The following is a 54,316-nucleotide window of genomic DNA, read 5'->3' as shown; positions in this document are numbered from 1 at the left end:
GCGCGGTCGTTCGGGCCGTCAGGGCGATCCCGGTGAGAGCCGGTTCTACCTCTCGCTCACCGACGACCTCATGCGACTGTTCAATGCCGGCGCGGCCGAGAGCCTCATGTCGCGCGGGGTGCCCGACGACGTCGCCATCGAGTCCAAGGTGGTCTCACGGGCCATCCGCTCGGCGCAGTCGCAGGTCGAGGCGCGCAACGCCGAGATCCGCAAGAACGTGCTGAAGTACGACGACGTGCTGAATCGCCAGCGCGAGGCGATCTACAGCGACCGCCGGCACATCCTCGAGGGCGACGACCTGCACGAACGCACGCAGAAGTTCCTCGAAGACGTCATCGACGAGGTGCTCGACTCGCACACCGCAGAGGGCAACCCCGAGGAGTGGGACTTCGACGCCCTCTGGACGGAGCTGAAGACGCTCTACCCGATCGGCATCACGATCGACGAGGTCGTCGCCGAGGCCGGCGAGAAGGGCCGGGTCAACCGCGACTTCATCCGCCGTGAGATCCTCTCCGACGCGAAGGTCGCCTACGCCCGCCGTGAGGAGCAGCTCGGCTCGCCCGCCATGCGCGAGCTCGAGCGTCGTGTCGTGCTCTCGGTCATCGACCGTCGCTGGCGCGACCACCTCTACGAGATGGACTACCTGAAGGACGGCATCGGCCTGCGTGCCATGGCGCAGCGCGACCCGCTGGTCGAGTACCAGCGCGAGGGCTACGCGATGTTCCAGCAGATGATGGGTTCGATCCGCGAGGAGACCGTCGGCTTCCTCTTCAACCTCGAGGTCGAAGTGGCACCGCAGGCCGGTGCCGGAGCGAAGATCGAGGCGAAGGGCCTCGGCCGACAGGGTGCATCCGACGACAAGCTCAGCTATTCGGCGCCGAGTGACGCGGGCGGCGTCGAGGTGCGCAACCAGCGCGGCCAGGTGCAGCAGGCCGCGACGCAGCGTGCGCGCCGCGCCGTCGCCGAGAGCCAGGCCCCCGCGGCCGAGGAGTCGCGCGGTGCCTTCGGCCAGCGCACCGGTGGCGAGGTCGCGCCGCAGAATCGCGCCGAGCGTCGGGCCCAGGACCGCAAGGGGAACTGACACGAGTCGACGAGACCCCGGTCGGTGCAGCGCACCGACCGGGGTCTCGTGCATCACCGGCCCCGTGCAGTCGGGCGCGTGTCAGCGAGAGGTGCGTCGACCGACGCGGCAGCGCCGGTGAACCGAACGTCTCAGAGCACGCCGATGGCGCTTGCGCGCCATCGCTGGTCGAAGCCCTCGATGCGGATCGCGACCGCTCGGGATCGAGCGCGCTGGTGCACCATGACGACGGCCTCGATCACCCCGTCGACCGGTTCGTGCAGGTGCACCCGACCGATCGAGAATGCCGGGCGCTGCGGCGACTGTCCCTTCACCCGGCGCGCGCGGGCCGCGAGCACGACTCGCTTCGAGAGGTTGCGGTAGACGTCGTCGTCGACCCACCTCGCGAGTTGCTCGAGATCGCGTGCGCCCGCGAGCGCCTCGATGACGCAGTGGGTGAGACTGCGCAAGAGCGGCTCGGGATCGGGCAGCTCGGTGCGCCGTGCGGGTTGGCGGCCGAAGAACTCGTCATCGCTGAGAAGGTGCGCCGAAGTGCTGCGATTCACGGCGGTTCGGGTGCCGATCGCGTCGCGTGCGGTCATCTGTGCTCCATGGGGGAGGAGTGGCTCGCATCGTCTTTCGACTGTGCGACAGGATCACCCCCGTGTGGGGGACATGGGTGATGCCTGTGTGAACCGTAAATGAGCGGTCGAAACAGTGTCAAGAGATTTCCTCGCCTGTGGATAACGTTTCGGAGACGCGACATCGCGATGTAGCGTCGCTGCATGCGTTGGGACCTGCTGTTCGACGACCTCGAGTCGCAGCTCGACCAGGAGCAGCGTGACGAGGAGCGCGCCCTCGCGATCGAGGAGGAGCGCCTGCGGCTCAGCCGCCTGACCCTTCGGGATCGACTCTCGGCGATCGCGCGATCAGTTTCCGACGACGCCGTCGCGATCGAACTGCACGGCGGCCGCACGATCTCGTTCCGCCCGCAGGTCTTCGGCCGCGACTGGGTCAGCGGTCGATCCGCGGAACCTGGGCAGGGCGGCGCCCAGTGCGTCGTGCCCATCGCCGCGATCGCGGCCGTGCTGCCCACTCGCGCGCAGCTCGATCCGAGTCTCGAGTCGGTACCAGAGGCATCCGCTCGCATCGCCGAACGGATCGGGCTGCCATTCGTGCTGCGCGATCTCTGCCGTCGCCGAACCCCGGTTCGCCTCTGCACCATCGACGGCGAGGTGCACGGCACGATCGATCGGGTCGCGCGCGATCACCTCGACCTCGCACTGCACGACGCCGACCGGCCGCGCCGTGACAACGCCGTGCACGGCTACCGCATCGTGCCGCTCGCGCGACTGCTGGTGGTCGACTTCCGCTGACGGCGCGGCGTCAGTCGACCGGCCGGAGCCGCCCGGTGCGGGCACCGGAGAGTTCGGTGATGTTCGAGAACTCGCCCTGGTTCCACGCGGAGAGCTTGCGGGTCTCTTCGTACTGGAGCTCGATCCAGACCTCGAGTTGCACACGTTCGATGCGCCACGGCCCGGCGGTCCCGACCCGGATCGCCGGCAGCTCACCGGAGCGGATCAGCTCGTCGACCGCTGCGACGTCGACGGCGAGGATCTCGGCCGCATCGGCGAGCGTGAGGAACCGGCCGATCTCGTCGCCCGAACCTGGAGAGGTCATGTCTTGATTATCGACCGGCCGGGGCTCGGCGGCGACGATTGTGGATAACTTCGGACCCGTGTCGCGGCTTCGGGCGACGATGGACGACGGCGCGACCCGGCGCCGGTTCGAAGGGAACGCACATGATGGCACGTCGCCCCCGGCGCGGTGAGCGGGGAGCCCTCCGTCTCGACCCTCGCCTGATCATCGGGATGGTGCTGATCGCGGGTTCGACGTTCGGTGTGTGGAGCCTCGTCTCCGGTCTCGACGACGGTGTCGAGGTCTATGCGGCACGAGACACGCTGACCCCCGGCACGACCGTCACCGCCGATGATCTCGCCACCGAATCCGTGCGGCTCGGCGGGAGCGCGACGCACTACCTCGCCGTCGGCGAGCTGCCCGAGGGCGGGCTCGTCGTCGCCCGCACGATCGAGGCCGGCGAACTCGTGCCCGATGCCGCCGTCGACGAGACCGATCGCACCGGCCTCGCGACCGTCGTCGTCCCGAGCAGGGGGCCGCTGCCCAGCGACGTCGCCGCCGGAACGAGGGTCGACGTCTGGACGGCGAAAGAGGCCGAGCGCGGCTACGAGCCGCCCACGGTGCTCGTGTCGGACGCCGAGATCGGGGGCGTCATCGAGGCGGAGGGCATGGTCTCGACCGGCGGCACCTCGGTCGAACTCCTCGTTCCCCGCGAGAAGGTGGCCGCGTTGCTCGGCGCATTGGCGTCGGGCGACGCGATCGATCTCGTGCCGGCCCGGTCGTCGGGGGAATGACGTGGCACGGCTCGCGCTCGCGCTCGACGGCTCCACTGAGGATCGCATCCTCGCGGACATCATCGAGCACGGCCACACGGTCGTCGCGCGGCTGGCGAGCTGGCGCGTCCTGCTCGAGAACCTCGACGTGCTCGGCCCCGATGTCGCCGTCGTCGGCGCTGCCCGCACCACGCTGAGTGCCGAGCTGCTCGCCGGCTGCGATGAACGGGGCATCCGACTGATCGCGCTCGCGGCGAGCGACGCCGAACGAGCTCACGCCTCGCAGCTCGGCCTGCTCGAGGTCGTCGATCACGAGGCGCCGTGGACCGAGATCGAACCCCTCGTGAGCGGTGGAGTCCCGGTGCCGTCGCGGGTCGGCGACCCGCTCGCGCGTCAGGAGCGCGCGGCATCCGTCATCGCCGTCTGGGGGCCGAGCGGAGCCCCCGGGCGCACGACCCTCGCCGTGAACCTCGCCGCCGAGATCGCAGCCGCCGGTCACACCGTCGCGCTCGTCGACGGCGACCCCTACGGCGGCGCGATCGCGCCGATGCTCGGCCTGCTCGACGAAGCGCCGGGATTCGCGTCGGCCTGCAGGCTCGCGGGCGCCGATGCACTCGATCGCGTCGAACTCGAACGCATCGCGCAGCGCTACTCGGCGCCGCGCGCCGCGTTCAACGTGTTCACGGGACTCGTCGGGCCGAGCCGCTGGCCAGAGTTGTCGGGTGATCGGGTCACCGCTGCGATCGGGGCGATGCGAGAGTGGGTCGAGTACGTGGTGATCGACACCGGCTTCAGCCTCGAACGCGATGAGGAGCTGACGAGCGACCAGTTCGCGCCGCGTCGCAATGCCGCGACCTTCGCCGCGCTCTCCGCCGCCGACCGTGTCGTCGCCGTGGGCCTCGCCGATCCCGTCGGTCTCTCCCGGCTCCTTCGGGGACATGTCGATCTCGTCGATCTCGTCGACCCCGAGCGGGTCGACCTCGTCGTGAACCGCGTGCGCACGAGCGCGCTCGGCATCGACGCCCACGCCCAGGTGCGCCAGACCCTGCGCCGGTTCGGCGGACACGGCGACGCGACACTCCTGCCGCACGATTCCAGGGCGACGGATGCCGCCATCCTCACTGCCCGCACGCTGCGCGACGCGGCGCCGCGCTCGCCGCTGCGCACGGCCATCCGCGACTACGCGCTCGAGGCGTTCCTCCCCGCCCCGAAGCCGGCGCGCCGTCGTGTTCTCGCGATTCCGGCCCTGCGACGGGCGGCGACCGGCTGAGGTGCTGCCCGGGCAGTACGCTTGAACCGTGTCGACCCTCAGTGATCTCGTCCTCGCCCAGGGCCGCAGCAGTCAGGCCGATGTCGACTGGCTGCACATGCTCGTCGGCGACCTGCAGTTGCTCGCCGATCTCGCGTTCGCCGACATCGTGCTGTGGGTGCCCTCCGGTGACGACGCGTTCGTCGCCGTCGCGCACTCGCGTCCGTCGAGTGCCGCGACGCTCTTCTACCGCGACTTCGTCGGCCAGGAGATCAAGCAGCAATGGCGCGAGCTCGTCGGCCAGGCCTACTCGACCGCTCGCATCGTGGATTCATCCGCTCCCGACTGGTACGAGGAGATGCCGACCCGGGTGCGCGCCGTGCCCGTCATGCGCCGCCTCACGACGACCGGCACGAGTGTCGCACCAGAGCCCGTCGCCGTCATCACCCGCCACACCAACCTCGGCGCGACGCGCACGCCGAGTCGGCAGGAACTCACCTTCAACGAGTGCGCCGAAGAGCTCTTCCAGATGATCGCGTCGGGGGACTTCCCCGACCTCGGCGCGCCGACCGGGCCGCGGCGCGGCGCCCCGCGCGCCTCCGACGGTCTCATCCGCCTCGACGTCGACGGCATCACGACCTTCGCGAGCCCCAACGCGCTCTCTGCGTTCAACCGCATGGGATTCGACGACGAGCTCGAGGGGGAGTCGCTCGCCGAGGTCACCACGCGACTCCTCGCGGGCAAGCTCGTCGTCGACGAGTCGCTTCCGCTCGTGGTGACCGGCCGTGCACCCTGGCGCACCGACGTCGAATCGAGGGGCGTCACCGTCTCGCTCCGGGCGATTCCGATCCGGCACCGCGGTGAGCGCATCGGCGCGATCGTGCTGAGCCGCGACGTCACCGAGCTCCGCCACCAGGAGCAGGAGCTCATCACCAAGGATGCGACGATCCGCGAGATCCACCACCGGGTGAAGAACAACCTGCAGACCGTCGCATCGCTCCTGCGCATCCAGGCGCGTCGCACGCACTCCGACGAGGCGCGCGAGGCGCTCACGCAGGCAATGCGCCGCGTCGGGGCGATCGCCGTCGTGCACGACACCCTCTCAGAAGGGCTCTCGCAGAACGTCGACTTCGATGCGGTGTTCGACCGCACGCTGCTGCTCGTCGCCGAGGTCGCCGCAGCGCACAACACGACGGCCCACCCCAAGCGCTCGGGCTCGTTCGGAGTGCTGCCGAGCGAGTACGCGACTCCGCTCGCGCTCGCCCTCACCGAGCTCGTCACGAACGCCGTCGAGCACGGCCTCGCCGGTCAGGAGGGCGACGTCGAGATCACTGCCGACCGCTCCCAGACGACGCTCACCGTGACGGTGCGCGACACCGGCTCGGGCCTGCCGGAGGGCAAGGTCGGCGAAGGGCTCGGCACGCAGATCGTGCGGACGCTCATCCAGGGCGAGTTGAGCGGCACGATCGACTGGCACACCGTCGTCGGTCGCGGCACCGAGGTCACGATCGAGGTGCCGCTCCGCTGGATCGCGCCCGCCTGATCCGAACGGATGTCGCGGGCCGCCGGTCCCTGTCGCCGTCCGGAGCCGCGAGCCGATGGCGGAGGCGCCGCCTCAGCCCTCGCCCTCGCCGCTGAGGAGCGCGTCGAGGTCGCCGACCGGTGCGAGATGCGCGAGCTTGCCGGGGTTCAGCTGGTTCGCGATCACGCTCGCGGAACCATCGGCGAAGGCCACCATGAGCACGCTCAGCAACGCGCCGTCGGGGCCGCGGACCCAGAGCGCCGGGCCGCCGTTCACCGATCGTCGTTCGAATCGCACGCCGACCCTGGCTCCGCGCCGAACGAGTCCTGCCAGGAATCGCGCCACGGCGACCGCGCCGTGCATGGGGTGCTGGATGGCGGGCGCCCGGCCGCCGCCGTCACCGTAGAACACCACGTCGTCGGCCAGACGGTCGACGAGACCGTCGACGTCGCCCGCCTCGACTGCGGCGAAGAACGCCTCCGCCAGGGCGGAGTCGCGTTCGTCGACGCCGTCGAATCGCGACCGCCGCTCGGCGATGCGAACCTTCGCCCGGTGCAGGATCTGGCGGCACGCCGCCTCGTCGCGATCGACGACCTCGCCGATCGCGCGGTAGTCGTAGGCGAACACCTCGCGCAGCAGGAACACGGCACGCTCGACGGGGCCGAGCCGCTCGAGCACGGCCAGGAACGCGAACGACAGCGTCTCGTCGCGCTCGATGCGATGGGCGGGATCCGCATCGTCGTCGGGCAGCGGTTCCGGCATCCACGGACCGACGTAGACCTCGCGGTTGCGGCGGGCTGAGCGCAGCACGTCGATGGCGAGTCGGGTCGTGACCGTGACGGCGAAGGCGTCGGGATTGCGGATCTCCTCGCCGGCTGCCTGATGCTCGTGCATGCGCACGTAGGCGTCCTGCACGACGTCCTCCGCCTCGACGACGCTCCCGAGCATGCGGTAGGCGATGGAGAACATGAGGGGGCGAAGAGCCTCCTGCGTCTCGCCGGTGATCGTCATGCTTCGAGGATGGCACACGCGACGCATCGCGGTCCCGCTGTCACGGATGCGGTGCGCTCCTCGTCGGAGGTGGTGAGAGAGAGTGAGACGGAGATGCGCGTATTCATCGCCGGCGCCACTGGCGCCATCGGAACGAGGCTCGTGCCGCTGCTGCTGGCCGACGGTCATGAGGTGTTCGGCACGACGACCCGGCCGGAGCGGGTCGCCGCCATCGATGCGGCCGGAGCGCACGGCCTCGTGATGGACGGGCTCGACGCGGCATCCGTGCGCTCTGCCGTGCTCGAGGCCAGGCCCGAGGTGATCGTGCACGAGCTCACCGCGCTCAGCGGGGGCGTGTCGGATCTCAAGCACTTCGATCGGAGCTTCGCCGCGACGAACGAGCTTCGCACACGGGGCACCGACCACCTGCTCGCGGCGGGGGCGGAGGTCGGCATGGAGCGATTCATCGCACAGAGCTTCGCGGGCTGGCCGTATGAACGCACGGGCGGTGCGGTGAAGACCGAGGAGGATCCGCTCGACCCGCATCCGACGGAGGCCTCGAAGGAGTCGCTCGCCGCGATCCGGCACGTCGAGGAGGCGACGACCGGTGTCGGGGGACTCGCGCTGCGCTACGGGGCGTTGTACGGCCCCGGGCAGGCGCTCGGGCGCGGCGGTGAGATGGTGACGATGCTCGCCGCCGGCAAGCTCCCGCTCGTGGGAGGCGGCACGGGGGTCACCTCGTTCTGCCACATCGACGACGCGGCGTCCTCGACCGCCGCTGCCGTGCTCCGGGGTGCTGCCGGCGTCTACAACATCGTCGACGACGAGCCGGCGCTGGTCTCGGAATGGCTGCCGGCGCTCGCCGAGGCGATCGGTGCGAAGCCGCCGATGCACGTGCCGGCGTGGGTCGCGAAGCCGCTCATCGGCGAGCACGGCGTCTCGATGATGACGAAGGCGCGAGGCGCGTCGAATGCGAAGGCGAAGCGCGAACTCGGATGGGCGCCGACCTGGCCGAGCTGGCGCGATGGATTCCGCACGGGCCTCGGTTGAGCCTGCGCTGCGGGCGGGGGAACGGCGCGTGGGCAGGCTGAGAACGCGTCTCATTCCTATCTAGGGCCGATCGCCGATTCCCGGCCTACGCTGGATGGGACATGGCACACGATCACGACCACGCAGCGACCGCGAACCGCACCCGACTCTGGATCGCCATCGCCATCATCGGCGCCTTCCTCGTCGTGCAGGTGATCGGCGCCGTCTTCAGCGGTTCGCTGGCGCTCCTCGCCGATGCGGGCCACATGACGAGCGACCTCATCGGCCTCGTCGTCGCCCTCGTCGCGGCATTCGTCGCCGCCCGGCCGGCGACCGACCGCCAGACCTACGGCTACCGGCGTGCGGAGGTCTTCGGGGCGCTCGTGAACGGCGTGATCCTCGTGGTCGTCGCGGTCTCGGTCGCGATCGGCGCCGTCGGCCGACTCGTGAGCGGTGCCGAGGGCGAGGCGCACGAGGTGCAGGGCGTGCCGATGCTCGTCGTCGCCGCCATCGGACTCGTGGCGAACGTCGCCGCGATGCTCGTGCTGCGGGGCGGTGCGAAGGACTCGATCAACCTCCGCGGCGCCTACCTCGAGGTGCTCGGCGACCTCATCGGCTCAGCCCTCGTCATCGCCGCCGCGCTCGTGATCGTCGTCACGGGCTGGGATGCCGCCGACCCGATCGCCTCGCTCCTGATCGCCGCGCTCATCGTGCCGCGTGCCCTGTCGCTGCTCCGCGACGTCGCGCGGGTGCTCTTCGAATCGGCGCCCAAAGACACCGACGTCGCCGAGATCCGGGCGCACATCCTGCGCACGAACGGCGTGGTGGCGGTGCACGACGTGCACGTGTGGGCGATCACCTCGGGCTCGCACGTCTTCAGTGCGCACGTCGAGGTCGAGCCCGAGGTCTTCGCCTCGGGTCGCACGGGTGAACTGCTCGACGAGCTCGGCGGATGCCTCAGCGAGCACTTCGACGTCGAGCACTCGACGTTCCAGCTCGAGCCGGCCGGCCGGGCGGAACAGGAGCAGTCGCGGCATCCGTGACCTGACGGATGCCGCGGGAGGCTACTTCTCTTCTGGACCGCGCTCGAAGACCTCGGGGTCGAGCACGAGCTGGGCCGCCTCTTCTTCGTCGGTGATGACGTCGGCGCCGGCCTCCTCGGCCTTCTTCGCCTTGCGTGCCGATGCGAAGTAGTGCCAGAGCGTCGGGATGAGCGTGAGCACGACGGCGCCGATGAGAATGACGTCGATGTACTCCTGCACGAATTCGGCGATCGGTGGGATGTAGCCGATGAGGTAGCCGAAGTACGTGAGCCCGGCGCCCCAGATGAGCGCGCCGACGAGGTTGTAGAGCGTGTACTTCTTGTAGTTCATGTGGCCGACGCCTGCGGCGACCGGGGCGAAGGTGCGGACGATCGGCACGAAGCGGGCGAGGATGATCGCGAGCGCGCCGAAGCGCTCGAAGAAGGCGTTGGTGCGTTCGACGTTCTTGACGCTGAACAGGCCCGACTCCTTGCGCTCGAACACGCGTGGCCCGAACTTGTGGCCGATGAGGTACCCCACTTCACCGCCGATGAACGCCGCGATGCCGATGGCGAGGCACACCCACCAGATGTCGACGCCGAAGACGAGCGAGGTGTGCGTGAGGAGGCCCGAGATCACGAGCAGCGTGTCACCCGGCAGGAGGAAGCCGACGAGCAGGCCGGTCTCGGCGAACACGATCGCGCAGACGACGACGAGCGCCCATGGGCCGGCGCCCGAGATGATCGTCTCGGGGTCGAGCCAGGGAATGAGCGAGGTGTGGATCACTGGGGGATCTCCTGTCGGCGTCGAGACACGGCGATTGCCGGGTCAGCGGCGTGGTTTCGTTGCAGTCTACCGAGGGGGATTGCGAGCGGCATCCGCCTGCAGTATGACGACGGCTCACCCCGTGGGGTGAGCCGTCGTGTGAAACCGTCGGCCGAAACGGCCGCAGTGGTCAGGCCGAGAGCGCCTCGAAGATCGCGCTGTTCATGCGGAACGAGGTGCGGACCTCGGCGATGAGCACGTCGACCTGCTCGGGCGCCAGCGCGAGGTCGTTCATCGCCTCGCGGTAGCCGCGCTTGTAGCGCACGACCCCGTCTTCGGCGATGTCGAAACGGTAGAAGCTCAGCTGCTCGGGGGTCGCGCCGTAGTGGCGGGCCACGAGGCGCGCGATGGCCTGGCCGCCCGAGAGGTCGCCCAGGTAGCGCGTGTAGTGGTGCGCGAGGTAGCGCACGTCGTCGTCGGAGACCGCCCGCAGGTGCGCGGCGTACTCGACGGTCGCGGGCAGCGCCGGGTGCGAGGTGCGCCAGTCGGCGGCGCCGAGCGCGGCGAGGTCGGCCTCGATCGCGGCCATGCGGGCGAGCTCGGGGTCGAAGACCGCCGGGTCGCCGTCGCGGCTGCCGCGCTCTTCGAGCGCCTCGTACACCCAGCCGAACTGGGCGAGGTAGCGCGTGTACTCCTCGAGCGAGAGCTCGCCGCCCATGAGCTGCACGATGTAGCCACGGGACTCGGCAGCCTTGTGGTCGTCGGCGGAGGCCGCGCGCACGAGCGCAGCGACGTCGAGGGGCTCGGCGTCGGTGCGGGCCGGGGCAGTGGGGGCGATCGTCATGGGGGCGACCCTTCGGTGAAGTTAGGTTTGCCTTACCATCATAGGGGGCGCAACCGTGCGCCTGCCACGAATGTCCGGTTCCGCGAGCCGAAGATGACCACGGATGTCGGTGGCCGACCATACGCTCGGTCGCATGCGACACGGCTTCATCTACACCGGCAGTGATCCGAGCCTCGCGGTCGAGCTGGCGCAGCTCGCCGAGGCATCCGGCTGGCACGGGTTCTTCGTCTGGGAGGGCATCTGGGCGACCGACCCGTGGTCGACGCTCGCGGCGGCCGCGATGGTGACCGATCGCATCAAGCTGGGCACGATGCTGACGCCGGTGCCGCGCCGCCGACCGTGGGAGCTCGCGGGCCAGACCATGACGGTCGACCGGCTCTCGGGCGGGCGCGTCATCCTCTCGGCGGGTCTCGGCGTCTCCGAGGCCGAGCCTCGATTCTGGATCTTCGAAGACGATCCAGGCCGCAGGCAGCGCGCCGAGCTGCTCGACGAATCGCTCGAGCTGATGCAGCAGATGTGGCGCGCCGAGCCGTTCGAGTTCGAGGGGCAGCACTACCGGGCGAAGCGCACCGACTCGATGCTGCCGCCCGCGATCGTGCAGCAGCCCCGCATTCCCACCTGGGTCGTCGGGCTCTGGCCGCGGATGAAGTCGATGCGCCGGGTCGCCCGGTACGACGGGTGGATCCCGAACTACGCGCCCCCTGGCAACTCGCCCGAGAGCGCCGACGAGCAGACGCGCCTCTTCACTCCCGAGATCGCGGCCGAGGCGATCGCGTGGATCCAGGCCGAGCGCGCGCGCCTGGGGCTCGCCGATCGACCGTTCGACGTGATCCAAGAGGGCACGACGAGCGGCACCGATGCCGCGGCCGACACCGCGATCGTGCAGCCGTGGGCCGAGGCCGGTGCCACGTGGTGGCTCGAGTCCGACTGGTCGGTGCCCGCCGAGCGCATCGAGGCGTATGCACGGGCGCGCATCGCGGCAGGGCCGCCGTCGGCCTGACGCTCAGGGTCGGCCTGACGGTTCAGCGCCGCCGGCGTCTGCCTGCGTCTCAGGCTGAGGTGTCGTCCTTCTTGATCTCGTTGCCGTCGGCGTCGTACTCGACCCATTCCTCGCTGATCTCGGGATCGAGCGATTCGGGGCGGTTCGGGTCGCGGTCGAGGCTCAACGGCTCTTCGAGCGGGTCCACGAAATCGGTCATGAGTGTTCCTCCAGATGCGTCGGTGTTTCGACGCTAGCGCGACCGCCGACCGTTCGACAGGATTTCGCGTAAACGAGTCGAGTTCGAGTGCGGAAGGTGGGACTTGAACCCACACGCCCGAAGGCACAGGAACCTAAATCCTGCGTGTCTGCCGATTTCACCACTCCCGCGAGTGCCCGATCAGTCTAGGCGTTGGGGGTGCGCCGGCTCCGGAGCAGCCAGAGGGCGATCGCGAGCGACAGCGCGCCGCCGATCGCGATCGGCAGGTCGAGGAAGAACTGCATCACGGCGAACGCCGGGAGGAACGTGAACGCAGCGGCGAACCAGGTCGACGCGCCACCAGGGCGTGTGAAGCCCTCGGGCACGGCCGTCGATGCGGTCTCGAACCGCGCGAGCGGCATCGACACGAGGAGCACGAAGGCGAGCACGGCGACGAACACGACGATCCGCGAGAGCCACCAGGCTGCACTGCCCGGGGCGGGAGACAGTGGCGGAACGAGCAGTGCGATGCCCGCGACGGCGATGATCACCGGAAGGTGCCAGAGGTAGATCGTCATGGCGCGGGAGCCGAGGAAGAAGACGCCCGCCTGCATGCGCCTGCCGCGCATGAGCGCGGCGAGGGGTCGGTGCACGAGGGTGAGCAGGCTCACCTGCGCGATGCCGAGCAGCGCGAGCGGCACGGTCGGCGGGTTGAGGTTCACGAGCATGTCGGGGGAGTACCACCCGGCGCCCACGAGCCCGGCAAGGGCCGCGTACGCGATGGCGACGAGCCCGAGCAGCTGTGCGGGGTGGCGTGCCCTGAACCATCCGTCGGAATACCAGAACCCGAGCTGCTGCACGAAGAACCAGACGAAGACGAGGTTGGCGAGCCCGATCTCGTCGACGCCGGTGGCGATGCGCGCGGCGTCGACCAGCACGGCGCCGGCGAACAGCACGAGCATGGTACGGGAGGGTGCCGCCGCGTGCAGGCGAACCATCATCGGGGCGAACGACTGCGCGAGCAGGAATGCTCCGAGGAACCAGAGCGGGCTGCCGACGCCCGTGGCAACGGTGTCGAGCAACGCGGGGTCGACACCGGCGAGCGTTGCGGCACCCAGGGCGACCGAGAAGAACAGGAAGAGGGGCAGCGCGGGTCGGGCGAGCCGCAGCACGCGGCCCCGCACGAAGTCGACCTGATCTCCGCCGCGGCGTTCGAGGCTGCGCCACGCAGTGAGCGCGGTGAACCCGCCGAGCGCGAAGAACAGCGGCATGATCTGGCCCGCCCATGTCGCGGCCGCGAACCAGGGCTGGGCCTCGAGCGGGCGTGACGCGATGATCGCCCCGTCGGGGCCGATGCCGACGCCGATCATCAGCAGGTGGATGACCACCACGAGCAGCACGCATGCGACGCGTGCGAGATCGACGACGAGATCGCGCTTCGCGATGGCCGCACGCGCGACCTCCGAGTCGAGTGAGATGCTCATGCTGCCTCCGGGTCGGGTCAGCCGATTCTAGTGATCGGCACGGGCGGTTCCGGTGCGGGTGGCGTCACCCGTATCTACGGCGCTCGCCGGCTTGTGGATAACTTCGGGGCGAGGCATCCGCTGCATCGCATGATGGGTGCCATGACCGACCCCGTGCGCACCATCGCCGACCGGGTGCGCACGCGGGTGCTGCGCGACGGCGTCGATCTCGCGCGCGACGAGTCGGCGGCCGCCAGGTACGCCCACGAAGAGGTGCGGCGCTACAGCGAACGCGCGCTCTCAGGCGCGCACGCCCAGCTCGGCGACGAACTCGGCACGACGCGCGACGTCGTCGCCTCGATCACGGGTTACGGGCAGCTCCAGCCGTTCTTCGACGACCACGAGGTCGAGGAGATCTGGATCAATGCGCCGACGAAGGTGTTCGTGGCCCGACACGGGGTGGCCGAGCTCACGACGGTCGTGCTGTCGGACCGCGAGGTGCGGGAGCTCGTCGAGCGGATGCTGCAGCACTCGGGCCGACGCGTCGATCTCTCGTCGCCGTTCGTCGATGCGACGCTGCCCGACGGCTCGCGTCTCCATGTCGCCATTCCCGACGTGGCGCGCTCGCACTGGAGCGTCAATGTCCGTAAGTTCCAGCGCCGCATCCGGTCGCTCGGCGCGCTCGTCGAGCTCGGCTCGCTGACTTCGCACGCCTCCGAGTTCCTCCGCATGGGCGTGCTCGCCGGAGCCAACATCCTCGTGTCGGGTGCCACGCACACCGGCAAGACCACGATGCTGAACGCGCTCGTCTCCGCCGCCCGTACCGTCGATCGCGTGGTCACGGTGGAGGAGACCTTCGAACTCGACCTCGACGTGCGCGATCTCGTGGCGTTGCAATGCCGTCAGCCGAGTCTCGAGGGCACAGGGGAGATCACCCTTCGTCGCCTCATCAAGGAGGCGCTCCGAATGCGGCCCGACCGCCTCATCGTCGGCGAGGTGCGTGAGGCCGAGAGCCTCGACCTGCTCATCGCGCTCAACTCCGGGCTTCCCGGAATGTGCACGATCCACGCGAACTCGGCGCGCGACGCGCTCGCGAAGCTCTGCACCCTGCCGCTCCTCGCGGGTCGCAACATCGACTCGGCGTTCGTCGTGCCCACGGTCGCGAGCTGCATCGATCTCGTGGTGCATCTCACGATCGATCGCGACGGACACCGGCGGGTCGCCGAGATCACGGCACCGTCTGGCGGATGCACCGGCGCGGCTGTCGACGCGGACGCGATCTTCGTCACTCGTGGTGGTGCGTTGATCGCGACAGGTGCTGCGCCCGCACGACTCGAGAAGTACCGGGCCGTCGGACTCGACCCCGACATCGTGCTCTCGGCGGCGGCCCGATGAACGAGAGTCTCGTGCTCGGTGCGCTCCTCGGGCTCGGCGTGCTCCTGACCTTCTCGCCGCTGCTCTGGCCGGCGAGGGCCGAGTCCGGTCGCACCCGCGGCGCGGCCACCGATCGGATCGGCGACGAGCTCGCGCTCGCCGGACTGTCCGGAGTGCCGATCGCGGTGATCGTGATCGTCGCAACGCTGCTCGCGCTCGTGACGGGTGCCATCGCGCAGGCGATCTTCCTGGTTCCCGTCCTGACGATCGTGGCGACCGCACTGGGCGCCATGCTCGTGCCGCTCCTCGTGCATGCTCGCGCCACTCGTCGTCGAGCTGCCAATCGAGCCGTCTGGCCCGACGTCGTCGACCACCTCGTGTCGTCGGTTCGGGCCGGCATGTCGCTTCCCGACAGCCTCGGTGCGCTGGCGGTGCTCGGTCCGTCTTCGACACGGGCCGCCTTCGCCGCGTTCGACGACGAGTTTCGGCGCACCGGCAACTTCGGAGCTTGTCTCGACCGGCTGAAGGGGACGCTCGCCGATCCGGTCGCCGATCGCATCCTCGAGACACTGCGCATGGCCCGGGAGGTCGGCGGCAGTGACGTGACCGCGGTTCTGCGTGGTCTGTCGGGGTACTTGCGAGAGGACGCGGCGCTTCGCGCCGAGGTCGTCGCGCGGCAGTCATGGATTCGCAATGCCGCCCGACTCGGAGTCGCGGCGCCGTGGCTCCTCCTCATCGTGCTCGCGAGTCGTCCCGAGGCGATCGTCGCCTACGATTCCGCGGCCGGTGCTGCCCTCATCATCGCCGGCGTGGTGGTGACGATCGTGGCCTATCAGGCGATGGTCGCTCTCGGACGCCTTCCGGAGGAGCGTCGATGGTTCCACTGAACAGCGCGCCCGCACTCGGACTCCTGTGCGGAGCTGTGCTCGGTCTCGGTCTCTGGCTGGTGCTGTCGACGGTGCCGCGAATCGGTCGTGCCAGGCTCATCGATCGCGTGGCGCCGTACGTCGCGGACATCTCGGCCGAGGCGCGATCGCTGCTCGCCCGCCGCCCGGCAGACCCGACGCCGGTGCTCGGCCTGTTCGGGAGGCCGATCCTGAGGGCACTTCGCACCGCCGCCTCCGGGTGGCTCGGCGGCGCCGAGACGATCGCACGACGACTGCGCCAGGCAGGCTCGGCCGCGTCGGTCGAGCGATTCCGAGGTGAGCAACTCGCCTGGGGTGCCGGCGCCTTCGCGGTCGCCTCGGCGCTCGCGATCCTCGCCCCGACGTTCGGCGCACTGCCTGCGGTCGTGCGCATCGCAATGCCCTTCCTCGCCGCGGCTCTCGGAGCCATCGTGCGCGACTGGGCGCTGCAGCGTGCTGCTCGCCGCCGCCTCGCGCGCATCTCCGCCGAGCTCCCGACCGTGCTCGAGTTCCTCACGCTGAGCCTCACGGCCGGCGAGGGGATGCTCGACGCGATCCGTCGAGTTGCCCGCCTCGGCAACGGCGCTGGAGTGCTGCCGACCGAGTTCGCGGCCACCGTCGCCTCCGTCGGCACGGGAGTACCGCTCGGGCAGGCGCTCGCTCGGCTCCGCGACGACCTCGATCATCCGGCGCTCTCGCGAGCGCTCGATCAGGTGCTCGGTGCCCTCGAGCGAGGCGCGCCGCTCTCAGCGGTGCTCAGGTCCCAGGCGGGCGACGCCCGAGATGAGGCCAAGCGCACGATCATCGAGCAGGCGGGCCGCAAGGAGGTCGCGATGCTCGTCCCGCTCATCTTCCTGATTCTGCCCGTGACGATCGCGTTCGCGTTGTTTCCGGGGTATCTCGTGCTGCAGGCGGGCTTCTGATGACCCGCGACGGGACCGAATGCATCTCTCCGTACACCGACGAAAGGGAATCACATGCGCAATCCGATGAAGCGGCGGTTCGAGGACGAACGGGGAGACGTGCCCGGATGGGTGCTGATCACGCTCATGACCGCTGGGCTCGTCATCGTCATCTGGGGCCTCGCCGGTCCGGCGCTCTCCGGAGTCTTCGATCAGGCGATCAGTCGCGTCCTCGGCGTCTGAGCCGACAGTGCGACGCCCTCGGCCGCTCGGTGGGGCAATTCCGGGCGATCGCGAGTGAGGAACGCGGCTCGGCCGTCGCCGAGTTCACACTCGTCGGCATCCTCATCACCGTGCTCGCACTCGCTGTCGTCCAGCTCGCCCTTGCCCTCCACGTGCGCAACACCGTGCTCGACGCGGCCGCCGAGGGCGCTCGATACGCTGCGCTCGCCGGATCGAGCGAGGGGGCAGGAATCGAGCGCACTCGCGAGCTCATCGGTTTGGCCGTCTCGGCCGACTACGCCGACGACATCGAAGCGGGAGTCAGCACGGTCGACGGAGTCGCCTTGGTGTCGGTGACGGTGCGGGCGCCGCTGCCCGTCGTCGGACTCCTCGGCGTCGACCGGGCTCTGGAGGTGACCGGGCATGCTGCGCTCGAGACTCTCGATTGATGAGGGCTCCGCCTCGCTCGAGTTCCTGACCGTCGGCATGATCCTGCTCGTGCCGCTCGTCTACCTCGTGCTCGCGATGTCGGCGATCCAGGGCGGTGCACTCGCCGTCGAGGGTGCGGCGAGACAGGCCGCAAGGGTCGCGGTGCGTGCGTCCGACGCCGAGGCTGCGGATGCGGCGGTGCGGCGGGCCGTACAGGTCGCGCTCGACGACTACGGGGTCGACGCCGACGCGGCATCCGTCTCGGTGTCGTGCATGCCCTCGGGTGATTGCCTCGCCGCCGGGGAGCGCGTGCAGGTGACGGTCACGGCGAGCGTGCGCTTGCCGCTCGTGCCCGACGTGCTCGCGCTCCATCAGGCGGCGAGCGTGCCGCTCGAAGCGAGTGCGACGCAGACGGTCTCGCGCTTCGCCGCCAGGCGCGACGGCACCGGGAGCGGGCCGTGATGCGCTGCGGCCGGGCCCGGGCAGACCTCGACCGCGCCCGCGACGAGCGGGGATCGACGCTGCTGTTGACGATCTTCTACTGCGTGCTCGGGCTCTCGCTCATCCTGGTCGTCGTGTCGGCGACCTCGCTCTACCTCGAACGGAAGCGACTGTTCACGCTCGCCGACGGTGCGGCGCTCGCCGCGGCGGAGGCGTGGAGTCTCGATGCCGTGCAGGTCGACGGCGACCGACTCTCGCTCGAGCTCGACTCGGCAGAGGTGCGGCAGGCCGCAGGCGGCTACCTCGCCGATGCGGTCCACGACCTGGACGATGTCGAACTCGTGCGCGCGGCATCCGACGATGGCCAGAGCGCGACCGTCACGATGAGCGCCGTCTGGTACGCGCCGATCCACACCGATCTGCTGCCGTTCTCGGTGTCGATCGAGGTGACGGCGACCGCCCGCTCTGTGTTCCACTAGTCGTGAGACGAGAGGGCGATGATGCGACGAATCGACGGCGACAAGGTCGGTCGGTGGAGCCTGCGACTCGATGCCGCGTACTGCGCCGTGTTGGGAACGGCCATCGCGCTCGCTGCCGGGTGGATCGCCCAAGGCGTCGCGCTGCCCCCGCTCGTGATCGCTGCGGCAGGAGTCGCGGTGATCGTGTGGGCCGGCGGCGTGTGGTGGATGCTCTCCCGGTTGCCCCTGCGTCGAGCGCTCGCCCTGGTCATGATCGCGAACGTGCTCGCCGCGCTCGCGGTCGGCTTCGTCTCGGCAACTGCGGCGACGGTGCTGATCGTCGTGGCGGTCATGACCGTGGCCGTCGACATCGCGCTCTTCGCCGCCAGTCAGGCGATTGCGCTGCGATCACTCCCGGCACGAGGCTGACGCCCGAACGAGCAGGCGCCCGCCGACGGGCGATGAGATCGAGACCCGTTCGCGGCATCCGCTGCCTTCGTCGAACTCTTGACGCTGCACTCTGTTGGGTCGAGAGTTGCTCATGGGGGAGACCTGGTGACGCGAGCAGCCCCTCCTGTGCACGACCGACCGCTGGTCGGCGTGCGTTCCGACGGGTGGGAGGAACACATGACCGACACCGCAGCGACGCGGCAGGGCCTCACCGACGAGCAGCTGCAGGAGCTGCTGCCGTTGCTCGTCGAGTCCGACAGCATCGAACTCAAACTCACCGTGCCGGACTCGGCCCTGCGGTCGACGGTGACGGCGCTCGGCATCGACCCGCTCGACGCGCAGATCCGGCTCATCACGTTCTTCGACACCCCCGACCTCGCGCTCGACCGAGCCGGCGTCGTCGTTCGTGCGCGCCGGATCCAGGGGAAGGGCAACGACTCGGTGGTCAAGCTCCGCCCGCTCGTGCCGTCGTCGCTGCCGAGGGGGCTTCGCAGCTCGGCGTCGTTCACCGTCGAGGTCGACGCGCTCCCCGGCGGTTTCGTCTGCTCGGGATCGATGAAAGGCGAGCTGAGCCCGACCGATGTGCAATCGGCGCTTCAGGGAGAACGGCCGCTGCGGAAGCTCTTCTCCAAGGAGCAGCGGGCGTTCTTCAGCGCGCACGCGCCCGACGGGATCACGCTCGACGACCTCTCGATCCTCGGCCCGATCTTCGTGCTCAAGGCTCGGTTCACCCCCGAAGGCCTGGGGCGTCGCATGGTCGCAGAGGTCTGGCTCTACCCTGACGGAGGTCGGATCGTCGAACTCTCCACCCGCTGTCGAACGACCGAGGCGTTCCAAGTGGCGGCCGAGACACGCGCCTTCCTCGCCGGCCGGGGCGTCGACCTCACCGCCGAGCAGCAGACGAAGACGCGGAAGGCGCTCGAGTACTTCGCCGCGGATCTCCAGGTCGGCGCATGACGATCACCCCGCGCTGGGAGTGGCGCACCTTCGGCGAGACCTTCGGACCCGCCGAGGATTTCTTCGCCGCGCTGACACCGGCGAGGGTCGAGGAGAGCGATGAGACCTACCTGCTGTCGGTGCGCAGCGACGCCTCGGTCAAGGTGCGCGGCGGGCTGATGGACGTCAAGCACCTCGAGGCGGTGAACGACGACGGACTCGAGCAGTGGCTCCCCATCCTGAAGGCGGAGTTCCCACTGCCCGGCGCCGACGTCGTCGCGGTGCTCGATGAGCTCGGGCTGGATCGACCGCAGCTCGACCGCGACGCGTACACGCTCGACGAGCTGGTCGCAGAGGTCGTTCTCCCTCGCCCCGAACTCCGGGCGCTCGGCGTGCACAAGCGGCGGGCCAGGTACACGGTCGGCGGCGCCATGGCCGAGCTCTCGGAACTGACGGCGGAAGGCCGTTCGACGCGCACGATCGCGGTCGAGATGGAGGATCCCGCCGTCGTCATCGCCGCGGTCGCCGACCTCGGTCTCGCCGACCGACCGAACACCTGCATGGCTCGTGTGCTCAAGGCGATCGCGGGTGCGGGATGAGCGGCCGCAGGTTCGCCGTCATCGACGTCGGGACGAACTCGGTCAAGCTGCACATCGGCGAGCGCGCCCCAGACGGAACATGGCGGATGATCGCCGACCGCGCAGAGGTCACGCGACTCGGCGAGGGCCTCGACGAGACGGGCCGACTGAGGCCCGAGCCGATCGCACGGACTATCGACGCGATCGGGGGCATGGTCGCGGAGGCCGCGGGCCTCGGCGTCGAGGCGATCGTCGCCGTCGGGACAGCGGGCATGCGGATCGCCCCGAACGCCGGCGAGCTCATCGCAGCAGTCCGTACGCGGTTCGGTGTCGAGATCGCGGTGCTCCCGGGGGAGGACGAGGCCAGACTCGCCTACGTCGCGGCGACGTCGGCGCTCGGCGTCGCCGGCGGTGTCGTCGTGTTCGACACCGGAGGAGGCAGTTCGCAGTTCACGTTCGGGGCGCCGGGACGGATCGCGGAGCAGTTCAGCGTGAACGTCGGCGCCGCCCGCTTCACGGAGCGGTTCGGTCTCGACGGGACCGTGCCGCAGGAGACCGTCATCGCGGCACGTGACGCGATCGGCACGGAGCTCTCGCGCCTCGACGGGCGCGAGGCACCCGAGCTGGTCGTCGGGATGGGCGGGGGCATCACCAACATGGCGGCGGTCAGCCTCGGGCTCGAGCGGTACGACCCCGAGGCGATCCAGGGCACCCGGCTCGACGTCGCCGAGATCGAGCGCCAGATCGAGCTCTACCGCACCCGGTCCGCCGATGAGCGCCGCGAGCTGACGGGGTTGCAACCGAAGCGTGCCGAGGTGATCCTCGCCGGCGCCTGCATCGTGCGGACGGTCCTCGACAAGCTCGGCGTCGACTCGCTCGTGGTCAGCGATCGCGGCCTTCGGCACGGGGTGCTCGTCGAACGCTTCGGGACGTGACGGCGGCGCGGGATCGACGGGCCGACTCCAGAGGTTTCGTCGCGGCGGCGGTGTGCGATTGACTGGAGTCATGACCGTCGAGATCTCAGACCACTTCGCCCGCATCCTCGCTTCGCCGGTGTTCGCGCACCTCGGCACCGTGCGGCCGAACGGCGAGGTGCAGGTCAACCCGATGTGGTTCGAGTTCGACCCCGAGACGCAGACGATCCGCTTCACGCACACCTCGAAGCGCGCGAAGTTCCGAAATCTCCAGGCCGACCCGCGCATGACGCTCGAGATGACCGACCCCGAGAACCCGCTCAAGTACGTCGAGGTGCGCGGGCGGCTCATCGAGGCGCTGCCCGACCCCGAGGGCGAGATGTACGTGCGCCTCGGCAAGCGCTACGGCAACCCGAACGAGCAGGCGCCCGCCGACAAGGCCGACCGGGTCGTACTCGTGATGGCGATCGAGAAGATCAACGGGCGATGAGCAACTGGGCAGGGCGAGGTGCCGGCGGGTCGGGTCAGGCCGACGGGCGTCGCTACGCCTGGATCGCGATCATCGCGGTCGTGCTCGCCGCGTTGTCGTTGCTGACCCCCGCGCTCGCCGCGCTGCCGTTGTCTGCGCTCGCCGTGGTGCTGGGGCTCCGTGGTCGGCGCGAGGTGAAGAAGGACCCGACGCTCGTGGCGGGGTGGCTGTGGATCGGCGCAGTGACGGTCGGCGGGTTCGTGCTCGTCTTCCAGCTCATCCTCGTCGTGCTCTCGTTCGGCACGCCGACGGCCTGAGCCGCCTCCTCAGCGCCGCCGGTGCGGCACGTAGCGCGGGATCCAGCGCCAGAGCATCGCAGCGCCGACCAGGCCGAGCACCCCGACCGCGACGTTCGCCGCCATGATCGATGCGATCGAGGTGACTGCCGCGATCATGAGCGGTGCCCCCGCGCCGCCGGTGTCGCCGATCATGCGGAACGCGCCGAGGAACGGTGCCGGGTTCTGCTTCGGGGCGAGGTCGGCGCCGAGCGTCATGATGATGCCGCTCGTGACGCCGTTCGCGAGCCCCAGCCAGACGGCGATGACCGTGAACCAGACGGCGTTCGACGGCAGGTCGTGCGTGAACGCGAGGGCGATGTGCCCGACGGCCATGCCGAGGAGGCCGGGGATCGCGCTCCAGAGCCGCCCGAACCGGTCCATGATCTGGCCGCTCGCGTAGAAGAGGGCGAAGTCGATCGTGCCCGAGATGCCGATCACGAGGGCGGCCTGCTCGGCCGGCATGCCGATCGAGACCGACCACAGCGGCAGCACGACCGTGCGGCTCACGCGCACCGCGGCGAGCAGCCCGACCCCGGTGCCGATGCGGGCGAGCACCCCGCGGTTCTCGCGGATCGCGCGGAACACGCTCGGCGACGACTCGGCCGCCGCTTCGGCTTCGCCCGCGGTGAGCGGTGCGCCCGAGGCATCCGTCGCGGTCGAAGCAGCGGATGCCTCGCGCGCGAGCCTCGCAGCACCGAACACCCGCTCGGGGTCGGGCAGCAGCACGAGCACGCCGACCACCGCGAAGCACGCCCCGACGAGCACCCAGAAGACGGTCTCGCTCGACCCGGTCGCCGCGATGATCGCGGCGGCGACGAAGGGGCCGACCGCCCAGCCCGCGCGGAACACGCCGCCGAGCGTCGAGAGCGCCCGAGCCCGCGTGCGCACCGGCACGTAGCTCGTGAGGAACGCGTGCCGAGCGAGCCCGAACACCGCCGTGGCGAGTCCCAGGAGGAAGACGCCGATGGCGAGCGCCGGCAGCGTGGGGGAGACGATGGCGATGAGCACGCCGATGACGGCGAGCATCGCCGCCCCGATCATCGCGTTGCGTTCGCCGATGCGGGCCACGAGCCATCCGGCGGGCAGGTCGCCGGCGAGCTCGCCGACCATGAGCATCGCGGCGATGAGGCCGGCCAGTGCGAGCGAGGCGCCGCGTTCGCTCGCCACGAGCGGCACGATCGGGATCATGGCGCCCTCGCCGAGCGAGAAGACGAGGGTCGGCAGGTAGACCGGGAGGATGATCGAACGCCACGAGAATCGGGGCGTGGAATCGGTCATCGATTCGACGCTACACCCGCGCGGGCAGTGCACCATGCGGGCAGGCGACTCGCGTAGGCTGGGGAAGCCATGTTGGATCTTGACCTCTCGCAGGAGATCGCCGCGCTGCGCTCCACCTTCAGCGACATTCGCGCAGTCGTCGACGTCGACGCCATCACAGCCGACATCGAGCGGCTCTCAGAAGAGGCGGGCGTCCCCGATCTCTGGGACGACACCGCGAACGCGCAGAAGGTGACGAGCGCGCTCAGCCATCGTCAGTCCGAGCTCGCGCGCGTCACGAGCATCGACTCGCGACTCGACGACCTCGAGGTGCTCATCGAGCTCGCCAACGAGATGGGCGACGAAGACAGCGCAGCAGAGGCCCGCACCGAGCTCGAGTCGCTGCAGAAGGCGATCGGCGACCTCGAGGTGCAGACGCTGCTCGACGGCGAGTGGGACGACCGCCCGGCGGTCATCACCATCCGCGCCGGCGCCGGCGGCGTCGACGCCGCCGACTTCGCCGAGATGCTCATGCGCATGTACCTGCGCTGGGCCGAGAAGCACGGCTACAAGGCCACCGTCATGGACACGAGCTACGCCGAGGAGGCGGGCATCAAGTCGGCGACGTTCGAGATCGACGCGCCCTACGCCTTCGGCACCCTGAGCGTCGAGGCCGGCACGCACCGCCTCGTGCGCATGAGCCCCTTCGGTGCTGCGGGCAAGCGCCAGACGAGCTTCGCGGCCGTCGAGGTCATCCCGCTCATGGAGGAGGCGCAGGAGGTCGACATCCCCGAGAACGACATCCGCGTCGACGTCTTCCGCTCGAGCGGCCCCGGCGGCCAGTCGGTCAACACGACCGACTCCGCCGTGCGCATCACCCACCTCCCGACCGGCACGGTCGTCTCGATGCAGAACGAGAAGTCGCAGATCCAGAACCGTGCGGCCGCCATGCGCGTGCTGCAGTCGCGACTCCTCCTGATCCAGAAGGAGCAGGAGGCAGCGCAGAAGAAGGAGCTCGCGGGCAACATCACCGCGAGCTGGGGCGACCAGATGCGCTCCTACGTGCTCGCGCCGTACCAGATGGTGAAGGACCTGCGCACCGAGTACGAGGTCGGCAACCCGAGCCACGTCTTCGACGGCGACATCGACGGATTCATCTCCGCCGGCATCAAGTGGCGCAAGCGCCCCACCGAGTAGACACCCGAGCGAAGCGGATGCCTCCGGCCTCGGCCGGACGAGCCGCCCGATCCAGGGCGCTCAGACGCGCTCGGCGCTCAGACGCGCTCGGCGATCAGACGCGCTCCGCCTCGACCGCTGCGGCGAGCGCTGCGGGCAGACCGCCGACGAGCGCCGCGAGGCCGAGGTCGAACGACCGGTCGGCAGGCTGCACGCCCTGCGCCGCGGCCTTCACGCTCCGCAGGGCTTCGGCGCGACTGAAGGTCGGTGCGATGGGCGCTGCCGCGCCGGGCGACATGATGTCGGCCGGTGCGAGCGTGTCGAGCGCCGATCCGATGATGAACGACTCGAGGGCGACGATGGCGTCGACGGCGCCGCCCACGGGCCAGCCCTCCGCCACGAACCGCCGCGTGATCGACTCGTAGTTCGCGACCGAGCGTTCCTGGCCGTCGATCGCCGTCGTCGCGAGCAGCGCGATGGCCGCGGGGTGCGTGGCGAACGCCGAACGGTAGGAGTGCGCCCACCGCAGCACGGCGTCGGCGAGCGTCATCTCGGGGGTGTCGAACCCCGAGACGTCCAGCAGCTCGGCGACGCGGCCTCGCATGGCCCGCACGACATCGGCCTTGCCGCCGAAGTAGTGATAGAGCGCAGGGGGATGCACCGAGAGCGAGCGCGCGAGCGCCGCCATCGTGAACCCGTCGGGTCCTGCCGTGCGGGCGAGGGCGAACGCCGCGTCGACGATCTGCTCGGTGCTCAGCACCGACGTGCGCGGGCGACCCGCACTTCGCTTGGCCGGAGGTGGGCTCACGGGGCTCCTTCGAGGTGGTCGGCGCAGGGGATTTGTCGATGAGCGTAGACGGGAGTAGCGTGTGCCCGAATTTAACCACATTAAATTTTGCCGCCGATGAAGGCAGGCGGGAAGCGAGCACACATGCACGGGGTCGTCGCGGACACCATCCTCATCGGCGCGCGCGTGATCACGATGAATCCGCGTCAGCCCGAGGCGTCCGCCGTCGCGATCCGTGCAGGCCGCATCCTCGCGGTCGGCGACGCCGCCGATCTCGCCGACTACCGCAGCCCGCGCACCGTCGTGCGGGACCTCGCCGGGGCATCCGTCACCCCCGGGCTCATCGACGCCCACATGCACCCGATTCAAGGCATCGAGCTCGCGGTGGGCGTCGACTTCGGGGGAGTGCGCGACCCCGAGACGTTCCTGCGCATGCTCGGCGACGAGACCGCTCGCGTCGCCGATGGCGCGTCGGGCGGCTGGGTACGCGGCTGGAACGTCGACTACGACCTCTTCACGAGCCTGCCGATGACCGCGGCGGCGATCGACGGCGCCACCGCCGGAGCCCCGGCGTTCCTGATCTTCTTCGACGGGCACACCGCGCTCGCCAACACCGAGGCGCTGCACCGCTCGGGCATCACCGGTGCACGCAGCTTCGGCGACACCTCCGAGATCGTCGTCGACGATTCGGGGCGGCCGACCGGCGCGCTCCGCGAGGACTCGGCGTTCGACATCGTGTTGCGCACCGCGCCCGAGTACACGCGCGCAGAGACCATCGATCGGGTTCGCGACATCCTCGGCGGCCTCGCGGCATCGGGCATCACCGGCGGATGCATCATGGACGGCAACCCCGCGAACCTCGACCTGCTCGAGGAGCTCGACGGCGGGGCATCCGCCGACCCCGAGGCCCCGAGCGGGCTGCCCGTGCGCATCGTCTCGGCGATGGCGCACAACCCCGGCTACGACGAGGAGCGCACGCTCCACTACCTCGCGCAGCGCGACCGCAGCGGAAAGCGGTGGCGCGGCGGCCTCGTGAAGCTCTTCGCCGACGGCGTCATCGACACCGGCACCGGATGGCTCTACGAACCCGACACCCACGGCGACGGCGGCACCTCGTTCTGGGCCGACGCGGATGAGTTCGAACGCGTCGTGCACCGCTACGCCGACGCCGGCTTCCAGATCGCGACGCATGCGATCGGCGACCGAGCGATCGGCGAGACCATCGACGCCTACCTCGCCGCGGGCGTGCACTCGAACGGCACCGCGGCCCACCGCATCGAGCACCTCGAGCTGCTCGCCGACCGCGACCTGCGCCGCATGGCGCACGCGGGCATCACCGCGTCGGTGCAGCCGCTGCACATGCAGTGGCGCAAGGCCGACGGCTCCGACTTCTGGGCCGAACGACTCGGCCCCGAGCGCGCCGCCCTCGGCTGGCGGGTGCGCGACATGATCGACGCCGGCGCCCCGGTGGCGCTCGGCTCCGACTGGCCCGTCGCGCAGACCGATGCGCGCATCGGGCTCGCCTGGGCGCGGCTCCGCCGCGAGCCCGGCAACCGCGACGCCCCGGTGTTCGAGCCCGACCAGGTGCTCACGCCGTACGAAGCCCTACAGGGCTACACCGTCTGGGCCGCAGAGGCCCAGGGCGACCGCGATCTCGGCGTCATCGCGCCGGGTTACCGCGCCGACCTCGTCGTCTGGGCCGACAGCCCGCTCGACGTCGACGCGGACGAACTGCTGCACCTCCCCGTGCTGACGACGATCGTCGACGGGCAACCCGTGTTCGCGGCATCCGCCGCCTGACCCCCCTTCGAATCAGAGGCAACCATGCAAGACGTCGGCGCGCTCGCGCTCCTCCCCGTCGTCATCATCCTCGTCGTGGCCGTGCTCACCCGGCGCACGCTCTTCGCGATGCTCTGCGGCACCCTCGCCGGTGCCGTGCTGCTCGGCGGCTGGGAGTTCTTCGACTCCTGGATCGGCTACTTCGGCACCGCCATGGCCGACGAGACCCTCCAGTGGCTCATGCTCGTCGTCGTGCTCTTCGGCATCCTGATCACGCTCTTCGAGCGCTCGGGCGCCGTCCGGGAGTTCGCGGCGTGGGCCGAGCGCTTCGTGAACTCGCGGCGCAAGTCCACCGTGCTGAGCTTCCTGCTGAGCATCGTGCTGTTCGTCGACGACTACCTGAACGTGCTCACCGTCGGCACGTCGATGAAGGCCGTCACCGACCGCTACAACGTGCCGCGCACGGAACTCGGCACGATCATGAAGATGACGGCGGCGCCGATCGCCGTCATCGTGCCGTTCTCGACGTGGGCGCTGTTCTTCGCGGGCCTGCTCGAGGCGCAGGGCGTGACGGCCAACGGCTCGGGCTTCGGCGCCTACCTCCAGGCCATCCCGTTCATCTTCTTCGGCTGGATCGCGATCGCGATCGCCGCACTCGTCGCGTTCGGCTGGTTCCCCAAGCTCGGCGCCCTGAAGAAGGACATCGCGCGAGCGGATGCCACGGGCGACGTGTTCCCCGCCGGAACGACCGCCGAGGAGCGCGAGGCCGAGGGCGGGCTGCCCCTGAACGCCGAGGTCGGCGAGTTCGCCGTCTCGGGCGACGATGCCGGCCGCGCCGTCGCATCGGCACCCGGGACGGCGACCGCGGCAACCGCCACGGCGGTCGCGACGCGGGCCCCCGAGTACGCGAAACCGCGTCCCTGGAACTTCCTCGTGCCTATCGCGGTCATGATCGTCGTGACGATCCTCACCGAGGTCGACGTGCTGAAGGGCACGGTCGCCGCCCTCATCGTCGCCATCGTCATGTACACGGTGCAGCGACGACTGAAGGTCAAGGGCGTGCTCGAGGCCGCGTTCGACGGCGTCGGCAGCATGCTCTTCGTCATCGTGCTCACCGCGCTCGCCTTCATGGTCCAGCACATGAACATCGACCTGCACCTCGCCGACTGGGTCATCGACGCGACTCAGCCCGTCATGAGCGGCGCGCTGCTGCCCGCCATGGTGTTCCTCGTCTGCGGGGTCTACGCCTACGCGACCGGCTCGTTCTGGGATCTCGCGGCCGTCATCACGCCGATCGTGATCCCGCTCGCCTTCGCGATGGACGTGAACCCGATCATCGCGGGCGCCGCCGTGTTCTCGGGCGCAGCGCTCGGCTCGACCACGTGCCTCTACGGTGACGGCATCATCCTCGCGTCGCGGTCGACCGGCATCAAGCCGCTGAACCTCATGGCGGCGATCCTGCCGTACGCGGGCGTCGCGGCGGTGGCGTCGCTCGTGCTCTACCTGATCGTGGGATTCGCCGGCGTGTAGAGCCGGTCGTCCATATCCAGTGGGCGGCGACCCGGAATCCCGGTGTCGCTGCCCACTTTTGCGTGCCCCTTCCTTAGGCTCGATTGCGATGATCCGCTTCGACTCCGTCACCAAGACCTACCCCGGCCAGGCGAGGCCCGCCCTCAACGACATCGGGGTCGAGATCCTCCGCGGGGAGTTCGTCTTCCTCGTCGGCGCGTCCGGCTCCGGCAAGTCGAGCTTCCTCCGGCTCATCCTCAAAGAGGAGAAGCCGTCGAAGGGCGCCATCCACGTGCTCGGTCAAGACCTGGGTTCGATCTCGACGCGGAAGGTTCCGTACTTCCGGCGCGACCTCGGCGTCGTCTTCCAAGACTTCCGGCTCCTGCCGAACAAATCCGTCTACGAGAACGTCGCCTTCACGCTGCGCGTCATCGGCAAGTCGCGGGGCTATGTGCAGTCGGCGGTGCCCGAGACGCTGAAGCTCGTCGGGCTGGATGGCAAGGGCAAGCGGATGCCCCACGAACTCTCGGGCGGCGAACAGCAGCGCGTCGCGATCGCGAGGGCGATCGTCAACAAGCCGCAGATCCTGCTCGCCGACGAGCCGACCGGCAACCTCGACCCCGTGACGAGCGCGGGCATCATGACGCTGCTCGAGCGCATCAACGCGAGCGGCACGACGATCGTCATGGCGACCCACGAGGCCGGCATCGTCGACCAGATGCGCCGCCGAGTCATCGAACTCTCGGCCGGCGACATCGTGCGCGACGAGCGCAGCGCCGGCTACGACGGGCAGACCGTGCGCGACGTCGAGTACGTGCCCGAACAGGAGGCCGGTGAAGCCGGAGATGTCGGCGAACCGGGCCGGGCGGGCCAGCCCGAGGCCGCCATGGCCGCCGTCGCCGCACCGAAGGTCACGCCCGAGATCATGCGCGACGCCGAGCCGCTCTACGTCGAGCCCGAGGCGACCGACGCCGTGACCGATGCCGCCGCCGAGATCACCGCTGCCGCGACCGGCACGATCCAGGTCGACCCCGAGAAGCTGAAGCCGAAGCAGGCCGGCGCAGGCGCGGCATCCGAACACCTGACCCTCGCCGAACGGCTGGGACTCAGAGCACCGGGAGGCCCCCGGGAAGGCGATGACGACCAGGAAGTGGGGCCGACGAAATGAGGCTCGGTCTCGTGCTCTCCGAGGCGGCGAACGGCCTTCGCCGCAACGCCTCGATGGTGGTCTCCGTCGTGCTCGTCACGTTCATCTCCCTGACCTTCGTCGGCACCGCCGCACTGCTGCAGCTGCAGATCGGCCAGATGAAGAACTACTGGTACGACCGGGCCCAGGTCGCCGTCTATCTCTGCACGAGCGTGTCGACGACCGCCGGCTGCACCGACGGCGAGGCGACCGAGGAGCAGAAGGCCGCGATCGAGGAACAGCTCTCGTCGGACACGCTCGCGAAGTACATCGACGAGTTCTACTTCGAGGACCACGATCAGGCGTTCGCGAACTTCCAGGAGCAGTTCGCCGGCACTCCCGCGGCGGATTACGTGACGCCGGAGGTGCTGAACGAGACCTTCTGGGTGAACCTCGTCGATCCATCGCAGGCGGCCGTGCTCGTGGAGAGCTTCGCCGGAATGGCGGGGGTCGAGGGCGTCGTCGACCAGCGGCGCTACCTCGACCAGATCTTCGACGTCCTGAATGCGGCGAGCTACACCGCGATCACGGTCGCGGCGATCATGCTCGTCGCCGCGGCACTGCTCATCGCGACGACGATCAGGCTCTCGGCGTTCTCTCGCCGTCGCGAGCTCGGCATCATGCGACTCGTCGGGGCGTCGAACCGGTTCATCCAGACGCCGTTCATCCTCGAGGGGGTGTTCGCGGGACTCATCGGGTCCCTCCTCGCCGGCGGGGCGGTGGTGGCGATCGTGCACTTCTTCGTGCAGGGCTATCTCGCCGACAACCTCTCGTTCACGTTCGTCGATCTCACCGACGCGTTGATCGTCGTGCCATTGCTGATACTCGTGGGCGTGGTGCTCGCCGCGGTCTCGGCCGGCATCGCGATCACGAGGTACCTGAAGGTCTGATCGGCCGGGTTTCGACACGCCCGGCCCGCAACGGCTAGACTGAACGGCTGCTCCGGATGCCCCGGGGCATCCGCATTCGACGCAAGGAGCCGCACGTGCCCAGGGAGACCGGTCAGAAGGTCGTGGCGACCAACCGCAAAGCACGCCACGACTACACGATCGAGGACACCTACGAGGCGGGCCTCGTGCTCACCGGCACCGAGGTGAAATCGCTCCGCGAGGGTCGGGCGTCGCTCGTCGACGGTTACGCCTTCATCGAGGGCGGCGAGATGTGGCTCGACGCCGTGCACATCCCCGAGTACACCGAGGGCACGTGGAACAACCACGCGCCGCGGCGCAAGCGGAAGCTCCTCCTGCACAAGCAGGAGATCGTGAAGATCAGCCACCGGACGAGCCAGGGCGGCTACACGCTCGTGCCGCTGCAGATCTACTTCTCGGGCGGCCGCGCGAAGGTCGAGATCGCCGTCGCGAAGGGCAAGCGCGAATACGACAAGCGGCATGCGCTGCGCGAGCGCCAGGACAAGCGCGAGGCCGATCGCGCCATGGCGAGCCGGAAGAATCTCGGCGACTGAGCTTCGCGCCGGGCGCGCGTTCACGGTCGTGTTCGCCCCCGGGCTCGCGCCCTGCAGGCGCGTGTAGGCTCGGCTCGATGGAGACTTCGACGCGCATTCCGGTACCCGGCACCTACAACTTCCGCGACGTCGGCGGGCTGCCGGCGCTGAGCGGCACGGTCCGCGACGGTGTGCTGTTCCGCTCCGACGGGCTCGCGCGTCTGGGCGACGCCGGCCAGGCGAAGCTCCGCGAACTCGGCGTCGGCATCGTCATCGACCTGCGCGACGAGAACGAGGCGCAGATGATGCCCGACGACCTCGGCGACCTCGACATCGAGGTGCTGCGCCTGCCCGTCTTCGAAGGCTCGGGTGCGTCGCAGGGCATGGCGGGCATCTCCCTCGAGGCGCTGTACGAGCGCATCGTCACGCAGCACGCGTCCGTCGTGGTCGATGCGCTGCGCGAGATCTCGACCGCAGGCGACCGCGCAGTCGTCGTGCACTGCACCGCCGGCAAGGACCGTACGGGCGTCGTCGTGGCGCTGGCCCTCCTCGCCGTCGGCGTCGATCGCGAGTCGGTCGTGGCCGACTACGCCTCGACCGAGGCGAACCTCGCCGGCGAGTGGCTCGACGGCATGGTCGAGCTCATCAAGCGCCACGGGGTGCCCGACTCGCCCGCGCTTCGCACGCTCATGGGCGGCAGCCCTCGCGAGGCCATCGACGACCTCATCGACCTCATCGAGCGCGAGCACGGCTCGATCCGCGAGTACCTGCTCGCATCGGGTCTCGAACTCGGTGCGCTCGGCGCGCTCGAGACCCTGCTCATCGAGCCCGCCTGAGGCTTCAGCGCTCAGGCGGTCTCGAAGGCTCGCGGTCTCGAGGCCCGCTCACGCGGCGTCGGCCGTGAACCTCGCCTCGACCGATGCCGTGATCACGAGCAGGGCGGGCGTGAACTGCGACGGCCCGCCGCCGCCACCGGCCATGTCCGCTGCGGCGCGCATCGCGAACATCCGCTCGCCCCCGCCGCTCGGCGGCACCGGCTGGGCGGTGAGCAGGCCGGTGTCGGCGAGTTCCACGGGAGTCGGTGCGCCGAGGCCGAGGGCGGCGGCGTAGACGGTGGCCTTCGCCACTGCATCGGCGACTGCGCCCTGCTGCGCGGATTCCTGCGTGCGCCTCCGCGTGGCATCCGTCAGTCTCCAGTCGATGCCGCCGATGCCGACGGAGTCGCCGAGCGAGATCGTGCTGACCCAGTCGCCGAGGCGGTCGAGGTCGGTGAACACGACCTCGACGTCGGCGCTCGCCTGGTGCACGACGGGCAGCTGCTTGCCCTCGTTGTTCCACGGGCGGTGCGACGAGACGCGCAACTGGCCGGCCGACCAGGTGTCGAGGGCGCCGGATGTCTCGAGCTCGCGCACCTCGGCGATGAGCTGCTCGTGGGCGGTCGACGTGCGTTCGAGCGTCGCGTCTCGCTCGGCTCCGGAAGCGCTCACCGTGAGCGAGACCGCCCCGAGCTCGGGAGCGATGCGTTCCTCGGCGGTGCCGCGCACGGCGATGACGGTAGCCACATGGACCTCCAGATGAATCCGCTCGGGAATGGCGGAGCGGGCGCGCCTGTTCTAGACTGTAAGGCCGGGTACCCGCCGTATCAACGATGGGAGTCCGGGGTGTGAGCTCTTGCTCATTGACAACTCCACAGTGCGACAACGGCCCGCCAGGCTGCATGCCCAGTTCCGACTGGGCGATCGGTCACGGCGATTCATGGGGATGATCGGTTTCGACATCGTCTGCGAACCCACGAGAAGCGGGCCGAGGATCCAGGGTTATCTCGTAAACGATCTCTGGAAAACAATAAGTGCCAATGCAAAGCGCACTGACTTCGCCCTCGCTGCATAAGCGAGCCCGATAGTCCGTCAGCCCGCGGGTCTGTTCCCGCCCCGGTAGCTGGCGTCATCTAGGGAACTTGCTGCGTGTGGTCGCCTGAGCGACACGCGGGACTTCATTCAGGCTGGGCCCGTCGACCTAGGCGCCTGTGGCAAAGGTCGGGGCCGAGTAGAACGCTTGCACAGGCTGCGCCCGGAGAAGGCGTGGAATCACAGCGATGGACGGGGGTTCAATTCCCCCCATCTCCACCAACGGTCGTTGTCGCACAGTGCAGCACGGATGCCCGGTCGCTCGCGTTCTCGCGAGTGGCCGGGCATTTCCGTTGCATCGACCAGGCGCGCCTGGATCCGCGAGCCCTCCTTGATTCGATACCCCACCTCCGACAGACTGACGAGGGACGACTCGGATCATCGCGGGCTCACGGGGGTGGCTATGCGCATCGAACGCATTCGAACGATCGCGATCGGGGCGGCCTGCGCCGTTCTGCTCGGGACCATCGGGGCACTCGGCATCGCGGCGCCCGCGACGGCGGTGCCGGTGCCCGACGATCCGCCGATCTCCCGCGGCGACTCGCTCGGCGGCCAGGTGACGGTCGAGGCATTCCCGCTCGTCGGCAGTGCGGTCGGCGCTCAGGACCCGACGCTCGATCCGCTCGGGGGATACCCTGCCTTCCCTGCGGGACTCACACCGGAGAGCCAGACGACGGCGCAGATCCAACTGCGCGACACCTTCGGCACGGCCACCGGGGTCGCGTACTGCATCGACCTCGAGACCGAGACCCGGATCGGCACGAACTACGATGCGGGCGACTGGTCGGTCACGACGATCCCGAACCTGCCGCAGGTCTCCTACATCCTCGCCACCTACTTCCCGAACTCGGCCGAGCCGGCCAGCCTGCCGACGGCTGTGGAGAAGACCGCGGCGGTGCAGGCGGCCATCTGGTTCTTCACGGACCGGTTCATCCTCGCTGATGCGAGCCCGCTGCGCGCCGCGACGTCGGCGATCGTGGCCGATGCGATCGCCAATGCCGCGGACACGCCTCCGGTGCTCCCGGAACTGACGGTGACGCCGGCCACCGGGTCGCTGCCGTCGACCGGCGACCTCGTCGGCCCGTTCGTCGTCGGCGGCAATGTCGACGCCGGATTCCTCGAGCAGAACGGCGTGCAGGTCTACCGCGACGCCACGGGCACGCAACCGGTCGCGAATCTCGAGACCGTCGCGGTCGGTTCGTCGCTGTGGGTGCAGTTCGTCGCCGATGAGACGCCGTTGGGCTTCCGTCTCACCGCCGCGGTCGAGTACACCAGAGGCAGCGTCTACGTCTACAACGGCACGAACCCGGGGGTGACCACGGCGCAGACGCTGATCCTCGCCTCGAACACCGTGCTGCCGGTGCGCGCGGGCGTGCCGTTCACCTGGTTCGAGGCGGGCCAGCTCGAGGTCACGAAGAGCATCTCGGGAACGGGAGCCGGACTGCAGGGCGACGTCACCATCGAGGTCGTCTGCACCGGCGAGGCCGGTGACTTCAGCCGCTCGCTGATCGTTCCCGCGGGGACGGCTGCGGGGGAGCACCCGTTGCTCGTCTCCGGCATCCCCGTCGGCTCGGAGTGCACGGTGACCGAGTCCGGCAACGGAGCGACGGCCCAGGTCTCGCTGGTGAGATCGTCGATCGCTCCCGCCTCCGTCACGATCACGAGCGAAGCGGTGGGCGAGGTGCTCGTCTCGAACGAGTACGCGAAGGTTCCGACTCCGTCGCCGACGACCGGGCTCGCGGCGAGCGGTACCGACTCCGGCTTCCAGGGCGGACTCGCGCTGGCGCTGCTCGGCGGCGGGGTGCTGCTCGGCCTCATCGCGGCGAAGCGCCGCCGCGTGAGCTGATCGATCAGGACCGGGCGGCCTCGCGCAGCAGCGTCGTCATGTGCTGCACGGCGGGGTGCGTGCGCATCGAACGCTTCACCCTGAGCATGATGCGGCGTCGAACGTCGGCGTCGTCGAGCGGCACGAGGGCGACCCCGTCGGGCAGGCAGAGGGCGCCGAGCCTCGGGAGCACCGTGATGCCGACGCCGGCGGCGACGTAGTCGAACGCCGTCGCATAGTCGGGCGCCTGCAGGCGGAATCGAGGAGCGAAGCCCCGCGCGGTGCCGGCGGAGAGGACGATCTCGCGGCACGGCCCACGAGCGTAGTCGTTGTCGATCCACGGTTCGTCGGCCAGCTCGACGAGGCTCACCTCGTGTCGCAGCGCGAGCGGATGCCCCAGCGGAACGACGGCCACGTAGCCCTCGGTGCGGAGCGGCTCGATGTCGTAGCCGTCGGCCACGCCGTCGGCGACGGCCGGGTCGCGATCGCCGCGCACCGATTCGGCGACGTACAGCTCGAGATCGGGTTCGCCGGTGAGCTGGCCGTGCTGCTCGACGAGGCTGAGCTCGAGTCTCAGGTCGGGGAACTCGGCCAGCATCGCGGCGGCGACCCCCGGCATCCACGCGCGGTTCGAGGACGAGAAGCAACTGATCCGCAGGGTTCCGCTGCGACCCGAGCGGAGGTCGTCGGCGAGGGAATCGAAGTCGGCCAGCTGGTCGAGCACCCGGGAGGCGCGCTCGGCCACGACGAGGCCGGCGGCGGTCGGCACGATGCCGCGCCCGCGCTTCTCGATGAGCATCAGCCCGGTCTCGCGCTGCAGCGTGCTGACGTGCTGGCTGACCGCCGACGGCGTGTAGCCCAGTCGCGTGGCGGCACGATTGATCGAGCCCGTCTGCACGACGGCGCGGAACACACGGAGGCGATGCGGGTCGACCATGGGTCGATCGTACAGCGTTGCTGAATTGATCGGTAGAATCGTTCGCTTGTGCTGTGGTGTTGGCTCCAACAGGCTGGAGCCATGCAACCTTCCCGGAGCGCCGCCCTCCGCCAGACGCCGGCCGCGACGCACCGGGAACCGATCCGCTGGAACGTGCTCGTGGCGATGGTCGTCGTACTCGTGCTGTGGGCCTCGGCGTTCATCGCGATCCGCGCGGTGGGGGAGTCGATCTCGCCGGGGCCGCTCGCGCTCGGGCGGCAGTCGGTCGGAGCCGTGGTGCTCGTCGCCATCGCCGTATGGCGGAGGCCGCCCATGCCGCGCCCGCGTGCGCTCGCACTGATCGCGGCGTACGGCGTGCTCTGGTTCGCGGGCTACACGCTCGTGCTGAACATCGCCGAACGCCACCTCGATGCAGGGACCGTCGCGATGCTCGTGAACATCGCCCCGTTGCTCGTCGCCCTCGCGGCCGGCGTGCTGCTGAAGGAGGGGTTTCCGCGGCCGCTCATGGTCGGCATCGGGATCGCATTCGTCGGCGTCGTGATCATCGCGACGGGCGGAGTCGGTGCCGACAGCGAGCCGATCGGCATCGTGCTCGGCGTGCTCGCCGCGGTCCTCTACGCGGCAGGGGTGCTCGTGCAGAAGGTGGCGCTGCGGTCGGCCGACGCCCTGAGCGCGACCTGGATCGGCTGCGTCGTCGGGGCGCTGGTGCTCCTGCCGTTCGTGCCGCAGACCGTGGGCGAGCTCTCGGACGCCCCGGCCCCCGCCGTGCTCGCGGTCGTCTACCTCGGGGTGGGCCCGACGGCGATCGCGTTCCTGCTGTGGGCCTACGTGCTCAAGCGCAGCTCGGCCGGCGCCACGGCGTCGGCGACGCTCGCGGTGCCCGCGATCGTGGTGCTGCTCTCGTGGCTGCTGCTCGGCGAGCTGCCGACCGTGTTCGGCATGGTGGGCGGGGCGCTCTGCCTGGCAGGGGTGGCGTGGAGCCGCCGGCGGCCCAGGGCGCCGCTCGAGTCGGCGGCGTCGCCCACGACCGTGTGAGCGCCCTCCGGCACGAGGATGCCGCGTGGCGTCGCCCGACGGCGCGCCACGCGGCATCCGTTCGTCAGCGTGCGGCGCCGGCCAGCGTGCCGGTGACCTGACCCGCGGGGTCGTAGATCACGCACGAGACGACACGGTCGTCCATCTGCTCCCAGCTCTCCTGCGACGGGCGGTACGCGTAGAAGCCGAGGGTCGACGAGTCGTAGGCCATGCCGACGAAGGGTTCGAACTGGGCGAGGCAGGCCTCGTCGGACTGCGTCTGGATGACGTCGTCGCCGGGGTACTCGTCGCCCTCGAGCGTGACGTCGAAGTACACCTCTTCGTCGTGCGGCTGGTCGCACGGCACGACGGGCACCTCGGAGACGAGTTCTTCGGACACCTCGTTCATGCAGTCGCCGACCAGGAGGGCGAAGACGTCGGCGTCGCCCTCTTCGACGATCTCCTGGGTCGTCTCGTCGCGCTCGGGCTGCGGCGCCGGGCCGCCGGCGAGGTCGCGGAGCACGCTGCACCCGCTCAGCGGGATCACGACTGCGACGGCGGCGATGGAGACGATGGCGCGCGTCAGGATGCGGCGCGTGGGGATGTTCACGGGGTAGGGCCTCTCGATTCGGGTTCGGGTGCTGATTCGGGTCGGACGACCGGGAGGCGCGCTGATCGACCGGCGCCCCCGCCCATCCGGTTGATTTCGACGTCAGCCTATCGGGAGCCGCCGACGCGGTGCACGCGTCAGCGCACGTGCGGCAGCACTTCTGCTCCGATGAGCGCGAGATGGTCCAGGTCGCGCAGGTCGACGAGCTGCAGGTAGACGCGATCGGCGCCCAGGTCTCGCAGTCGCTGCACCTTCTCGACGGCCGCGGCGGGGCTTCCGGCGATGTTCACGTCGGCGAATGTCGCCGGGTCCGCGTCGATCGCCGCGAGGCGGCGTCGGTACTCGGCGTCGGAGGTGGCGACGACCGTCGGCAGCGCGACGCTCATGCGCATCGATCGGGGGTCGCGGTCGATGTCGCGGCATGCCTGCCGCACCCTGGCGAACATGTCGGCGACGACGGCCTCGTCGCGGAATCCGATGTTGAACTCGCTCGCGAACCGCGCCGCGATCGCCGGCGTGCGCTTCGGGCCCGAGCCGCCGATGATGATCGGCACGCGCTCCTGTGCGGGCTTCGGCAGTGCAGGGGAGTGCTCGAGACGGTAGTGCTCCCCGGTGAAGTCGTAGTGCTCGCCCACGGGCGTCGACCAGAGGCCCGTGACGACCTCGAGCTGCTCCTCGAGCATCCCGAACCGCTTGGCGGGGAACGGGATGCCGTAGGCCTCGTGCTCCTCGGCGAACCATCCGGTGCCGAGGCCGAGCTCGACCCGGCCGCCCGACATGTCGTCGACCTGCGCGACCTGGATCGCGAGCACCGACGGGTGCCGGAACGTCGCCGAGGAGACGAGCGTGCCGAGCCGGATGCCCCGGGTCTCACGAGCGAGCCCCGCGAGTGTGGTCCAGGCATCCGTCGGACCCGGCATCGGGTCGCCGTCACCCATCGCGAGGTAGTGGTCGGAGCGGAACCATCCGTCGAAGCCGAGTCGCTCGGCGGTGCTCGCCTGCGCGAGCTGGTCGGCGTAGCTCGCACCCTGCTGCGGCTCGGTGAAGATGCAGACCTCCACTCGTGCCGCCTACGCCTCGTCGGCGAGCGCCGCGAGCACCTCGTCGTGGAGCGCGCCGTTCGTCGCGAGTGCGCTGCCGCTCCACGGCCCCCGCTCGCCCGTGATCGCGGTGAAGCGCCCGCCCGCCTCCTCAACGATGGGGATGAGCGCTGCGAGGTCGTACGGCTTGACGTCGAATTCGCCCGTGATGTCGATGAGCCCCTCGGCGAGGAGCATGTACGACCACAGGTCGCCGTAGGCGCGGTCGCGCCAGACGCGCTCGGAGAGGGCGAGCAGGCGGTCGAGGTAACCGGCGTCGCGCCACTGGGCGAGGCTCTGGAAGCTCAGCGAGGCATCGGCGAGCGAGGCGACGCCCGAGACCTGCAGGCGGCGCGCTCCGGGCACGGATGCGTCGCCGCCGGCGACCTCGGTGGCCTTGGCGTTGCTCGGGCCTGCGTCGCTCGCGCCGGCCTCGGCCGCCGAGGTCGTGGTCCAGGCGCCGAGCCCCGTCGCGCCCCACCAGCGGCGGCCCATGGCGGGGGCGGATGCCACGCCGAGGACCGGCACGCCGTCGATCGCCAGCGAGATGAGCGTGCCCCACACGGGCACGCCGCGCAGGAAGTTCGCGGTGCCGTCGATCGGGTCGATGATCCACTGCCGCGCGCCGTCGCCCTCGGCGCCGAACTCCTCGCCGAGGATGCCGTCGTCGGGGCGGGCCGCCGCGAGGCGCTCGCGGATCGCCCGCTCGACGGCGAGGTCGGCCTCGGTGACGGGGCTGCGGTCGGGCTTCGTCTGCACGTCGAGGTCGATCGCGCGGAATCGACCGATCGAGACGGCGTCGGCCAGATCGGCGAGTTCGAGCGCGAGCGCGAGGTCGGAGGTGAGCTGAGCGGCGGGAGCGGCGGAAGCGGCGGTCACGTCGATCAGGCTATCGCGAGGCGAGGTAGGCCCGGGTCGTGACCGGCGTCGGGCACCCCTCGACGCGCCGAACACGCCTCGATTGGCGCAACAGTGCATTCTCCTGATACTGTGATTCCTCGGTTCGGGTTATAGAAAATCCGGGCCGAAACAACGCAGTATGCACCTCTAGCTCAATCGGCAGAGCAACTGACTCTTAATCAGTGGGTTCTCGGTTCAAGTCCGAGGGGGTGCACGATCAAGCCTCGAACCTCTCGCCGGGTTCGGGGCTTTTTCATTTCCGCGGCGGGGGTCGCACGGATGCCTCCGCGCCCTGAGGCGCGGAGGCATCATCGATGCGCTGTGATCGAGCCGTCGGATCCGATGTGCGCGGCGGTGTCGGGAAAGTCGCGACGACCTCGTTCGTCGATCAGTTCGATCGCCCGATCGTCAGGATCTCGGACCGGCCTGCCGTCGCGGTGCTCGAAGCGGACGGAGCGCATTCGCCCGTCGACCATCGTGCCGTCGGCGCGCAACCTGACGGCAAGGTAGGCGCCGTAGCGCGTCGACTGCTCCGCGCCGAAGACGCCGCCACCACCGAAGTTGCCGAGGCTGTACGCGATCAGTCTTCCGCGATAGAACTCCATCCCCCTGAGCACGTGGGGCCCGTGGCCCAGGACGAGGTCGGCGCCCGCGTCGACGGCCGCATGCGAGAACGCGATGACGTCGCCGCGGTTCTCGCCGTACATGACCTCGGTTCCCGGTGCCACGGCATCCGCGCCGGCACCCTCGGCACCCATGTGCGCGTGGACGACCACGATGTCCGCGTGTTCTGCGGCCGCCCGCACCACCTGTCGAACATGGCGCAGGTCGGTGACCCGGTTGAAGCCGTCGTAGGGCGCGAATCCGACCATCGCGACCGTGATGTCACCGACCTGCGTGCAGGCGATCTCATTGCGGTCCCCGACCGTTCGGACCCCGGCGGCGGTGAGGTGCGCTCTGGTGTTCGCGTATCCGGCGGGTCCGAAGTCACCGGTGTGGTTGTTCGCAACGTTGAGGAGATCGAATCCGGCGAAATGCCGAGCCGCATCCGGCGGGCTCCGAAACGCCAGGCAGTCCGCTTGCTGCCCGCACTTGTCGAATCCAGTGTCGGAGGAGATGACCTGTTCGAGATTTCCGGTGACGATGTCCTGGGTGAACCAGGGACGTACATCGTCGAAGTTGCCACGCCCGCGGTCGGCGGGCACGGAGTGTCTCACGTCGTACAGCAGCATGTCGCCTGTGGCCCCGATGCTCACCTCTCCCGCGTGCGTCGCGGACTGGTGTGGAACCTCGACGCGGCAGCCGGGTATCGCCGTGACGCGGATGGCCGACCCGCCGATCGCCGTGAGCACCAGGACCGCGCCCGCCGCACCCAAACGGAGACGACGCCGTGTCCGGGACGGGGCACCGCGGCGAGCCGACCCCACCGCTGCGCGGCGTGCCGGAAGGTCGAACAACCAGAGCAGTCGGTCGCGCACGATGAGGTGTCCGAGCATCGTGCTGACGGCGACGACGACCCCGGTGAGGACCACCGGGAGCAGCACGGCTGCGGCCAGCTGCACTGCGATCCTGGCACCCGAGAGCCAGCTCACCAGGGCGACGTCGGCCAGGGCGAGCACCGGCATGTGAATCAGGTAGATCGGAAGCGTGCGAACGCCCAGCCACGTCAGCCCGCGCCCGAGGCCCGGGGTCTTCGGCAGGAGCGGAGCGACGACGATCCCCATGCTGACTCCGATGAGCGACACTGCGAGCCACACGCCGGGCACTGTTTCCGACCCGGTCGCCCTCATCGCACTGAAGGCGACGAGGTACGCCGCGATCGACATCGAGGCTGCGAATGGTCGAGGGCGCGCGGTGAGACGACCGATCTGCGGAGCGAAGTACAGACCGAGCAGGAAGAAGAGGAGGTTGTACAAGAGCGAGCCGCGGTTGCTCGCCACGTCGATCAGCCCTGCCGACACCGTGACCGACACCGCTGCGGCGCCTCCGATGAGGAGCCACCGCGGGAGACGTCGCAGTCCCTTCGCCACCAGGAAGTACACGGCGAGCGCGTAGAGGTACCAGGTGTTCGGGGGGCTGATCGTCACCGCCTCGATGAAGTCGGCGACGCTGCGCGGGACGAACGTCGGGAAGTCCGGGAATGCCCACATGGTCACCATGTGGATCAGCGTCCACAGGAGATAGAGGTAGAGGAAGCGAACCACGCGGGTGCGGAAGACGATCGCCCACGGCCGAGCGAGCGCGTTGGCTGCGAAGTAGCCGGAGATCACGAGGAACAGCGGCATCAGGAATGGCCAGATGAAATCGCTGGCGAGACCCCATGCGCCGGGGATCGGTACGCCGATTCGCCAATCGATCTGCAGGTAGGTCTTCAACACGACGTGCCAGAAGACGACGAGAAGGATCAGCAGACCTTTGAGCGCGTCCGCCCAAGCCGACCGAACGGGAGGCTCGCCCGGGTACCCGTTCATTCGGGAACCGAGTTTCGGAAAGGGGACCGCTCGGCGGATTCGAGGAGCGCTGCGATCAGTCCGACGTAGTCGAGGCCGGTCGCGGCGTACATCAGCGGTACCTGCGACTGCTCCGTCATCCCGGGAGCCGTGTTCACCTCGTTCAGCACCACCCCGGCAGCGGTGGCGAAGAAGTCGAAACGCGCCACCCCGCTGCACCCGAGCGTCTCGTACAGCAGGCGGGCGGCGTGACGAATGGATGCTTCATCGCGATCGCTGATCGGGGCAGGCACCGTGAACGCCGCGCTGCCGTCGTACTTCTGCGTTCGGTCGAACACTCCGCCGGGGGCGACACCGATGCCGAGGGTGGAACCGAGGCGCAACTCGCCGTCCCGGTCGCGGAACACGGCGATATCCACTTCGCGCCCCAGCACGTACTCTTCGACGAGCACGGGTTCACCGAACGCTCGAGCACGGCTCACCGTCTCGGCGACGCCGTCCCGATCAGGAACGACGAAGACGCCGTTGCTCGAGCCGCCGGTCGCGGGCTTGACGACGAAGGGAGGCTTCAGATCCGTCGGAGCCGCGAGGGTTGCGACTCCGGGTCGGGAAACGATCGCCTTCGCGGTGGCGATGCCCAACGAATCGGCGATCAGCTTCGTGACCCACTTGTCCATCCCGAGCGCGCCGGCACGCACCGGTGCACCCACATAGGGCACGCCGGACAGTTCGAGGAAGCCCGCGATCGCGCCATCCTCGCCGTTGACGCCATGCAGGGCCGGAAACGCGATGTCGCAGTCCGCGAGCACCTCGACGGCACCATGTGCTGGCAGGACGCCGCCGTTCTCGTCACGCCACGCGCCGTCACTTCCGATGGTGAGTGGAACCACGTCGAGGCCCAACTCGACGATGGCCCGACCGACAGCAGCGGCGGACGCGAGAGACACGTCGTGCTCATCGCTGACACCACCTCCGATGACGGCGATCCGGGCGCTGTTCTTCTGCGTCATGACATGTCTCCTTGCGGCTGACTCGAGGTATCGATCGTGCGGTGGATACGCGGACTGCGATTCCCCAGGCGGGTGACGATCTCGTGCTCGATCGTGTGAGACCACTCGGCCCACTCCGCGACGGTGGGCTCTCCTCCCGACCCGGGGCCGAAGACGGTGACGCGTTCGTTCGGTCGCAGCACGTCATCGCCCGTGTCCACGACGACCATGTCCATCGAGAACCTGCCGACGAGGGGCCGTCGCCGCCCTCGTGCGAAGACCTCCGCCCGCCCGGATGCCTCGCGGGGAAGCCCGTCGCCGTAGCCGACTGGGAGCAGGGCCAGGTTCGTACGGCGCTGTGCGACGAAATCGAGGCCATAGCCGACTCCGGTGCCCGCGGCCACCTCGCGCGAGGACACGACGCTCGAGGTCAGTGTCACGGCGGGCCGCAGCGTGTCGGTGCTGGAGGACGGATCGATGCCGAACAGTCCCGCTCCGATTCGGTGGACGTCGAAACCCGACCCCGCACCCGTCAACGTCGCGGCAGTTGCCGCGAGGTGCAGGATGTGGGGCGCGAGCGCACGTCGCCTGGCCGTCCGAACCGCATTCTCGAAGACCAGACGCTCCCGCGTGTTCTGCGGATTCCCCGGTTCGTCCGCGCACGACATGTGACCCATCACCCCGACCACCCGTACCGCGCCGAGCGCCTCATGCTCGCGCGCGAGCGCGCACAACGTGGACCAGTCGCGTGCCGAGCAGCCGTCGCGGGCCATGCCGACATCGATGTGCAGGTGGACACGCGCCGGTCGCCCGACACGCAGCGCTGCCCAACCGACGGAGTACAGGAGCTCCATACTCGGCACCGCGACATCGACGTTCTCACGCACGGCCGTCTCGAAGTCGGCGTCGGGCGTGTTCAGCCAACTGAGCATCGGTGCCGCGACACCGGTGGCGCGCAACGCGAGGGCCTCATCGATGGAAGTCACACCGATGGAGGTCGCCCCGGACTCGAGGACCGAGCGAGCGATCGCCCCATGCCCGAACGCGTCTGCCTTCAGCACGGCCATGACCCGACCCTCGGTCATCGCGGCGAATCTCGCCGTGTTCTCTCGGATCGCCTCGTCGTGCACGACGAGCTCTGAAGCGGAGGATTGCATGGACAGCAGTCAACCGATCGCCGTGTTGCCAGCGAGTATCCGGTTTTCGATACACGCACGATATGCGGACGGCCGAATAGGCTGCCGACATGACGAACTACCTGCTGGCCGGTGGTGGGACCGCGGGACACGTCAATCCGCTCCTGGCCGTCGCAGATCGCCTGCGCGAACGCGAGCCGGACGCTTCGATCCTCGTGCTCGGCACTGCTGAGGGGCTCGAAGCGCGACTCGTTCCCGAGCGTGGCCACGTGCTCGAGACGATCCCGAAGGCGCCGTTTCCGCGCCGACTGAACCGCCGAACGCTGCAGTTCCCTGCGCGCTTCCTCCGCGCGGTCGCGCGCACACGCACGCTTGTTCGCGATCGCGACATCGATGTCGTGATCGGCTTCGGCGGTTTCGCCGCAACCCCCGCGTACGTTGCCGCGCGCAGAGAAGGCGTGCCCTACGTCGTCCACGAGGCGAACGCCCGGCCCGGGCTCGCCAACGTGTGGGGTGCGCGCCGTGCCGCGGCCGTCGGAACGGTGTTCGCCGATACGCCCCTGCGCGGGGGAGAGCTCGTCGGGATGCCCCTTCGTGCCGAGATCTCCACGATTGATCGCGCTGGGTCACGCGCGGCTGCCGCGGAGTATTTCGGGCTCGACGCCGACGAGCCCGTGCTGCTGGTCTTCGGCGGATCGACGGGTGCCCGCAGGATCAACGAGGCCTTCGCGCAGGCGTGGCCCGAGATCATCGCCGAGGGCTGGCAGATCTTGCACGTGACCGGTGGCGCGAACGTCGATGATGTGGACGCCGCTGGTTCCCGAGCTCGCGTCGTCGTGCCCTACGCCGACCGGATGGATCTGGCGTACGCTCTCGCCGACCTGGCCGTGTGCCGATCGGGGTCCGCAACCGTGAGCGAACTCAGCGCGCTCGGGATTCCCGCGGTCTACGTTCCGTATGCCGTTGGGAACGGAGAACAGGCGCTCAACGCACGCGGGGTGGTGCAGGCCGGCGGGGCGTTGCTCATCGACGATGCGGACTTCACCGCGAGTGCCATCGTCGAACGCATCATTCCCGTTCTGCGCGATGCCGAGGCTCGTGAGCGGATGGGTCGCGCGGCCGCATCCTTCGGAACTCTGGATGGCACCGAGAAACTGCTTGCGCTCGCTGATCGCGTTCGCGCCGAGGTCGGCGCGGCCCCGATCGAAACCTCGACTTCGCCTCACTGACGTTCGGCTCCGACGTTCCGCCTCGGCGATCACGCCGGTTCGGAGAACGCCGCCGTCGAGGCGGCGGTCAGTCGTCAAAGCCGCGCGCGGTCAGCGCATCGCCGAGGTGCTCGGCGGTCTGCAGCGCCCGCACGATGACCGGCACCGCGAGTGCCACGACCGAACCCTCGGCGCCTCGCGCCTTCCTCGCTTCGAGCACCTCGCGCACGATGTCGGCGAGGAGCGGCACGCAGCGGATGGTGAGCGCGAGCGTGAGGCCGACGCGATCGGCGTCGATCCAGCGGCGGAACGGGCGGAGCAGTGCCTGCATGGCATCGAGCGTCGCCGTAACGGGCGTCGTGAGCGTGTAGAGCGCCGCGAGGGCGACGGCGAGCACGAGACGCACCGCCATCGTCGCCGCGGCCTCCCACCCGCCGAAGATCACCTGTACGGGGACGGCGAAGGCGAGGAGCCACAGGACCGGGACGATCTGCCGCCAGACGAGGCCCACGGGGAGCCATGCGACGACGAAGAGGCAGGCCACGAGGCAGGAGGCCACAGCGAGGGGGACGAGCGAGGTCTGGAGGGCGATCACCGTGACGAGCACCGCGAGCAGGCCGAGCTTCACGAGCGCCGGCGCGCGGTGCACGAGCGAGCGTCCGGGATGGAAGACCCCGATCATCGATGGCTGCCGATGAGTGCGCGATACGCCTCGAGTGCAGGGCCGGGCCGATCGTCGGCGACGACCCGCCCGGACTCCATCACGATGACGCGGTCGAAGCCGTCGAGCAGCTCGAGCTGGTGGCTGACGACGACGAGCTGCTGCGGCAGCTCGGCGAAGTGCTCGGCGACGAGCCGCGCGTTGCGGGCGTCGAGCAGCGTGGTGGGCTCGTCGGCGACGATGACCGCCGGTTCGGCGACGAGCACCGAGGCGAGCGCGAGCAGCTGCTTCTGGCCCCCGGAGAGCCGATGCGCCGGCCGGTCGGCCAGATCGTGGAGTCCGAACCGATGCAACGCCGCGTCGACGCGCGCCGCGGCATCCGCTCGCTCGAGCTTGTGACGACGCAGTGTGAACGCGACGTCCTCGCGGACCGTGGGCATGACGATCTGGTTGTCGGCGTTCGTGAACACGAAGCCGACCCGGCGGCGCACCTCGCGCGCGTGGCGGGCGAGGTCGAGCCCGCCGACGGAGACGCGACCAGCGGTCGGCGTGACGAGGCCGTTGATCATTCGAGCCAGCGTCGACTTGCCGGAGCCGTTCGCGCCGACGATGCCGATGCGGTGTTCGTCGAGCACGAGCGAGACGTCGTCGACGACGCGCTCCCCATCGAAGTCGTGGCTGACGTGTTCGAAGGCGATCTCGGTCATGCTGTCCGTTCCACGATCATGGCGATGCCCTGGCCGCCGCCGATCGAGCAGGCAGCGAGCCCCGGGCGGGCGTCGTCGGAGGCGATCATGCGGGTGGCGAGGCGCACGAGCAGCACGGCGCCCGACGCGCCCCATGGGTGTCCGAGCGCGATGGCACCGCCGTCGCCCGAGACGATCGACTCGTCGAGCGCGAGCTCGTCGCTGACCGCGAGGAGTTGCGCTGCGAAGGCCTCGGTGATCTCGGCGTACCCGAGGTCGGCGGCGACGAGACCGGCACGTGCGAGTGCGAGGCGAGCCGCAGGCGCCGCGCCGATGCCCGGCAGCTCGGGACCGCTGCCGGTGACGGCGGTCGCCACGATGCGCAGCGATGGGAGGCCGAGGTCGCGCGCGACTCGACCGGTCGTGACCGCCATCATCGCCGCGCCGTCGGAGAAGCCGCAGGAGTTGCCCGCGGTGACCGAGCCGAAGCCCATCCCGGTGCCGGTCATGCCGTCGGCCGAAGTGAAGGCGGGCGCGAACCGCGCGAGCCGATTCGCATCCATCGACGCCCGCGGGCGATCATCGATCGCGACGCCGTCGATCGCGACGACCTCGCCGTCGAAGACGCCGCTCGCCTGCGCCGCGGCGGCACGTGCGTGCGAGCGGGCGGCCCAGGCGTCCTGCCGCTCGCGGGAGATGCCGCGCATCGCGGCGAGCCGATCGGCCGCGGGGCCCATGTCGGGATCGGGGAAGCCGATCGGGGCGAAAGGCGCGCGCGAGTAGCGTTCGCCCGAGTCCGGCCACGACCGGTGCGGTGCCGTCGATGCCGACTCCGCACCGCCGGCGAGGAACAGTTCGCCGTGGCCGGCCGCGACACGGGCGGCGGCCTGCATGACGGCGTCGAGACCCGAACCGCATTGCCGGTCGACCGTGACCCCCGGTACCGAGCTGTCGAGTCCCGCCCGCAGTGCGGCGACGCGTGCGACATCGCCGCCCGGCCCCATGCAGTTGCCGACCACGACGTCGTCGATCGGCAGGCCGCTCGGCGCCACTGCGGCGGCGACCTCGGCGAGGACGGGCGCCGCGAGCGCGTCGACGGTGTGCGACGCGAAGCTCCGGCCCGCCGTGCCGATCGCCGAGCGCCGAGCGGCGACGATGACGGGCGCGGAGCGGGTGTCGAGGACGGGGGTCATGCGTTGCTCCGATCGGAGGTCGACGGGTGCGACGGCAGCGCCGGGCCGAGCGTTCCCGCCGCCAGCGCTGCGCGGAGGAGTCCCCGCGCCGACTTGCCCGACACGGTCGTCGGAATGGCGCTCACGAACCAGCGTCGGGGCAGTTCGGCCGCCGGAAGGCGTTCCCGGGCGGCGGCGATGACCGCCGCGGCATCCGTCGAGCCGTCGAGTTCGACGACGGCGACGATGCGCTCGCCGAGCAGTTCGTGCGGCTCGGCGAGCGCGACCGCTGCGACGACTCCGGGCAGGGCGATGATGCGCGCCTCGAGGTCTTCGGCCAGCACGGTCGTTCCGGCGGTCGTGATCGCGGCGTCACCGCGTCCGATGATGCGGAACCCCTCGGTGCCGATCGGTTCGGCGAGGTCGCCCACCGTCGCGAAACCACCGTCATCGCGGCGGAGCATGCCCCCGCCGACGACTCCGAGCGCGAGATACGGGGAACGGGCCCAGAGCTCCCGACCCGCCGCGGTCGGCCGGAGCTCGACCTCGACGCCGGGGAACGGCGCGAGGGAGCCGCCGTGGCCGGCCGCCACGAACGAGAGCTCGGCCGCGCCGTAGTACTCCGTCACGCGGATGCCTCGAGCCGACGCCCGCGCGCACAGGGGCTCGCCCATCGCGGCTCCGGCGACGACCGCCGCCGCGGGCATCTCGACGGACTCGAGCAGTCGTGCCAGTCGAGTCGGCGTCGCGTGCACCGCACTCGCTCCGGCGAGTTCGTCGCCGACCGCGGCGCCCATCCAGAGCGCGTGGAGTGCCGCGTAGAGGTGCATCGAGACGTGAAGCGGTCCGGTGACGGCGATCCGATCGTTCGCCCCGAGCCCGGCGATCTCGGCGAGCGGGGCGGCCGATGCGAGCCACGAGGCGTTCGTGCGCGCCACCGCACGTGGAGTGCCCGTCGGATCGGTCGAACCCGACGTCAGCACCGCGAGCTCCGTGCCCTGCGGCAGGCTCGGCGCGATCCGCTCGGCATCCGCCGCATCGCCGCCGACGAGCACCGGGCGGCCGCGCTCGAGGCATGCGAGCACGAGCGTGATGAGGCGCACGGACTCCGTGCCCGCCGGGCAGGCGACGAGGCCGTCACCGCTCGGCAGCGGGGCCGCGGCGACCGCGTCGGCGAGTTCGCCGTAGCGCACGGCGTCGCCGCCGAACGCGAGGGCGAGTGCGCCCCGCGGTCCCCGCAGCCAGTCGCTCACGCCGAGCGGTCCGAAGCGGTCGAGTCGGAAGCGGGGTCGGCTGCCGGGGCCGCGGCGACCGTGCCCGGCCGGGACGCCCACGGCCACGAACGCGGCTCGATGAGCCCCGGCCATGCCCGGTGCACGCTCTTCGCCACGAGCACGGTCACGACGACCTTGAGGATGTCGCCGGGAAGGAAGAAGGTTGAGGCGAGGAGTGCGCCGCCGAACGGCGTACCGGTGATGGCGGCGAAGACGGGCACCCCGACGAGGTAGATGGCGACGATGCCGCCGAGTGCGGTCCATGCGAGCGCCGGCGCGATCGGGTATCGCGGCAGCAGCCGCGCCGTCGCCCAGCCGATGACGGCGGCGCCGAGCAGCCAACCGATGAGGTAGCCGACCGAGGGGCCGACGAAGACGCCGAGACCGCCCCGGCCGCCCGAGAGCAGCGGCAGGCCCGCGGCGACGAGCACGATGAAGAGGAGCACGGACAGGGTGCCCTTGCGTGCGCCGAGGATGGCGCCGGCGAGCATCACGCCGAGGGTCTGGAACGTGATCGGCACCGCGGTGCCGCCGATCGAGAGCGCCCCTGGCAGGCCCAGCGCGGCGATGAGCGCGGCGAAGACGGCGATCTGGGCGAGGTCACGGGCGCTGCTGCGCCGTTGGCGGGCCGAGGGCGGTGTCGCGTTCGACTCGGTCGTGCTCGGGCTGGTGCTCGGGCTGGTGCTGTGGGCGGAGCTCAACGGGTTCCCCTCTCGTGGCGTGCGGGCGATTGCCCGGAGATCACGCTACGAGGAGCGGGGGAGCGCATTCTCGGCTGGCGATACAAGAATGCGCCGTCGATTTTGGAGCGCGGTGTCACGCGCGTCGGCGGGTCGGCGCGGGGCGCCGCCCGGTTCAGGCTGCGCGTGCCTCGAGCGCCGTGGCGGCACCGATCGTCGGCAGCGCTGCGGCCTCGACCAGCTCGGACGCCTCGGTGAACAGCTCGTCGTCGGGCGCGGCGTCCATCGGTGCTACGGCCACGGCCTCGGTCGTCTCGACGGGGTCGGCCCAGACGATGAGCGGTGCGGGCTCCCAGCCGAGCGCGAGGGTCTCCTCGCCGGCCGGCACGACCACCGCGACGGAATCGCGTTCGTCGAGGATGGCGCGAGTGAGCTCTGCCGCGATCTGGTGCGTGAGCATCGCGTGGAAGATGCGGTCGGTGTCGCCGTCGGACTTCCGCACGAGCGACCAACCGCCGCCCGGTCCGATGAATTCGGACAGCCGCGAGTTCAGCAGCTCGAAGATGTGCTCGCCTCGAAGGTCTGCCGCAGAAGGGTGCGGAGTCGGGGCGGCAACATGGGCGGAGGCCTGGGCGGCAAGCCGTGCACGGCGCCAGCGGCGGAACATCGGTGGCCCCTCTCGTGGGTTCGTCTCGGGTCGTTCGTCCCAGTTTCGGGCACGGTGGTGCGGATTGCGAGTGACACGCCGCGCAACGCCGTCGCGGCGTCGTTATTCGCCGATCTCGCCCTGCTTGGTCTCTTCGGCGACGGTGCCGATCGCGATCGCGAGGCTCGCGGCCCACGACACCCACATGAGCAGCAGTCGCCAGTCGCGGGGGCCCGTGGCGGTGGTCTTCACGACGCCGATGCCGCTGATGATGGCGCTGATCACGGCGCCGCTGAAGAGGTACTTGCGCATGCCGCAACGCTACCGCGCCGTTTCCGGCGGCTGGGAGACATCCGTGAATCTGACCGATCGTGCAGGAGCTGACCGATCGGTCAATTACCGTGGAAACATGCCCACCGATGCATCCATGCCGTCCCGCGTGCGCGCCAGCGACGAGCTGCGCCAGGTCGCGCTCGAGCAGTTCGCGACCGTCGGCTTCGCCGCGAGTTCGCTCCAGCAGATCGCCGACCACGCCGGGTACTCGAAGTCGAGCGTGCTCTACCACTACGCCTCGAAGGAGGCGCTGCTCGAGGCCGCGATCGGCCCGGCGATCGACCTGCTCGAGGCCCTGCTCGGCGACTTCGTCGCCGGCGGCCGTTCGGCTGCCGCGCGGGCGGTCTTCATCGAGAGCTTCGTCGACTTCCTGCTCGGCAACCGCCTCGCGGTGCACACCTTCGTGAACCAGGGCCAGTCCCTCCGCGGGCTGCCGGTCATCGAGCGCGCGAACACCGCCATCCGCGGTCTCGCCGACTCGATCTGCGCCGACGATGCCAGCCTCGCCGAGCAGATGCGCTTCGGCGTTGCGCTCGCCGGCGCGACGTACACGCTCGTCGCCGGCGCCACGTTCCTCGAGGACGACGAGCAGCAGTTCGCCGACGCCGACGTGCGCGACGCCCTCATCTCCGTGCTCTCCGAACTCCTGCTGACGGCCGACGGCCGCCCGACCCGATAGGCCCGACCATGGCTCTCCTCCTCCACCGCATCGGCCGCTTCGCATTCCGCCGTGCCTGGTACGTCATCGTCGCCTGGGTGCTCGCCCTCGGCGCGCTGCTCGGCACGGGCCTCGCGCTGGGCGGTCAGCTGCAGGACTCCTTCGCCATCCCGGGCACCGAGTCGCAGACGGCGATCGACCAGCTCGCCGCCGTGTTCCCCGAGACCGCCGGCGCCTCGGCCAAGGCCGTCGTCGAGGCTCCCGACGGCGACACCGTCGAGGCCGCGTCGGCGCGCGATGCGATCGAGGCCATGGAGGCCGAGCTCGAGCAGGTCGACGGCGTCGCGAGCGTGCTCGGTCCCTTCGACGAGTACGCGGGCGACCAGATCTCGGGCGACGGTCGCACCGCCTACATCCAGATCCAGTTCGACGGCCAGGTGACCGACGTCACGCCCGAGTCGCTCGAGGCCGTCGAGGCGACGGGGGAGCTCGGCAGCGACGCCGGCCTCACCGTGGCGTTCGGCGGCGACGTCTTCCAGGAGACGAGCTTCGGCCTCACCATCACCGAGGTGTTCGGCGTGCTGTTCGCCGCCGTCGTGCTGATCATCACCTTCGGCTCGCTCCTCGCGGCGGGCATGCCGCTGCTGACCGCGCTCGTCGGCGTCGGCGCGGCCTTCGGCGGCATCTCGATCGTCGCGGCGTTCACGACGGTCTCCTCGACCGCCCCCATGCTCGCCGTCATGATCGGCCTCGCCGTCGGCATCGACTACGCGCTCTTCATCCTCTCCCGGCATCGCAACCAACTCGCTCGCGGACAGGATCCCGAGGACTCGGCCGCCGAGGCCGTCGCGACCGCCGGCGGTGCCGTGGTCTTCGCCGGCCTTACCGTGATCATCGCGCTGCTGGGCCTCCTCGTCGTCGGCATCCCGTTCCTCAGCGTCATGGGCATCGGCGCCGCGTTCGCGGTGCTCATCGCCGTCGCGGGTGCCGTCACCCTGCTGCCCGCGCTCCTCGGCGTGTTCGGCCGCAAGCTCGTGCCGAAGCCCGGCAGTCGCGCCCATCGGCGGGCGAACGCCGCCGACGACGGCGGCAAGCGCACGATGGGCCGCCGCTGGGTCGACCTCGTGCTGAAGGCGCCCGTCGTGTTCGTGGTGCTCGTCGTCGGCGTGCTCGGCGCTGCAGCGGTGCCGGCGCTCAGCCTCGACCTCAACCTGCCGAACGGTTCGGGCACCGAGGGCTCGAGCCAGCGCGAGGCGTACGAGATGATCGACGAGGGCTTCGGGCCGGGCTACAACGGCCCGCTCATCGTGACCGTCGACATCACGCAGACGACCGACATCTTCGGCGACCTCGACGCGATCGGGGCACGCATCGGCGAGCTCGACGACGTCGCCTTCGTCGGTCAGGGGCTGCCGAACCCGACCGCCGACACGGCGATCATCCAGGTCATCCCCGAGAGTGCTCCGGATGCCCCGGCGACGAAGGTGCTCGTCGAGAACATCCGCGAGCTCGAACCCGCGATCACCGCCGACTACGGCACGCCCATCGCGGTCACCGGCTACACGGCCGTCGCGATCGACATCTCGAACCGGCTCGCCGATGCGCTGATCCCGTTCGCGCTCATCGTCGTGGGGCTCTCGATCGTGCTCCTGCTCATGGTGTTCCGCTCGGTGTTCGTGCCGATCAAGGCCGCCCTCGGCTTCCTGCTGTCGGCGTTCGGCGCGATCGGCGTCACCGTCGCGATCTTCCAGTGGGGCTGGTTCGCCGATCTGCTCCACGTCGAGCCCGGGCCGATCCTGAGCTTCCTGCCGATCCTGCTCATGGCGGTGCTGTTCGGCCTCGCCATGGACTACCAGGTGTTCCTCGTCTCGGGCATGCGCGAGGAATTCGTGAAGACCGGTGACGCGCGGCGGTCCGTCGTGCACGGCTTCCAGCACGCAGCACGCGTCGTCACCGCCGCGGCGCTCATCATGTTCTTCGTCTTCTTCGCCTTCGTGCCCGAGGGTGCCGGAGTGATCAAGGGCATCGCGTTCGCGCTCGCCGTGGGTGTCGCATTCGACGCCTTCCTCGTGCGCATGACGCTGGTCCCGGCCGCGATGGCCCTCGCCGGCAACGCGGCCTGGTGGCTGCCCAAGTGGCTGGCGCGGGTGCTGCCGAACGTGGACATCGAGGGCGAGGGATTGCGCACCCACCTCGAGCAGGAGGAGTGGGCCGCATCGCGACCCGCCGCCGTGAACGCCGAGGGCGCCGTCTTCGGCCTGCCCGAACGCCCGATCGGCCCCCTGACCGTCGAGGTGCCGGCGGGCGGCGTGCTCGTCGTGCAGGGCGACGCCGTCGACCGCCGCGTGGTCTCCGCGACGCTCGCGGGCCGGCTCGCGCCGGTCGGAGGCCGTCTCGCCGTGCTCGGCTCGCCGCTGCCCTCGGGCGTCGGCGCCGTCATGCGCGGCGTCGCGATCGCCGAGGTCGCCGCCCATGCCGCGCCCGGCGGCACGGTCGGCGAACTCATCGCCGGCCGCCTCGACGCGACCCGTCCGTGGTACCGCATCGCTCCGTCGAACAGCCTCGTCCGCACGTGGACCGAGCGGGCGGCCGCCGCCGTCGGCCACGGCCCTGACGGGCCGAGGTTCACGACCGAGACGCCGCTCTCCGCCCTCGGCGTCGAAGCCCGCACGCTCGTCGCCGTCGCCGCGGCGCTGGCAGAACGGCCGAAGGCGATCGTCATCGACCTCGACGACGATCCGGGCTCGGCCACGGGCGGCCTCTGGCACGCGCTCGCCGAACTCGTCCCCGCCCAGGTCACGGTGATCGTCGGCCTCGGCCCGTCGGCCGTGTCACCCGCGGTCTCGCCGCAGCTCGCGGCCCGCGGCATCCGAACCCTCGAACCCGTCTCGCGAATCCAGGAGGCCCTCCGATGAGCACCCGACTCTCCCGACTCTTCGGCTCGACGCCGGGGCAGCGACGCGTGCGATTCGGCGTGCTGGTCGCCGCGGTCGTCGCAGTTCCGCTCGCCGTCGCCGGACTCGTCTCGGGCGCCGTCGGCAGCGGCGGCGACAACCTCGAGCAGATC

The 54,316-nt window shown here is 70.1% G+C and carries 58 protein-coding genes, 2 tRNA genes and 1 other RNA gene (2 of these 61 cut by a window edge); 36 read left to right on the top strand and 25 right to left on the bottom strand.

Going from position 1 to position 54,316, the window contains the following annotated elements:
• On the top strand, window positions 1-1,081 hold the end of the coding sequence (gene secA, locus ACFCVM_RS04010) for a preprotein translocase subunit SecA (protein ID WP_375834145.1). It extends 1,703 nt beyond the left edge of the window; 1,081 of the gene's 2,784 nt are visible here — the last part of the coding sequence; the start codon falls outside the window, past its left edge; its stop codon occupies window positions 1,079-1,081.
• Between the two features lie 131 nt (window positions 1,082-1,212).
• Here the strand turns inward: secA and ACFCVM_RS04005 are convergent, their stop codons facing one another.
• Window positions 1,213-1,662, bottom strand: a complete 450-nt coding sequence (locus ACFCVM_RS04005; protein WP_375834143.1) for an Rv3235 family protein — start codon at window positions 1,660-1,662, stop codon at window positions 1,213-1,215.
• 183 nt (window positions 1,663-1,845) lie between these two features.
• Between ACFCVM_RS04005 and ACFCVM_RS04000 the strand changes: the two genes are divergently transcribed.
• Window positions 1,846-2,436 carry a hypothetical protein gene (locus ACFCVM_RS04000; RefSeq protein ID WP_375834141.1) on the top strand — a complete coding sequence of 197 codons (591 nt, stop codon included), beginning with the start codon at window positions 1,846-1,848 and terminating at the stop codon, window positions 2,434-2,436.
• 10 nt (window positions 2,437-2,446) lie between these two features.
• On the opposite strand, the gene ACFCVM_RS03995 is transcribed toward ACFCVM_RS04000, so the two are convergent.
• Window positions 2,447-2,740, bottom strand: a complete 294-nt coding sequence (locus ACFCVM_RS03995; protein WP_375834138.1) for a helix-turn-helix domain-containing protein — start codon at window positions 2,738-2,740, stop codon at window positions 2,447-2,449.
• Window positions 2,741-2,862: 122 nt separating this feature from the next.
• On the opposite strand from ACFCVM_RS03995, the gene ACFCVM_RS03990 reads away from it, so the two are divergent.
• From ACFCVM_RS03990 to ACFCVM_RS03980, 3 genes are read left to right on the top strand one after another with little or no spacing between them, the layout of a single operon-like run.
• Window positions 2,863-3,492, top strand: coding sequence for an SAF domain-containing protein (locus tag ACFCVM_RS03990; protein WP_375834135.1), 630 nt, complete (start codon window positions 2,863-2,865; stop codon window positions 3,490-3,492).
• A 1-nt stretch (window position 3,493) separates the two neighbouring features.
• On the top strand, window positions 3,494-4,741 hold the full coding sequence (locus tag ACFCVM_RS03985; protein ID WP_375834133.1) for a CpaE family protein: 1,248 nt from the start codon (window positions 3,494-3,496) through the stop codon (window positions 4,739-4,741).
• A 28-nt stretch (window positions 4,742-4,769) separates the two neighbouring features.
• Window positions 4,770-6,263 carry a sensor histidine kinase gene (locus tag ACFCVM_RS03980; protein WP_375834130.1) on the top strand — a complete coding sequence of 498 codons (1,494 nt, stop codon included), beginning with the start codon at window positions 4,770-4,772 and terminating at the stop codon, window positions 6,261-6,263.
• A 72-nt stretch (window positions 6,264-6,335) separates the two neighbouring features.
• On the opposite strand, the gene sigJ is transcribed toward ACFCVM_RS03980, so the two are convergent.
• A complete protein-coding gene (gene sigJ / locus ACFCVM_RS03975) occupies window positions 6,336-7,253 on the bottom strand; it encodes an RNA polymerase sigma factor SigJ (RefSeq protein ID WP_375834128.1) in 918 nt (305 codons plus the stop codon).
• 93 nt (window positions 7,254-7,346) lie between these two features.
• Between sigJ and ACFCVM_RS03970 the strand changes: the two genes are divergently transcribed.
• The gene (locus tag ACFCVM_RS03970; RefSeq protein WP_375834125.1) at window positions 7,347-8,282 is read left to right on the top strand and encodes an NAD-dependent epimerase/dehydratase family protein; all 936 of its coding nucleotides are present in this window, start codon (window positions 7,347-7,349) and stop codon (window positions 8,280-8,282) included.
• 101 nt (window positions 8,283-8,383) lie between these two features.
• On the top strand, window positions 8,384-9,304 hold the full coding sequence (locus tag ACFCVM_RS03965; protein WP_375834123.1) for a cation diffusion facilitator family transporter: 921 nt from the start codon (window positions 8,384-8,386) through the stop codon (window positions 9,302-9,304).
• 21 nt (window positions 9,305-9,325) lie between these two features.
• Here ACFCVM_RS03965 and ACFCVM_RS03960 read toward each other — a convergent pair whose 3' ends face one another.
• Entirely contained in the window at window positions 9,326-10,066 is a 741-nt protein-coding gene (locus tag ACFCVM_RS03960) for a DedA family protein (protein ID WP_375836649.1), read from the bottom strand.
• Window positions 10,067-10,238: 172 nt separating this feature from the next.
• A complete protein-coding gene (locus ACFCVM_RS03955) occupies window positions 10,239-10,892 on the bottom strand; it encodes a heme oxygenase (biliverdin-producing) (protein WP_375834121.1) in 654 nt (217 codons plus the stop codon).
• 133 nt (window positions 10,893-11,025) lie between these two features.
• Between ACFCVM_RS03955 and ACFCVM_RS03950 the strand changes: the two genes are divergently transcribed.
• Window positions 11,026-11,892 (top strand): LLM class flavin-dependent oxidoreductase, encoded by an 867-nt coding sequence (locus tag ACFCVM_RS03950; protein ID WP_375834118.1) that lies wholly within the window; start codon window positions 11,026-11,028, stop codon window positions 11,890-11,892.
• Window positions 11,893-11,941: 49 nt separating this feature from the next.
• On the opposite strand, the gene ACFCVM_RS03945 is transcribed toward ACFCVM_RS03950, so the two are convergent.
• The 3 genes from ACFCVM_RS03945 to ACFCVM_RS03935 all read right to left on the bottom strand — a co-directional run bounded on the left by ACFCVM_RS03945 (window position 11,942) and on the right by ACFCVM_RS03935 (window position 13,554).
• On the bottom strand, window positions 11,942-12,091 hold the full coding sequence (locus ACFCVM_RS03945; RefSeq protein ID WP_375834116.1) for a hypothetical protein: 150 nt from the start codon (window positions 12,089-12,091) through the stop codon (window positions 11,942-11,944).
• A gap of 88 nt (window positions 12,092-12,179) precedes the next feature.
• Window positions 12,180-12,261, bottom strand: a tRNA-Leu gene (locus ACFCVM_RS03940).
• Window positions 12,262-12,276: 15 nt separating this feature from the next.
• Window positions 12,277-13,554 (bottom strand): acyltransferase, encoded by a 1,278-nt coding sequence (locus ACFCVM_RS03935; RefSeq protein ID WP_375834113.1) that lies wholly within the window; start codon window positions 13,552-13,554, stop codon window positions 12,277-12,279.
• Window positions 13,555-13,695: 141 nt separating this feature from the next.
• On the opposite strand from ACFCVM_RS03935, the gene ACFCVM_RS03930 reads away from it, so the two are divergent.
• The 13 genes from ACFCVM_RS03930 (at window position 13,696) to ACFCVM_RS03870 (ending at window position 21,928) form a co-directional block, all read left to right on the top strand.
• Entirely contained in the window at window positions 13,696-14,928 is a 1,233-nt protein-coding gene (locus ACFCVM_RS03930; protein WP_375834110.1) for a CpaF family protein, read from the top strand.
• A complete protein-coding gene (locus ACFCVM_RS03925) occupies window positions 14,925-15,794 on the top strand; it encodes a type II secretion system F family protein (RefSeq protein WP_375834107.1) in 870 nt (289 codons plus the stop codon). Before ACFCVM_RS03930 ends, ACFCVM_RS03925 begins: the two co-directional genes overlap by 4 nt.
• Complete coding sequence (locus ACFCVM_RS03920) at window positions 15,782-16,735, top strand: type II secretion system F family protein (RefSeq protein ID WP_375834104.1); 954 nt, start codon at window positions 15,782-15,784, stop codon at window positions 16,733-16,735. The genes ACFCVM_RS03925 and ACFCVM_RS03920 overlap by 13 nt, the downstream gene beginning before the upstream one ends.
• 54 nt (window positions 16,736-16,789) lie before the next feature.
• Entirely contained in the window at window positions 16,790-16,957 is a 168-nt protein-coding gene (locus tag ACFCVM_RS03915; protein ID WP_375834101.1) for a hypothetical protein, read from the top strand.
• 29 nt (window positions 16,958-16,986) lie between these two features.
• Window positions 16,987-17,385 carry a TadE/TadG family type IV pilus assembly protein gene (locus ACFCVM_RS03910; protein WP_375834098.1) on the top strand — a complete coding sequence of 133 codons (399 nt, stop codon included), beginning with the start codon at window positions 16,987-16,989 and terminating at the stop codon, window positions 17,383-17,385.
• On the top strand, window positions 17,360-17,827 hold the full coding sequence (locus ACFCVM_RS03905) for a hypothetical protein (protein ID WP_375834095.1): 468 nt from the start codon (window positions 17,360-17,362) through the stop codon (window positions 17,825-17,827). Before ACFCVM_RS03910 ends, ACFCVM_RS03905 begins: the two co-directional genes overlap by 26 nt.
• The gene (locus ACFCVM_RS03900) at window positions 17,827-18,285 is read left to right on the top strand and encodes a pilus assembly protein TadG-related protein (RefSeq protein WP_375836648.1); all 459 of its coding nucleotides are present in this window, start codon (window positions 17,827-17,829) and stop codon (window positions 18,283-18,285) included. The genes ACFCVM_RS03905 and ACFCVM_RS03900 overlap by 1 nt, the downstream gene beginning before the upstream one ends.
• Before the next feature lie 18 nt (window positions 18,286-18,303).
• Window positions 18,304-18,693 carry a hypothetical protein gene (locus ACFCVM_RS03895; protein WP_375834093.1) on the top strand — a complete coding sequence of 130 codons (390 nt, stop codon included), beginning with the start codon at window positions 18,304-18,306 and terminating at the stop codon, window positions 18,691-18,693.
• A gap of 198 nt (window positions 18,694-18,891) precedes the next feature.
• Window positions 18,892-19,671, top strand: coding sequence for a hypothetical protein (locus ACFCVM_RS03890; RefSeq protein ID WP_375834090.1), 780 nt, complete (start codon window positions 18,892-18,894; stop codon window positions 19,669-19,671).
• The gene (locus ACFCVM_RS03885) at window positions 19,668-20,249 is read left to right on the top strand and encodes a hypothetical protein (RefSeq protein WP_375834087.1); all 582 of its coding nucleotides are present in this window, start codon (window positions 19,668-19,670) and stop codon (window positions 20,247-20,249) included. Before ACFCVM_RS03890 ends, ACFCVM_RS03885 begins: the two co-directional genes overlap by 4 nt.
• Window positions 20,246-21,163 carry a hypothetical protein gene (locus ACFCVM_RS03880; protein ID WP_375834084.1) on the top strand — a complete coding sequence of 306 codons (918 nt, stop codon included), beginning with the start codon at window positions 20,246-20,248 and terminating at the stop codon, window positions 21,161-21,163. Before ACFCVM_RS03885 ends, ACFCVM_RS03880 begins: the two co-directional genes overlap by 4 nt.
• A 70-nt stretch (window positions 21,164-21,233) precedes the next feature.
• Window positions 21,234-21,632: a PPOX class F420-dependent oxidoreductase gene (locus tag ACFCVM_RS03875; protein ID WP_375834082.1), complete on the top strand. Its 399-nt coding sequence runs from the start codon at window positions 21,234-21,236 to the stop codon at window positions 21,630-21,632.
• Entirely contained in the window at window positions 21,629-21,928 is a 300-nt protein-coding gene (locus tag ACFCVM_RS03870) for a hypothetical protein (protein WP_375834079.1), read from the top strand. The genes ACFCVM_RS03875 and ACFCVM_RS03870 overlap by 4 nt, the downstream gene beginning before the upstream one ends.
• A gap of 9 nt (window positions 21,929-21,937) precedes the next feature.
• Here ACFCVM_RS03870 and ACFCVM_RS03865 read toward each other — a convergent pair whose 3' ends face one another.
• Complete coding sequence (locus tag ACFCVM_RS03865; RefSeq protein WP_375834076.1) at window positions 21,938-23,227, bottom strand: MFS transporter; 1,290 nt, start codon at window positions 23,225-23,227, stop codon at window positions 21,938-21,940.
• Between the two features lie 69 nt (window positions 23,228-23,296).
• On the opposite strand from ACFCVM_RS03865, the gene prfB reads away from it, so the two are divergent.
• Entirely contained in the window at window positions 23,297-24,403 is a 1,107-nt protein-coding gene (gene prfB, locus ACFCVM_RS03860) for a peptide chain release factor 2 (RefSeq protein ID WP_375834073.1), read from the top strand.
• A gap of 94 nt (window positions 24,404-24,497) precedes the next feature.
• Here prfB and ACFCVM_RS03855 read toward each other — a convergent pair whose 3' ends face one another.
• The gene (locus ACFCVM_RS03855) at window positions 24,498-25,190 is read right to left on the bottom strand and encodes a TetR/AcrR family transcriptional regulator (RefSeq protein WP_375834070.1); all 693 of its coding nucleotides are present in this window, start codon (window positions 25,188-25,190) and stop codon (window positions 24,498-24,500) included.
• Window positions 25,191-25,313: 123 nt separating this feature from the next.
• Between ACFCVM_RS03855 and ACFCVM_RS03850 the strand changes: the two genes are divergently transcribed.
• The 6 genes from ACFCVM_RS03850 (at window position 25,314) to ACFCVM_RS03825 (ending at window position 31,920) form a co-directional block, all read left to right on the top strand.
• On the top strand, window positions 25,314-26,969 hold the full coding sequence (locus ACFCVM_RS03850) for an amidohydrolase (protein WP_375834067.1): 1,656 nt from the start codon (window positions 25,314-25,316) through the stop codon (window positions 26,967-26,969).
• Between the two features lie 24 nt (window positions 26,970-26,993).
• Complete coding sequence (locus ACFCVM_RS03845; protein WP_375834064.1) at window positions 26,994-28,478, top strand: Na+/H+ antiporter NhaC family protein; 1,485 nt, start codon at window positions 26,994-26,996, stop codon at window positions 28,476-28,478.
• A gap of 88 nt (window positions 28,479-28,566) precedes the next feature.
• Entirely contained in the window at window positions 28,567-29,625 is a 1,059-nt protein-coding gene (gene ftsE, locus ACFCVM_RS03840) for a cell division ATP-binding protein FtsE (protein WP_375834061.1), read from the top strand.
• Entirely contained in the window at window positions 29,622-30,533 is a 912-nt protein-coding gene (gene ftsX / locus ACFCVM_RS03835) for a permease-like cell division protein FtsX (RefSeq protein WP_375834058.1), read from the top strand. The genes ftsE and ftsX overlap by 4 nt, the downstream gene beginning before the upstream one ends.
• 95 nt (window positions 30,534-30,628) lie before the next feature.
• Window positions 30,629-31,105, top strand: coding sequence for an SsrA-binding protein SmpB (smpB, locus tag ACFCVM_RS03830; protein WP_056655819.1), 477 nt, complete (start codon window positions 30,629-30,631; stop codon window positions 31,103-31,105).
• A gap of 77 nt (window positions 31,106-31,182) precedes the next feature.
• Window positions 31,183-31,920: a tyrosine-protein phosphatase gene (locus ACFCVM_RS03825; protein WP_375834055.1), complete on the top strand. Its 738-nt coding sequence runs from the start codon at window positions 31,183-31,185 to the stop codon at window positions 31,918-31,920.
• 48 nt (window positions 31,921-31,968) lie between these two features.
• Here ACFCVM_RS03825 and ACFCVM_RS03820 read toward each other — a convergent pair whose 3' ends face one another.
• Window positions 31,969-32,646 carry an SIMPL domain-containing protein gene (locus ACFCVM_RS03820; RefSeq protein ID WP_375834052.1) on the bottom strand — a complete coding sequence of 226 codons (678 nt, stop codon included), beginning with the start codon at window positions 32,644-32,646 and terminating at the stop codon, window positions 31,969-31,971.
• Between the two features lie 195 nt (window positions 32,647-32,841).
• On the opposite strand from ACFCVM_RS03820, the gene ssrA reads away from it, so the two are divergent.
• Together ssrA and ACFCVM_RS03810 are read left to right on the top strand one after the other, a co-directional pair.
• Window positions 32,842-33,213: a transfer-messenger RNA gene (gene ssrA / locus ACFCVM_RS03815) on the top strand.
• A gap of 181 nt (window positions 33,214-33,394) precedes the next feature.
• On the top strand, window positions 33,395-34,837 hold the full coding sequence (locus ACFCVM_RS03810) for a thioester domain-containing protein (protein WP_375834050.1): 1,443 nt from the start codon (window positions 33,395-33,397) through the stop codon (window positions 34,835-34,837).
• A 4-nt stretch (window positions 34,838-34,841) separates the two neighbouring features.
• On the opposite strand, the gene ACFCVM_RS03805 is transcribed toward ACFCVM_RS03810, so the two are convergent.
• Window positions 34,842-35,753, bottom strand: coding sequence for a LysR family transcriptional regulator (locus ACFCVM_RS03805; RefSeq protein WP_375834048.1), 912 nt, complete (start codon window positions 35,751-35,753; stop codon window positions 34,842-34,844).
• Window positions 35,754-35,834: 81 nt separating this feature from the next.
• On the opposite strand from ACFCVM_RS03805, the gene ACFCVM_RS03800 reads away from it, so the two are divergent.
• Window positions 35,835-36,788, top strand: a complete 954-nt coding sequence (locus tag ACFCVM_RS03800) for a DMT family transporter (protein ID WP_375834046.1) — start codon at window positions 35,835-35,837, stop codon at window positions 36,786-36,788.
• A 64-nt stretch (window positions 36,789-36,852) separates the two neighbouring features.
• On the opposite strand, the gene ACFCVM_RS03795 is transcribed toward ACFCVM_RS03800, so the two are convergent.
• The 3 genes from ACFCVM_RS03795 to ACFCVM_RS03785 form a co-directional block, all read right to left on the bottom strand.
• Window positions 36,853-37,377, bottom strand: a complete 525-nt coding sequence (locus ACFCVM_RS03795) for a septum formation family protein (protein WP_375834044.1) — start codon at window positions 37,375-37,377, stop codon at window positions 36,853-36,855.
• A gap of 137 nt (window positions 37,378-37,514) precedes the next feature.
• Complete coding sequence (locus ACFCVM_RS03790) at window positions 37,515-38,438, bottom strand: LLM class F420-dependent oxidoreductase (RefSeq protein WP_375834041.1); 924 nt, start codon at window positions 38,436-38,438, stop codon at window positions 37,515-37,517.
• Window positions 38,439-38,447: 9 nt separating this feature from the next.
• Entirely contained in the window at window positions 38,448-39,335 is an 888-nt protein-coding gene (locus ACFCVM_RS03785; RefSeq protein ID WP_375834039.1) for an inositol monophosphatase family protein, read from the bottom strand.
• A 162-nt stretch (window positions 39,336-39,497) separates the two neighbouring features.
• Between ACFCVM_RS03785 and ACFCVM_RS03780 the strand changes: the two genes are divergently transcribed.
• Window positions 39,498-39,570, top strand: a tRNA-Lys gene (locus ACFCVM_RS03780).
• Window positions 39,571-39,664: 94 nt separating this feature from the next.
• Here the strand turns inward: ACFCVM_RS03780 and ACFCVM_RS03775 are convergent.
• From ACFCVM_RS03775 to alr, 3 genes are read right to left on the bottom strand one after another with little or no spacing between them, the layout of a single operon-like run.
• Window positions 39,665-41,827, bottom strand: coding sequence for a CapA family protein (locus ACFCVM_RS03775; protein ID WP_375834036.1), 2,163 nt, complete (start codon window positions 41,825-41,827; stop codon window positions 39,665-39,667).
• Window positions 41,824-42,816 (bottom strand): D-alanine--D-alanine ligase, encoded by a 993-nt coding sequence (locus ACFCVM_RS03770; RefSeq protein ID WP_375834032.1) that lies wholly within the window; start codon window positions 42,814-42,816, stop codon window positions 41,824-41,826. The genes ACFCVM_RS03775 and ACFCVM_RS03770 overlap by 4 nt, the downstream gene beginning before the upstream one ends.
• Window positions 42,813-43,952: an alanine racemase gene (gene alr, locus ACFCVM_RS03765; protein WP_375834029.1), complete on the bottom strand. Its 1,140-nt coding sequence runs from the start codon at window positions 43,950-43,952 to the stop codon at window positions 42,813-42,815. Before alr ends, ACFCVM_RS03770 begins: the two co-directional genes overlap by 4 nt.
• A gap of 89 nt (window positions 43,953-44,041) precedes the next feature.
• Between alr and ACFCVM_RS03760 the strand changes: the two genes are divergently transcribed.
• Complete coding sequence (locus ACFCVM_RS03760) at window positions 44,042-45,160, top strand: glycosyltransferase (protein ID WP_375834027.1); 1,119 nt, start codon at window positions 44,042-44,044, stop codon at window positions 45,158-45,160.
• A gap of 67 nt (window positions 45,161-45,227) precedes the next feature.
• Here ACFCVM_RS03760 and ACFCVM_RS03755 read toward each other — a convergent pair whose 3' ends face one another.
• From ACFCVM_RS03755 to ACFCVM_RS03725, 7 genes are all read right to left on the bottom strand, one after another.
• Window positions 45,228-45,821 (bottom strand): energy-coupling factor transporter transmembrane component T family protein, encoded by a 594-nt coding sequence (locus ACFCVM_RS03755; RefSeq protein WP_375834024.1) that lies wholly within the window; start codon window positions 45,819-45,821, stop codon window positions 45,228-45,230.
• Complete coding sequence (locus ACFCVM_RS03750) at window positions 45,818-46,507, bottom strand: energy-coupling factor ABC transporter ATP-binding protein (RefSeq protein WP_375834022.1); 690 nt, start codon at window positions 46,505-46,507, stop codon at window positions 45,818-45,820. The genes ACFCVM_RS03755 and ACFCVM_RS03750 overlap by 4 nt, the downstream gene beginning before the upstream one ends.
• Window positions 46,504-47,679, bottom strand: coding sequence for a thiolase family protein (locus ACFCVM_RS03745; protein ID WP_375834019.1), 1,176 nt, complete (start codon window positions 47,677-47,679; stop codon window positions 46,504-46,506). The genes ACFCVM_RS03750 and ACFCVM_RS03745 overlap by 4 nt, the downstream gene beginning before the upstream one ends.
• The gene (locus ACFCVM_RS03740; RefSeq protein WP_375834016.1) at window positions 47,676-48,911 is read right to left on the bottom strand and encodes a long-chain fatty acid--CoA ligase; all 1,236 of its coding nucleotides are present in this window, start codon (window positions 48,909-48,911) and stop codon (window positions 47,676-47,678) included. The genes ACFCVM_RS03745 and ACFCVM_RS03740 overlap by 4 nt, the downstream gene beginning before the upstream one ends.
• The gene (locus tag ACFCVM_RS03735; protein WP_375834013.1) at window positions 48,908-49,633 is read right to left on the bottom strand and encodes a biotin transporter BioY; all 726 of its coding nucleotides are present in this window, start codon (window positions 49,631-49,633) and stop codon (window positions 48,908-48,910) included. The genes ACFCVM_RS03740 and ACFCVM_RS03735 overlap by 4 nt, the downstream gene beginning before the upstream one ends.
• A gap of 154 nt (window positions 49,634-49,787) precedes the next feature.
• Window positions 49,788-50,279: a hypothetical protein gene (locus tag ACFCVM_RS03730; protein ID WP_375834011.1), complete on the bottom strand. Its 492-nt coding sequence runs from the start codon at window positions 50,277-50,279 to the stop codon at window positions 49,788-49,790.
• A gap of 102 nt (window positions 50,280-50,381) precedes the next feature.
• Entirely contained in the window at window positions 50,382-50,570 is a 189-nt protein-coding gene (locus ACFCVM_RS03725) for a hypothetical protein (RefSeq protein WP_375834008.1), read from the bottom strand.
• 97 nt (window positions 50,571-50,667) lie between these two features.
• Between ACFCVM_RS03725 and ACFCVM_RS03720 the strand changes: the two genes are divergently transcribed.
• The 3 genes in view from ACFCVM_RS03720 to ACFCVM_RS03710 are tightly spaced (at most 8 nt apart) and all read left to right on the top strand, a layout consistent with a single transcriptional unit that may run on beyond the window.
• A complete protein-coding gene (locus tag ACFCVM_RS03720; RefSeq protein ID WP_375834005.1) occupies window positions 50,668-51,270 on the top strand; it encodes a TetR/AcrR family transcriptional regulator in 603 nt (200 codons plus the stop codon).
• Between the two features lie 8 nt (window positions 51,271-51,278).
• Window positions 51,279-54,164, top strand: a complete 2,886-nt coding sequence (locus ACFCVM_RS03715; RefSeq protein WP_375834002.1) for an MMPL family transporter — start codon at window positions 51,279-51,281, stop codon at window positions 54,162-54,164.
• A protein-coding gene (locus tag ACFCVM_RS03710; protein WP_375833999.1) for a YhgE/Pip family protein crosses the window boundary here: on the top strand, window positions 54,161-54,316 show its 5' end (the start). Its footprint extends 1,800 nt past the window's final position; the window shows 156 of its 1,956 coding nt (coding positions 1-156); it begins with the start codon at window positions 54,161-54,163; its stop codon lies beyond the right edge, outside the window. Before ACFCVM_RS03715 ends, ACFCVM_RS03710 begins: the two co-directional genes overlap by 4 nt.

The organism is Agromyces sp. NPDC056389 (assembly GCF_042262385.1).
In the GTDB taxonomy this organism is placed as follows: domain Bacteria; phylum Actinomycetota; class Actinomycetes; order Actinomycetales; family Microbacteriaceae; genus Agromyces.
The sequence above is the reverse complement of the archived record's forward strand: the minus strand, read 5'-3'. Positions and strand labels throughout refer to the sequence as shown.

What these genes read in the sequence shown, in the direction of transcription:
- ACFCVM_RS04005 (WP_375834143.1), bottom strand. Translation starts at nt 1,662, where the DNA reads ATGACCGCACGCGACGCGATCGGCACCCGAACCGCCGTGAATCGCAGC.
- ACFCVM_RS04000 (WP_375834141.1), top strand. Translation starts at nt 1,846, where the DNA reads ATGCGTTGGGACCTGCTGTTCGACGACCTCGAGTCGCAGCTCGACCAG.
- ACFCVM_RS03995 (WP_375834138.1), bottom strand. Translation starts at nt 2,740, where the DNA reads ATGACCTCTCCAGGTTCGGGCGACGAGATCGGCCGGTTCCTCACGCTC.
- ACFCVM_RS03990 (WP_375834135.1), top strand. Translation starts at nt 2,863, where the DNA reads ATGATGGCACGTCGCCCCCGGCGCGGTGAGCGGGGAGCCCTCCGTCTC.
- sigJ (WP_375834128.1), bottom strand. Translation starts at nt 7,253, where the DNA reads ATGACGATCACCGGCGAGACGCAGGAGGCTCTTCGCCCCCTCATGTTC.
- ACFCVM_RS03970 (WP_375834125.1), top strand. Translation starts at nt 7,347, where the DNA reads ATGCGCGTATTCATCGCCGGCGCCACTGGCGCCATCGGAACGAGGCTC.
- ACFCVM_RS03965 (WP_375834123.1), top strand. Translation starts at nt 8,384, where the DNA reads ATGGCACACGATCACGACCACGCAGCGACCGCGAACCGCACCCGACTC.
- ACFCVM_RS03955 (WP_375834121.1), bottom strand. Translation starts at nt 10,892, where the DNA reads ATGACGATCGCCCCCACTGCCCCGGCCCGCACCGACGCCGAGCCCCTC.
- ACFCVM_RS03950 (WP_375834118.1), top strand. Translation starts at nt 11,026, where the DNA reads ATGCGACACGGCTTCATCTACACCGGCAGTGATCCGAGCCTCGCGGTC.
- ACFCVM_RS03945 (WP_375834116.1), bottom strand. Translation starts at nt 12,091, where the DNA reads ATGACCGATTTCGTGGACCCGCTCGAAGAGCCGTTGAGCCTCGACCGC.
- ACFCVM_RS03935 (WP_375834113.1), bottom strand. Translation starts at nt 13,554, where the DNA reads ATGAGCATCTCACTCGACTCGGAGGTCGCGCGTGCGGCCATCGCGAAG.
- ACFCVM_RS03930 (WP_375834110.1), top strand. Translation starts at nt 13,696, where the DNA reads ATGACCGACCCCGTGCGCACCATCGCCGACCGGGTGCGCACGCGGGTG.
- ACFCVM_RS03925 (WP_375834107.1), top strand. Translation starts at nt 14,925, where the DNA reads ATGAACGAGAGTCTCGTGCTCGGTGCGCTCCTCGGGCTCGGCGTGCTC.
- ACFCVM_RS03920 (WP_375834104.1), top strand. Translation starts at nt 15,782, where the DNA reads ATGGTTCCACTGAACAGCGCGCCCGCACTCGGACTCCTGTGCGGAGCT.
- ACFCVM_RS03915 (WP_375834101.1), top strand. Translation starts at nt 16,790, where the DNA reads ATGCGCAATCCGATGAAGCGGCGGTTCGAGGACGAACGGGGAGACGTG.
- ACFCVM_RS03905 (WP_375834095.1), top strand. Translation starts at nt 17,360, where the DNA reads ATGCTGCGCTCGAGACTCTCGATTGATGAGGGCTCCGCCTCGCTCGAG.
- ACFCVM_RS03900 (WP_375836648.1), top strand. Translation starts at nt 17,827, where the DNA reads ATGCGCTGCGGCCGGGCCCGGGCAGACCTCGACCGCGCCCGCGACGAG.
- ACFCVM_RS03895 (WP_375834093.1), top strand. Translation starts at nt 18,304, where the DNA reads ATGATGCGACGAATCGACGGCGACAAGGTCGGTCGGTGGAGCCTGCGA.
- ACFCVM_RS03890 (WP_375834090.1), top strand. Translation starts at nt 18,892, where the DNA reads ATGACCGACACCGCAGCGACGCGGCAGGGCCTCACCGACGAGCAGCTG.
- ACFCVM_RS03885 (WP_375834087.1), top strand. Translation starts at nt 19,668, where the DNA reads ATGACGATCACCCCGCGCTGGGAGTGGCGCACCTTCGGCGAGACCTTC.
- ACFCVM_RS03880 (WP_375834084.1), top strand. Translation starts at nt 20,246, where the DNA reads ATGAGCGGCCGCAGGTTCGCCGTCATCGACGTCGGGACGAACTCGGTC.
- ACFCVM_RS03875 (WP_375834082.1), top strand. Translation starts at nt 21,234, where the DNA reads ATGACCGTCGAGATCTCAGACCACTTCGCCCGCATCCTCGCTTCGCCG.
- ACFCVM_RS03870 (WP_375834079.1), top strand. Translation starts at nt 21,629, where the DNA reads ATGAGCAACTGGGCAGGGCGAGGTGCCGGCGGGTCGGGTCAGGCCGAC.
- ACFCVM_RS03865 (WP_375834076.1), bottom strand. Translation starts at nt 23,227, where the DNA reads ATGACCGATTCCACGCCCCGATTCTCGTGGCGTTCGATCATCCTCCCG.
- prfB (WP_375834073.1), top strand. Translation starts at nt 23,297, where the DNA reads ATGTTGGATCTTGACCTCTCGCAGGAGATCGCCGCGCTGCGCTCCACC.
- ACFCVM_RS03850 (WP_375834067.1), top strand. Translation starts at nt 25,314, where the DNA reads ATGCACGGGGTCGTCGCGGACACCATCCTCATCGGCGCGCGCGTGATC.
- ACFCVM_RS03845 (WP_375834064.1), top strand. Translation starts at nt 26,994, where the DNA reads ATGCAAGACGTCGGCGCGCTCGCGCTCCTCCCCGTCGTCATCATCCTC.
- ftsE (WP_375834061.1), top strand. Translation starts at nt 28,567, where the DNA reads ATGATCCGCTTCGACTCCGTCACCAAGACCTACCCCGGCCAGGCGAGG.
- ftsX (WP_375834058.1), top strand. Translation starts at nt 29,622, where the DNA reads ATGAGGCTCGGTCTCGTGCTCTCCGAGGCGGCGAACGGCCTTCGCCGC.
- ACFCVM_RS03825 (WP_375834055.1), top strand. Translation starts at nt 31,183, where the DNA reads ATGGAGACTTCGACGCGCATTCCGGTACCCGGCACCTACAACTTCCGC.
- ACFCVM_RS03810 (WP_375834050.1), top strand. Translation starts at nt 33,395, where the DNA reads ATGCGCATCGAACGCATTCGAACGATCGCGATCGGGGCGGCCTGCGCC.
- ACFCVM_RS03805 (WP_375834048.1), bottom strand. Translation starts at nt 35,753, where the DNA reads ATGGTCGACCCGCATCGCCTCCGTGTGTTCCGCGCCGTCGTGCAGACG.
- ACFCVM_RS03800 (WP_375834046.1), top strand. Translation starts at nt 35,835, where the DNA reads ATGCAACCTTCCCGGAGCGCCGCCCTCCGCCAGACGCCGGCCGCGACG.
- ACFCVM_RS03775 (WP_375834036.1), bottom strand. Translation starts at nt 41,827, where the DNA reads ATGAACGGGTACCCGGGCGAGCCTCCCGTTCGGTCGGCTTGGGCGGAC.
- ACFCVM_RS03770 (WP_375834032.1), bottom strand. Translation starts at nt 42,816, where the DNA reads ATGACGCAGAAGAACAGCGCCCGGATCGCCGTCATCGGAGGTGGTGTC.
- alr (WP_375834029.1), bottom strand. Translation starts at nt 43,952, where the DNA reads ATGCAATCCTCCGCTTCAGAGCTCGTCGTGCACGACGAGGCGATCCGA.
- ACFCVM_RS03760 (WP_375834027.1), top strand. Translation starts at nt 44,042, where the DNA reads ATGACGAACTACCTGCTGGCCGGTGGTGGGACCGCGGGACACGTCAAT.
- ACFCVM_RS03755 (WP_375834024.1), bottom strand. Translation starts at nt 45,821, where the DNA reads ATGATCGGGGTCTTCCATCCCGGACGCTCGCTCGTGCACCGCGCGCCG.
- ACFCVM_RS03750 (WP_375834022.1), bottom strand. Translation starts at nt 46,507, where the DNA reads ATGACCGAGATCGCCTTCGAACACGTCAGCCACGACTTCGATGGGGAG.
- ACFCVM_RS03745 (WP_375834019.1), bottom strand. Translation starts at nt 47,679, where the DNA reads ATGACCCCCGTCCTCGACACCCGCTCCGCGCCCGTCATCGTCGCCGCT.
- ACFCVM_RS03730 (WP_375834011.1), bottom strand. Translation starts at nt 50,279, where the DNA reads ATGTTCCGCCGCTGGCGCCGTGCACGGCTTGCCGCCCAGGCCTCCGCC.
- ACFCVM_RS03725 (WP_375834008.1), bottom strand. Translation starts at nt 50,570, where the DNA reads ATGCGCAAGTACCTCTTCAGCGGCGCCGTGATCAGCGCCATCATCAGC.
- ACFCVM_RS03720 (WP_375834005.1), top strand. Translation starts at nt 50,668, where the DNA reads ATGCCCACCGATGCATCCATGCCGTCCCGCGTGCGCGCCAGCGACGAG.
- ACFCVM_RS03715 (WP_375834002.1), top strand. Translation starts at nt 51,279, where the DNA reads ATGGCTCTCCTCCTCCACCGCATCGGCCGCTTCGCATTCCGCCGTGCC.